The following is a 56,360-nucleotide window of genomic DNA, read 5'->3' as shown; positions in this document are numbered from 1 at the left end:
AGGAATTGCGGAAGATATGCCCAGTCTTACTTGGTAGACGGAAACCTGATCGGCAGAGGCGCGTTGGAGGGACGTTTGTGGAGAGGTTTGGTAAGCGGCAGCAAAAGCGGTTTGGCCCGGCAAAACCAATCCCAGGGCATACGCCGCAATGTTTCCTGCGTTCATTTTCTTCCCTCTCTCACGACACAGGTTCTGGCCATCAGATCGTGCCAGCCCTGTTTTTTTGTGTTCCAGAGGACCCACAGGTACCCGAGGAAGAGGGGTATCGAAGAGAGTGTTTTGCCGATGACCTCGCGCAGCAGCACCTGTCCCAGTGTCAGTTTTCCACGGGCTTGACGAGCGTTGATGACGCGGATGCCCACAATCTGTTTGCCAAGCGTTTGGCCGCTCCACCAGGCAAGAATCAGGAAATACAGCAGGTCGAATCCAAATTCAGCCAAATCGACACCGGATGGGGTATCGAGGTCGATTCCCAGCGCCCGGCGAATGGGGTTGAAGATCAGGAAACTGATTCCAAGCAAAAACATCATGTCCAGCAGGAAGCCGGCCAAGCGGATTCCAAAGCCGGCATACGGCAGCGTCCGCTCTGGATAAGGCGTCTCCCCGTCCCCCGGATAGCGGGCCGATGTGGCAGAATCGGCTGCCGCATCTGCGTTGAGAAGGGATTCGGGCTCGTTTGGTTCTTTACGGTTCATGTGATACGCCTCCCTTAAGGCATGTACTGATACAGCAGGCGAGGGGAAGATTGACCCTCCCAAAACCGGTTCAACCCGAGCGGATCTGGATTTGACCAATACTTTTGCAGGCTGAACAATAGATGTTCGATGGAAAAATTCTCCGCATAACGAACGATTCGCGCCTCCTCCTCACCGCTGAGGGACAAGGCGTGGGCGGTTGCCTTCTCCAGGTCACCGAATTGGTCGATCAGACCCAGCCGCTTCGCCTGCTCGCCGGAGTAAATCCGTCCGTCCGCTATTTGCAGGACACGTTTGCGAGGCAATTTGCGCCCTCTTACGATCACATCCACGAAGTTCTGATAGCTTTCATTCACCAGAGATTGAAAAATGTTTCGTTCTGCGTCGGTGAGGGGACGTGCAGGGCTGCCGATGTCTTTAAACCGCCCGCTTTTAATCGCGTACTGTTTGATCCCGAAGCGGGAAGCGGCTTCGCCGAAATTGATGAGCGTGAAGATGACGCCCAGACTGCCGGTGATCGTATTGGGATTGGCGAAAATGGCATCGCCTGCGGTAGCAAGATAATAGCCGCCTGACGCTGCCGTTGACCCCATGCTGACGACCAGGGGAATGTTTCGAACAGACTTAAGGTGCAGCAGACGCTGGTGAATCTCATCCGTCGCCACCACTTCGCCGCCGGGACTGTCAATGCGCAGCACCACTGCTTTTACCTGTTCATCCTCTTCGATGCGGCGCATTTGTTCTGCAAGCAGGTCGGTCATCGGCGGGCTGACGGTGTTGGTCTGCCCGCCGGAAATCACGCCGGTGACAAACAACTGGACGATCTTGCTGTCGCCTGCACCTGAGACGACCGTCTCTTCCCAACTCACTTCCGGTTGGTTCGTCCAGGCAGAAGGCTCGCCGTAGATGCCTTCGACGACAATTCCGCTCACGAATACAGTCAGCACGATGAGCAGGACGACCCATTTTTTTCGGTTCATGCAAACCACCTCATGTCATAGCTTTTGCGCAACCCAGGCAGCTTACGCATAGGACAAGCGCTGGAAAAAATGGGATTGACGTACGGAACGAAACAGATTAGAATTATTTTAAATAGTTTTCCTCTAGGCAAAAATATTTACCTTAAGAAAAATAATAATAATCATTATCATTTGGGAGTGCTGTTACCGACCTGGTAACAGCATCCGCCGTTTTCAGAGGGAAAATAAGGTTGATTCTCTTTCTCACAAGGGCAGAAAACACGGGGCCCCCACCGGCGCAGCCTAAGCTATAGCTGGTGGGGAAAAAAGAGAGGTGGAACGCATGCTGGAGAAAATGAGTATGGGTGTTGCGGGTGCAGGACTTCTTGTCAGCTGGTTGTACGGTCCTCTGTACGGATGGGACCCTGCTTGGTTGGCCGTTTGGCTCTGCGGCGTACCGATCGCGTACGCCGCGGTTACGGAACTGTGGAACGAGCGGCGGATTAACAGCGACGTCCTGGTGACGACGGCCATCGTCGCTGCCGCCGCCATCGGTGAGGTGTTCGCGGCAGGAGAAGTGGCGTTGATCATGATGGTGGGAATGTGGCTGGAGCATCGCACCGTGGCCAAAGCCTCATCTGCGCTGGAAGAAATGGTGCAGCTGGTACCGGAGACGGCACGGGTCAGACGCGATGGAGAATGGATGGAGGTTGCGCTGAGCGAAGTCGTTGCGGGCGATCTGCTGCTGGTGAAACCGGGAGAAAAGATCCCTGTTGACGGCGTGGTGCGAAACGGTCAGGCTTCCGTGAATCAGGCGGCCTTGACAGGAGAATCGCTCCCCGTGGAAAAACGTCCGGGAGACGAAGTCTTCGTAGGAACAACAAACACCAACGGCGCAATGGAGATTGAGGCGAAGCGGGTCGGTGACGAGACCACGTTTGCCAAAGTGACAAGGCTCGTGGCGGAAGCGCTGGAACGAAAAGCCCCGGTCCAACGCGTACTGGATCGCTGGGCGGCCTGGATCGTGCCGAGCAGCCTGGCTCTGGCCGTGCTGGTCTACGCGATGACCGGAGATCTCGTCCGGGCGGTTACGATTCTCATTGTCTTTTGTCCGTGTGCGCTGGTCCTGGCTACCCCCACCGCGATAATGGCCGGAATCGGCAATGCGGCCAAGCATGGCATTTTGATCAAAAGCGGGCTTGCCTTGGAGCAGGTCGGGCTGGTAAACGCCCTGCTGTTTGACAAGACCGGGACACTGACGGAGGGGAAACTGCAGGTGACAGGAGTCGCCCGTCTGCGGCATCAGACAGCGGATGACGTGCTTCGTTTGGCGGCGGCTCTTGAGCAGCACTCAGAACACCCGGTTGCGCAGGCGATTGTCTCGGCTGCCAAACTGCGTGATCTGGACGTGCCTGATGCCAGTCAGTTTGTGGTCCATCCAGGGAGCGGTGTATCGGGGCTGGTAGACGGGCGTCAGGTGCTGGTGGGAAACCGCCGTTTCATGAGGGAAGCGGGTATTGAGGTCAATGAACTGGACGCGACGTGGGCAGAGCAGGAGCAGGCGGGTCAAACGGCCGTCTTTATCGCCTGTGAGGGACGGCTTGCGGGAATGATCACACTGGCGGACCGGGTCCGTATGGAGTCTAGGGAGACCATCGGCCGACTTCGTCTGTACGGGGTCGGGGAGATCGCCATGCTGACCGGCGACAATCGCGGGGCAGCGGAGCAGATCGCCGGCCAGGCGGGGGTCACAACCGTATACGCCGAGCAGTTTCCCGAAGCAAAGTACCAGCATGTGCGTGAATACCGGGAGCGCGGTTTTGTCGTCGGAATGGTCGGGGACGGAATCAACGATGCTCCCGCGCTGAGCGCGGCCCATGTCGGCATCGCGATGGGAGCGGGAGGCACGCAAATTGCCGCGGAAGCAGCCGACATCGTGCTTTTGACTGACGATGTTTCCAAGGTGGCCGACGTCGTCCGGCTGGGCCGCAAGACGATGCAGGTCATTCGGGAAAACCTGATCATCTCCACTGTAATCAATGTCGGCGCCATTCTGCTGGCCATGGCGGGGTGGATGGGGCCGGTAGCAGGGGCTTTCCTGCACAACGCGACGTCCGTTCTCGTCGTGCTGAACTCGGCCAGAATGATCCATTACCTGAATCGTTCCTCAAAGGATAAGACGCCGTTTCCCCCAATGGCCTGCACCAATTGTTCCTGCGGGACCGGGAGCTGCCAGTTAACCGTGTCCAAATCATAGAAGAGAAAGATGTGGAAACACATGAAATTTTCTTACTATTGGGGTACAATATGATGACAGGCAATAGGTAGAAAAACAGACATACTGGGGGTACAAACGCGTGATTATCCAGGTAACGGACCTCAAGAAAAACTACGGAAAATTGCAAGTGCTAAAGGGGATCACCACACAGGTCGCCGAGCGGGAGGTTGTTTGTGTAATCGGACCGTCCGGTTCTGGAAAAAGCACCTTTTTGCGCTGTCTCAACCAGTTGGAGGAGATGACCGGCGGCCGCATCGTCATCGACGGAAAAGACCTGTCCGACCCCAAAGTGGACATCAACAAGGTGCGGGAAGAAGTCGGGATGGTGTTCCAACGGTTTAATCTGTTTCCGCACAAAACGGTCCTGGAGAACGTCATGCTGGCACCCGTAAAAGTGCGCAAGGTGGCACCGGAGGAAGCGAAAAAACAAGGGCTGGCCCTGTTGAAAAAGGTTGGTCTGGAAGACAAGGCAGACGTCTATCCCGATCGTCTTTCCGGCGGACAGATGCAGCGGGTGGCAATCGCCCGGGCGCTGGCGATGAACCCCAAAGTGATGCTGTTTGACGAACCGACCTCGGCATTGGATCCCGAGCTGGTGGGAGAGGTGCTGCAGGTCATGAAGGATCTCGCCAGGGAAGGCATGACCATGATCGTGGTCACCCACGAGATGGGCTTCGCACGGGAAGTGAGCGACCGCGTCATTTTTATGGATCAGGGCGTGATCGTCGAGGAAGGCAAACCGGAAGAGCTGTTCAGCAATCCAAAAAACGAGCGTCTGCGGAGCTTTCTGGGCAAGGTGCGGGCGTAAATCAGCCAGATCAAATACCATGATCCCCTCATCACGTCTGGGGGGATTTACTTCGCCTCGTCCAACAGCTGGCTGACGGTTACGAACTTGTAGCCGCGGGAGCGCAGATCCGTGATGAGATCCTGCAGGGCGGCTACCGTTTGGGGCTGGTTCAGTCCGCCGTCGTGGAACAGGATGATGTCCCCGGAGGTTACGTTTGTTTTCACGCTTCTCACGATGACGGATGCGGTCCGGGCCAAAGACCAGTCCTGCGGATCGATTGACCAGTGGATGATGTCGTAGCCGGAGGACTGCACCGCATTCATCACGTCGTGGGTCAAAACTCCACCAGGCGGACGGTAGTACTGGGCGAGGATTCCTGTCGTTTTCAGGATGGATTTCTCCGTCCGCTTGATTTCGTCATATACCTCCTGCTCTGTCAGCTTGTGCAGGTCGTAGTGGTGGTAGCCGTGATTCCCGATTTCATGACCGGCTTTCTGGATCCACTGCATGACTTTCGGGTATTTGTCAACCTGGGAGCCAAGAACAAAAAAGGTGGCGGGAACCCCATTCTTGTGGAGAACCTCCAGGATCATCGGGGTGTATTTGGCGTCGGGTCCGTCGTCAAAGGTGAGGGCGACCACCTTTTTTTGCGTGTCGATTCGGTGAATCGGCTCATAAGCGGGCAAAGGTTTTCCCGCTGCAAGGCATGGGGATAGAAAAGAAAGAAAGAGAGCAAACACAAAGACTCGTAATGCCGCCTGGCTCATGCAACAACCGCCTCCTGTCTTTTCACATAGGCTTCACTCGCCTGGGGCAAAACATGCTTCCGAAAGAAAACAACGGGTGTCCCGGGACGCCGTTATGGTAAAATGGATGAGCATACATAAGGGAGGGAGAAAAGTGGAACTCCAGGGCTTGTTACACGGGCTGACGCATTCGTATCACGGAAAAGACCAGCCTGTTGACTACTATTTGCAGATCAACGAGGACAAACTGCCGCTCAACGAGCTGTTGGGCAGCGAGCTGACCATTTCCTTTTTGGGCCAGAAAAACTGCATCGCCTGCGGCCGCAAGACAAACAAGACGTTTAACAACGGGTACTGCTACCCCTGCTTTACCAAACTGCCGGAAAACGACCTGTGCATCGTCAAGCCGCACGAGTGCCATTTTGATCAGGGAACCTGTCGCGACGCCAGCTTCGGCGAGACACATTGCATGATTCCGCACTACGTGTACCTGGCGCTTTCCAGTGACGTAAAGGTGGGCTTGACGCGGAAAAACAACCAGTTCAAGCGCTGGGTCGATCAGGGTGCGATCCGCGCCATTCCGATTGCGGAAGTGCCAACCCGACGCATGGCGGGGGAACTGGAGGTGCACCTCAGCCAGTTTTTGCCGGACAAGACCAACTGGCGCAAGATGCTGAAAGGGGACGTCAAAGAGGTGGACCTGCTGGCGTTGCGGGATGAGGTGTACGCTCACTTTCCGGAGCCGTTCAAACCGTTCCAGTATCGAGAGGACGAGTGGGTGGACATTACCTATCCGATTCTCGAATCGCTCGACAAGATCAACTCCATGACTCTGGACAAGCAGGAGAGTGTCAGCGGCAAGCTGATCGGGGTCAAGGCGCAGTACCTGATCTTTGACACCGGCGTTTTCCACACCCGAAAACACGCCGGGTACCAGGTGAAAATTACTGCATAAAGAACGGCATGGAGCCTCACACTGACCAGCACATCAGGAAAACGGAGAACCGTGAAACATACAGGATAATAAAATCGTCAAAAGAAGTGGCAGCTGGAAAATAAAGGCTGGCCGCTTTTTTATTGACGAATGGAGAGGTGGACAAATGAAAGTGTGGTTCCAAGCGATCGTGACGGCGATGCTAATGCTCGGTGTGGGGTATGTTGGTTATTCATGGGGAGTAACTGTGCAGAAAGACCTGGCAGAGCAAACCCTTGCGCAATTAAGAACAGCAAATGCTTCTCTGAGAGAGCAACTGCTGCAAGCGCACAGGGAGGAAAACCTTCTTGCCGACCGGGATGCCATGATCGACGCGTTCGACGCTATGGATGACAAAGGGGGAGCTTTTGAAATCTCCGAGGAAGAGTTGAAGTCAATGGAAAGCGACCCGTCCAGCCGTGACTACAAGCAAGTGCTTCGCCGGTTTGTGAAAGAAAAGCTCAACAAGGAGCTGGACAGCTTCCAAACGATCAGTCGGACGGTCAATCCGCGGCGTTTGCTGGTTACCACGACTGATCAGACGGCCATCGACATAGAGATGAAAAAATGGAACAACCGCGGCGGAATCTGGACCGTGGAACGATTCAACGATGTATCCTTGAAAGGCAATGCCACGCTCGGGATACCCGACGACCGATATCGTCAGATGCGAGTAGAAGATGCCCCGGAGGATGTCAAAGCGTGGGCGGCCCAACGGATGGCATCGCCTGACTGGAAGACGGAGTTCCTCAGAAAAGAAGGAAAGACGTATGTTTTGATAAAAACTTCCGCAAGCGAAACGGATTCGGTTGAATTGGAAGACATCCATTTTTGGGCCGAAGAGATTTTTGTTACGTATCAGACTTATGACTATGGGAAAAGCAAGGATCGCTCCTTGATCAACGACTATCTGCTGATCGAAGTCATTTACGATGCAAAAGCGGGAGTTGCTTTCGAGAAATCCCTTTCCGTTGTCGAATAGGCCCGTGTTCCCGTACAATGGAAAAAACATCACGTAAAGCGAGGAGTATCTGATGGCAATAAAAGCATATCTCTACGACAAATGCGGCACCTGCCGCAAAGCAAAGCAGTGGCTCAACAGCAGCGGCGTCGCCTTTGAAGAAATTCCGATTGTCGATGCCCCTCCTTCCAAAGAGGAGCTGCGCAGCATCTGGAAGGCCAGCGGGTTGGACCTGCGCAAGTTTTTCAATGTGAGCGGTCAATATTACCGCGAGCAGGGATTAAAGGACAAGCTGCCCCGGATGTCGGAAGAAGAGATGCTGGAACTTCTGTCGTCCAACGGCAAGCTGATCAAACGACCGCTGATCACCGACGGGCAGACGGTGACGGTCGGTTTTAAGGAAGAAGAGATGGAAAAAGCCTGGGGAGGCCGCTAGGATGTGCCCGCGTCAGCCTTCGCAACGACTGCACAGCCTCTCGTCTGCCATATTTACGGAGATGGCCCAGCGAAAGCAGGCGGTAGCGAAAACCAGACAGGTGATCGACCTGGGGATCGGCAGCCCCGACCAGCCGCCTGCCCCTCATCTCGTAGAGGCACTCGTTCGCGCCGTTCAACGGCCGGATGCCTACGGCTACCCCGGGTCGGAGGGCTCCCGCACCTTTCGCGAGGAAGTAGCCCGCTGGTACCAGTATCGCTTCGGCGTAGCGCTCGACCCGGAGTCGGAAGTCCATTCCCTGATGGGCTCCCAGGACGGGCTCGCCCACTTCGCGCTGGCCTGGGCAGACCCCGGAGACGCAGTGCTGGTGCCGGATCCCGGCTACCCGATTTACGCGGGAAGCGTACATCTGGCGGGAGCAGAGCTGTATCCCATGCCGCTGCGTGCGGAAAACGGCTATCTTCCCGATCTGGGGGCCATTCCGGATGAGATTGCCCGCCGTGCCAAGTTCATGATCCTGAATTATCCGAACAACCCGATTTCCGCAGTGGCGACGCTCTCCTTTTTCGAGGAGGTCGTCCGCTTTGCCAAAACGTACGACATGATCGTGGTGCATGATCTCGCCTACTCGGAAATGGCGTTTGACGGCTACCGACCACCCAGCTTCCTGCAGGCCGCAGGGGCGAAAGAGGTAGGCATCGAGTTCAACTCCTTTTCCAAGAGCTTCAACATGGCCGGCTGCCGCATCGCCTACGTCGTGGGCAATGCCGAGATCATCCGGCCGCTCGCGGTGGTGAAATCAAACGTGGATTACGGGGTGTTCGCTGCGGTGCAGGAGATGGCGGTGGCAGCCCTGCGCAGCGATCGGGAAGGAAACAGTCCCAACGGAGTGGGCCTTTTTTACCAGAAGCGACGGGATGCGCTGTTATCCGCTTTGGCAGAGGTCGGGTGGGAAATTACCCCGCCAAAAGCAACCATGTTTGTCTGGGCGCCGATTCCAAAAGGATGGACTTCCCGTGAGTTCGCGTTTGCCGTACTGGAAGAGGCGGGGGTTGTGGTGATCCCGGGGAGCGCGTTTGGCAAAGAAGGGGAAGGCTACGTTCGCATCGCCCTGGTGCAGCCGCCGGACGTGCTGGCGGAAGCAGCGGCGCGGATCGGGGCGTCCGGTGTCTTAAAAAAACGGTCTGCTTCCTGGTAAGCAGGAATAGAGAGATCATCGGGTGGATAAGATAGTTTTGGTGTTGGTTGAAGGGTAACACAGGTTGAAATAATTCCTACATTGTATTGACTATAAAGTGGCTCGTTTGATATGATGTAGGGTGTAAGCAAGTAAGATATTCCAAGGAGGTATATTACATATGGCACAACGTCTGGTTGGTCTTCCGGCTCCTGACTTTACCATGGAAACAGCACTTGGAAACGGCAAGGATTTCGGTAAAGTATCCTTGTCCGACTACAAAGGCAAATGGCTCATTCTGTTCTTCTATCCACTCGACTTCACTTTCGTTTGCCCGACAGAGATCATCGCGCTCAGCGACGCAATCGAAGACTTTAAAGATCTGGATGCGGAAGTTCTCGGTGTATCCACCGACTCCAAACACTCCCACCGCGCATGGATCAATACTCCACGCGACCAAAACGGTCTGGGCGGCCTGAACTATCCGCTGGCGTCCGACATCCTGAAAACAACTGCTCGCGATTACGGCGTTCTCGATGAAGAAGCAGGTATCGCATTCCGCGGTCTCTTCATCATCGATCCAGAAGGAATTCTGCGTTATCAAGTCGTAACCGACCTCAACGTCGGCCGTTCCGTAGACGAGACACTTCGCGTGCTGCAAGCACTGCAATCCGGCGGCCTCTGCCCGGCTAACTGGCGTCCAGGCGAAGCACAGCTGACTGCGAAGTAATAGCATACAAAATTTGCTTGGTTTGGCAAGGGTCTAACTCACAGTCGTTAGACCCTTTTTTTAAATCACCCCAAATCAGAAAGGAGCTGTATGATTCATGCGCTTACGTGAAGAACTGCCTGATTTTCCCGGTGTAACGGAGTGGGTAAACGGTCAGGTGAGCAAAGCAGATCTGGCAGGCAAACCGGTGTTGGTTCACTTCTGGTCGGTCAGCTGCTACATGTGCAAGGAATCCATGCCGCAAATCAATGAGTGGCGGGAAAAGTACGCAGCAAATGGACTGCAGGTAGTCGGAATCCATATGCCGCGTTCGGAGGCAGACACGAATATCGAGACGATCAAGGCAACCATCGCCGAGTACAACCTGGTACACCCCATTGCCATCGACAACCAGATGAAAACGACGGATGCATTCCAAAACGAATACGTGCCGGCGTTTTACCTGTTTGACGAGAGCCTTCAACTGCGCCACTTCCAGGCTGGTGAAAAAGGCTTGAATCTGGTGAAAAAACGTCTGAATCGAATTTTGGGTATTGAAGAGGAATCCTAGAAAGTTTGTCCAATATGTAGGGGTATATTGATGTGGAATGTTCGCCCCTGCGGGACCTGGGTGTGGCTCGCTAGGAGGAAAATCGGCGTAGGATTGCCACTAAGAGGGAGGATTGCGTAAGATGGAATTTCCAAAAAATCTTCGTTACAGTGAAGAGCATGAGTGGGTTCGCGTGGAAGGAAACAAGGCCTACATCGGCATCACTGCATTTGCACAATCTGAGTTGGGCGATATCGTGTTTGTTGAACTCCCCGAGGTAGGAGCAACGGTAAAACAGGATGAGCCATTCGGCAGCGTAGAATCTGTGAAGACTGTTTCTGAACTGTATGCTCCTGTCAGTGGCAAGGTCGTGGAAGTAAACGGCGAGCTGGAGACGGCTCCAGAGCTGGTAAACTCTTCTCCGTATGAGCAAGCGTGGATGATCGTCGTGGAATTGTCTGACCCAAGCGAGCTGGATAAGCTGATGGACGCTGACAAATACGAAGCGATGGTAAAAGAATAAGGTTCACGAAAGGGAAAAGTCGGGCGTATTGTCCCGACTTTTTCTTTTGCATTAGGAAACCACCATCATGTTGCCTTTGGCCAGCAACTGCTCAAACTCATGAGCCGGAAGCGGTTCGCTGAACAGATAGCCCTGCAGGAAGTTGCAGCGCAGTTTTCGCAGAAGTTCCAGCTGTTCGTTTGTTTCCACTCCCTCTGCCGTCACGCTCAGGCTGAGTCTGTGTGCCATCGCGATAATCGCCGTCGGGATGTTTGCATCTTCCGTAATGTCACGAACAAAGGCTTTGTCGATTTTCAGCGAGTCAATCGGGAATCGCTTCAAATAGGAAAGGGAGCTGTATCCCGTACCAAAATCGTCTATGGAAATATGTATCCCCATTTTCCTCAGGGTAAGCAGTTTCTCTACCACATGGTCAATATTTTGAATCGCGATGCTCTCGGTAATCTCCAGTTCGAGGAAGTGCGGATCCATTCCCGTATCCCGCAGAACTTGTTCAATGATCGCCACCAGGTCGTCTTGCTCGAACTGTATGGAAGAGAGGTTAACGGCGACGCTGACCGGGGGAAATCCGGCCAACTGCCACGACTTGTTCTGTCTGCAGGCGGTCCGCAATACCCATTCCCCGATGGAAGTAATGAGTCCCGTTTCTTCCGCCAACGGGATAAACTCCTCAGGGGAAATCACTCCCAGCTCGGGATGCATCCACCTCAGCAGCGCCTCCATTCCTGTGATACGCCCGGTGTGCATGCATACTTTCGGCTGGTAATACAGCTGCAGTTCGTTCCGCTCAACGGCCAAGCGCAGATGATGCTCGAGGAGCAGCTTGCGGTCGGTCTCTTCCTGCATGTCGGGAGTGAACTGGCGGTAGTTGTTCTTTCCTTCTCTTTTTACGCGACGCATGGCCATGTCCGCATGTTTGATCAGAATTTCCGGGTCCGTTCCGTCACTGGGATAAATACTGATGCCGATACTGGCAGAGGCGTACACCTGATGATTTTTCAAGTGGAACGGTTCTGACAGGGATTCGCGGATTCTGTCGGCAATGTTGTCAATCATGCCGCGTTCGGCAATGGACGGAAGCAGGACGATAAATTCGTCCCCGCCGAGGCGGGACAGGAAGTCATCCGAACGGATGCACGCTAAGAGACGCTGCGTTGCCATAAGAAGAAGCAGGTCGCCCACTTCATGGCCAAAGGTGTCGTTTATCTGCTTGAATTTGTCCAACCCGATGAACAGAATGGCCACCTGATGGTGCTGTCTTGCAGCCGTTTCCAATGCTTGTTCCAGTTGTTCATAGAACAGGTTCCGGTTGGGCAGATCCGTCAAGAAATCGTGGTAGGCCCGGTGCATGATCGTGCCTTGCGACTCTTCCAACACCGACATCATGACATTAAACTCCTGCTCCAAGTCCGAAATCTCGTCCGTTCCGGTCAGGCGGACTCGAGCGGAAAAATCCTTGGTTTGACTAATGGTTTTTATGCTTGTAATCAGTCCGGAAAGTCTGGATAAAATGACTTTTTCCAAAAAATACAGGATCACAACGGTAAAGATGATACCGGTAATCATAAGGGAAGCCAGATAATACAGCAAGCTGGATTTGCCCTGAAAGTAGATGGAGCGAGGTTTCTCGAACTGCAAAACAAATGCCGGATTCCCATACAGGTCGTACACCAGTGCGTTTGCTTGAATCTTGTTCTCATCTTTTTCGCTGATCCAGACGGATCCTTCGGGCAGTTCGGCTTCAACAGGAATGGGCGTATTTTTGTACAAAGAGAGCTGCAGCAGATTGCGCGTGAGAGCGGATTGGTATTTCACGTAATGGCTGTCGATGTAGTATCCGGCAATCAAGGTTCCGCGAATCGGCCCTGTTTTATCGCTCCGAATAATGGGCAGAGAGGCTACTGCGGCAGGCTTGTCTTCTAGAATCAACAACCCCGATTTGGATGAATCGTGATGAGTGTGACGCAGGAAGAGATCCTGTCGCTGATGAATTTGCCGGATCAGTTCCGGTGAGACGGGAACCTCTTGATCCGCAAGCATGTCATACCCTTTTTGGTACACGATATCGCCCTTGGCATTCAACAACAACAGGAAGTTTATGTGATGGATGGCGAACGTTTCGTCCGGGAAATTTCTTGTTACAAAAGGATGGTTGCGTCCTTCGGAAACGTTGGCGTCCTGAATAAACGCGTAGGTATCGTCCCGTGTGGCGTAGTCCCTGCTGGTGGAGACCAAATCTTCCACTCCCGCAGAAAAAGAGTTGAGTACTCGGCGCATATCCTCCCGGGTATCTTTCTCTTCCATCCATGAAAAGCTTCCAAGCAAGATCAGCAGCGAAGCCAAGTACAGGATAATCAGCAAGCCGGCTGTCGTAATGCCAATCGTCGCGATCGTCTTCTTTCGCAGCGTCATACTATCCTCCGTTACAAAGGTGGGGCGTCAAGCCTGTTTTTGAGTATGTACCCTCATCGACAGGAAAATAAACCTATGGTCCTGAAGTGTCGGACTAGTCGGGAAACGATGGTCATTCCCGCCTTTTTTCGTTACAATAGGGATACGCTCTGTAACCTGCGGCCCAACTGGTATGATTTTGGTCTGGAGATTTTAGCGCTTTCTGGTCTACAATTGCAGATATTACAGATCATTCGTGCAAACGCATGGATCGTTTCGCGAAAGGGAGGGAGAGATTATGAGTTTTTGCTGCGGAGCCGGAATGATTGGCTCGATTGGTTCTGTCCGCCACTCCAAGACACTGGTGCACAACGTGCCGATCCTGTTCTGCCCGGTATGTGACCGAATCGAAGTTCATCCTGCTATTGAGGGTGAATACGAAATTTTAGTAGAATATGCTCAGGGAGATAACGCGCCGGAAGTCGATTTTGCCGACTTTGTTCGTGTTGACAATAAATCTGATTTGTTTGAGAATTGTACAATGACGGATGATGCAGCGAGCTATGCAGACATCCTGAAGCAGCAGATTGATCTTTCGCTTGATCTATTTGGCGTGGCCAGGGACTTAAACGACGACGCATGGCGGGAAGCCCTGAAGCATCGTCTGAAGCGGTTGAGCGAACGATTGAAGCAGTACAATAAACGCAAGGAAATGTCGCAGCGTAGCGCATGATTGAGTCCACTTGGGAGGCTGTGTAAATGTTTCATTTGAAAGGTGTTCACCACATCGCACTCAACTGTCGCGATGTCGTGAAAGTAGCTCTTTTTTTTAAAGATATATTGGAGGTTCCGATCCCATCCGAACACCTGGTAGAAGGAGCGCCCATCTACTTTCAAATCGGCACTTACACAAGAATTGGCCTTCATCCCCATTCGGGAGAAGAAGGGCGAAACGGGGTAGGGCAAATTGACCACATTGCCTTTTCCGTCACAAGCAGGGCTGAACTGGACTATCTGGTGGATAAACTGGAGGCGGAAAACATCTGTTACCGCGGTCCGATTCAGCGACCCGCGAGCTTTAACCTCTATTTTGAGACCCCGGAAGGCCATCACCTCGAAGTGAGATTGGATAAAGACGAATATGACGATTACGACGCCTGACGATCGGTCAGGCGTTTTTATATGGTGGCCACTAGGAAAGGGTTCGGGGCCCCGCCCGGTGAAGCGTTAGCTAATGCCGGGTGGGTTTTCTTATCGTGTAGGAAAGTTTAAGGGCTTCACCGTGTGAAAGCGTCCTGAAATAAACTTTCCGGAACGCATAAAAAGTTTCCTCTAACGAAGAACCAGCTTCTTCGAGAGGGCTTCAATCGAAGCTTTTTTTATATTCGTGTTGTCGAGAAAAAGACATCGGCAAAGACAAGAGCTGACATGACTTCCTACCGCTCGTCAAAGGATTCGACCCAGTCGCCCCCGAACCTCAAAGCAGTGAAGAGGGGGATGGCGTGATGTTGGGGACATTGACTTTCTTGTTGGCCGCTTTTGTGGAACGCCTGGGGCATAAAGCCCATTTGCGGCTGCTGATGGCCGGTTGGGAAAAGCGCGTGGGAATTGTCGTGGAAGATCGGCATATGCAGTTCTGCCTGACGTTTTCCGGCAGCGGAGTAGAATGGGCGGAGTGGCAGGAAGACCAGAAGGCCGATCTGGTGCTGCGCGGCCGGGAAGCTGATCTGATGATGCTGTTCGGCGGTGAAGAGCTTGTCTATCTACGGGCCAAACAGATTGTGTATGTGAAGGGACAAATACGCGATCAATTAAAGATGGATGCGCTGCTGAGGTTGACGTGTTAGACGAGAGGAGGCAGATCCGCTGTCGGATCAAGCCTCTTCTTTTTTGGCAAAAGTCCGAATTGTTTTCCCTGCGTGATATAATAAATCCGACGTTTATCCAACAAGGAGGGAGTTGCCGTATGACGACAGCGCTGCCGTTAAAAGACAGGATTGCTGCGAGAGAGGCGACCATTTTTGAGACCTTCGATCACTTGCACGCACATCCCGAGATTAGCTGGAAGGAAGTGGAGACCACCCGTTATCTCGCGGAGCGAATGCGCAAGCTTGGGCTGAAAGTGACCACATTCGACGACTGTACAGGATTGGTTGCCGAGTGGGGCGAGGGCAAACCCGTCGTGGGACTTCGAACAGATATTGACGCCCTCTGGCAGGAAGTAAACGGGGAATGGCGGGCCAATCATTCCTGCGGGCACGACGCTCACATGACGATCGTGCTGGAGGCAGTGGAGTCGTTGATCGCTTCCGGTTACCAACCGCCGGGAACGTTGAAAATCCTGTTCCAGCCTGCAGAAGAGAAGGGAACAGGGGCATTAAAACTGATTGAAAAAGGCGTCGTGGATGATATCGACTACCTGTACGGCGTCCATCTCAGACCCATTCAGGAGATGGCGGCGGGGGATGCGGGACCGGCGATTTACAACGGTGCGGCGATGTTTATGTACGGGGAGATTACCGGTGTATCCGCCCACGGCGCACGGCCGCATCTGGGGATCAACGCCATCGAGGTGGCAAGCGCGATTGTGAATGGACTTGGAAGCATCCACACCAATCCGGTGATTCCGGCAACGGTGAAAATGACCATGCTGCAGGCAGGAGGGGAAAGTTACAACATCATTCCCGACAAGGCCCGTTTCGCACTTGACCTGCGCGCCCAAACCAACCAGCAGATGGACGATCTGGTCGAGCGCGTCAATCAGGTCATTGCCGGTGTGTCCGCCATGTTCCAGGCCGAGATCCAGGTCAGCACCGGCTCCCGCATGGTGGCGGCGGAAGTGGACGATCAGGCGAAGGCACTTATGGAACAGGCGATTGTAGACGTGCTGGGAGAGGATCACTTGCGCCCGGCGCCTGTCAGCCCGGGAGCGGAAGACTTCCACTTCTATACGGTGGAACGGCCACAGATCAAAGCGACAATGCTCGCGCTCGGCTGTGATCTTCAGCCGGGACTGCATCATCCCCATATGCGGTTTGACCGCTCGGCACTGCTGAAGGGTGTAGAGATCCTGGCCCGGGTTGTGGTGCGGACGTTTGAACAAAAGGCATGAGCGGCGAGGTGAACGTTTCGGTTCACCTCGCTTTTTTGAGTGTATAAGAATTTATAAATTTGGACATCGAATACAACCACAAGGAAAGGGTTCGGGGCCCCAGCCGACACCAGCGTTAGCTAAAGTCGGCTGGGTTTTCTTATGCATAAACGACTGTGAACAAGCTTTCACATTTTCTTCACACCTAAAAAATAAAATACTGTAGCTTATTTGGTTAAATGTGATATACTAATTACAAATCGAACGATAAATAAAAGGCATAATACGTGAGATACATTGGGAAGGAGAACGTTCACACATGGAAACCAAGACGGTTCAACAACTTGCAGACGTACTGGCAGCAGCCAACACGCATTACAATCTGCCGGTAGCCCAACTTGTCGAGATGGCAGTAAAACGCGGGGAAGGCATCCTGACCGACAAAGGGGCGCTCAACGCGTTGACAGGGAAGTTTACAGGCCGATCGCCCAAAGACAAGTTTGTGGTGGACGAAGCCTCTGTGCGCGACAAAATCAACTGGGGTGCGGTGAACCAACCGATCTCCACAGACAAGTTCCAGGCGCTGTACGAGGATGTGCTGGAGTACCTGCAGGGAAAAGAACTGTTCGTCTTTGACGGCTTTGCCGGAGCAGACAAAACCTACCGTCTTCCGATCCGCGTGGTGAACGAATTTGCATGGCACAATCTGTTTGCGCGTCAACTGTTCATCCGTCCGACCGAGGAAGAACTGGCTCAGCATGAAGCGGAATTTACCGTGATCTACGCGCCGACGTTCAAAGCCAACCCGGCTGTTCACGGAACCAACTCCGAAACATTCATTATGATCAGCTTTGAGCAAAAAACAGTGCTGATCGGCGGAACGGAATACGCGGGCGAGATGAAAAAGTCCATCTTCAGCGTGATGAACCTGCTGCTCCCTGAGCGCAACGTGCTCTCCATGCACTGCTCCGCCAACGTGGGCAAAGATGGCGACGTAGCCCTTTTCTTCGGCCTCTCCGGTACGGGTAAAACGACCCTCTCCGCCGACCCGGACCGTTTCCTGATCGGCGACGACGAACACGGCTGGTCCGACAACGGGGTGTTCAACATCGAGGGCGGCTGCTACGCCAAGTGTATTCGCCTGTCGGAAGAAGGCGAGCCGCAAATCTGGAAAGCCATTCAATTTGGCACGGTGCTGGAAAACGTCGAGGTCGATCCGGCGTCCCGCCAAGCCGATTACGATAGTGAAAAGTACACGGAAAACACCCGTGCCGCCTATCCGGTGGAAGCCATTCCGGGCGCGGTAATCCCGGGCGTAGGCGGTCATCCGAACGTCATCATTTTCCTGACCGCAGACTCCTTCGGCGTGCTCCCGCCGATCTCCAAACTGAGCAAGGAGCAGGCCATGTACCACTTCCTCTCCGGCTACACCAGCAAAATGGCCGGTACCGAGCGCGGCATCACCACACCGCAGACGGAGTTCTCCACCTGCTTTGGCTCTCCGTTCCTACCGTTGCACCCGGTCGTATACGCCGAGATGCTGGGCAAAAAGATTGACGAGCACAATGCAGAGGTGTACCTCGTTAACACCGGTTGGACCGGCGGACCAGTTGGCGTCGGCAAGCGTATGAAGCTGGCGTATACCCGCGCGATGGTAACGGCTGCGCTGAACGGCGATCTGGAAAAAGTGGAGTACGTGACCGATGCGACCTTCGGTGTGCAGGTGCCGACTTCCTGCCCGAACGTTCCTGCAGAAGTGCTGCAGCCGCGCAACACCTGGGAAGACAAGGAAGCGTACGACAAGCAAGCGCGCGAACTGGCGAGCCGTTTTGTTGAAAACTTCCGGAAGAAGTTCCCGAATGCGGCGGATATTGCCAAGGCAGGCCCGCAACTCGGTTAATGAAGACGACCACAGGCTGTTGTTATCCGCATGATGACAACAGCCTGTGCCTTTTTATATCCGTAGTTTGAAAGTGAAAAAACTATCATTTGTCAATAAAATCTGATACGATAGGCATTAAAACGAGTATCTCTTTTGTATATATCAGTCATACTGATATATAAAGGAGGCCGAAGGAAATGGGGAAAAAGATGATGAACTATACTGTTCAAAAGACTCGACCTGCCGTTGCTCCCAGCCTTTTTGAAAAAGAAGCTGTACGCGTTCAAGCATGGACCCAAAAAGCTGGCATATCCAACGATCAAATGAATAAGCATCTAAAAGATGTTTTGAACAAATTTCGCAACAGAAAAAATCCGTAGGAGCTGCTTACGTTTATGTCGTACAAGCCCCTTCTTGTAGTAGATACAAACGTATTTATTAATGCTTATTGGCCCGAAATAGGGAAGAACATGAGTTGCGATGAAGAGATTACTCGTCTTGTAAAGGATGGAAAGGTACATCTGGGGATGTCCAATGCAACAGCAGACGAACTGGCTATCATTGCTTCTTCTGCTATTTCTTTAGCTCAGGAGTCAGACTCTTTTGAATTATACATGATCATTGCGGATTTTATGAGACGGGCCAGACCATACTGGATTCCAAAACCTGTACCAAGACGTGAAATTTCGATCCATGATGATAACGATCTTAAATTTCTCTTTTTGGCTATTCAACTTGGTGCTGATTACCTCATCACGAACGACAAAGAAAGTGGTCTCCTTGATCTAAGTATAGAAGAAACCAATCAGGTGAAAGTAGTACAGCCACTTAGATTTGTTCGTGATTATACGACCAATCAATTGCATCGAAACCCCAATAAAATTGAAAAAGTGGATAAAAAATGACATTGCATTGGTCAACACCGATATAGTGGACACTGAAAAAAACACCGAGGAAGCAAGCTGGCGTCGATATTCAACTGACGTCAGCTTTTTTCGTGTATAAGAATTTATAAAATTGGACATCCCATACAGCCACTAGAGAAGTGTTCGGGGCCCCAGCCGACACCAGCGATCGCTTAAGTTGGCTGGGTTTTCTTAGGTTCCACTGTGAACGATCGTTGTTTTAAAAAGTGTATGACTTTCTCAATTCGCCTTTGCGCCTCTTCCATTGTCCATATAAACCTCCTATCTTGTCATTTCCAACCACCTTTTTTGGACTTTATTCTCCACCTCATGTCAGGTATCCCCAGCTCTTTTTGCCCCTTCTTAGCCATATACATGGGTTTGCCGCCAGGGTGTTTTCCAATGTCTACTTCTTCCTGACGGCTTTTTTGCTTTTTTTGGATAAAATAAGCGGGTGCCCAGAGTAAAGAGAGGACTTTCTAAATATAATGATTTAAAAATTACAGATATGTTCCATTCCTTGCTTTATAATTATTCTTATTATAAGATAGTAATTGAGAATGGATTGAGAATAACCCAGCTCATTTAATCGTGACGGAGGGAAAAAACATGACAGCAGTACCGCATTTGCAGATAAAAAATCTTCGTGCAAAAATCGAAGACAAAGAGATTCTGAAAGGCCTCAACCTGGAGATCAAGGGCGGCGAAGTGCACGCCATCATGGGTCCGAACGGAACGGGTAAATCTACTCTGGCTTCCACGCTGATGGGCCACCCGAAATACGAAGTAACCGAAGGCGAAGTGCTGTTGAACGGAGAAGATGTACTGGAAATGGCAGTCGACGAGCGCGCGCGTGCCGGTCTGTTCCTGGCCATGCAGTATCCATCCGAAATCAGCGGTGTGACCAACACCGACTTCCTGCGTTCCGCAATCAACGCGCGCCGCGGTGAAGGCAACGAGATTTCCCTGATGAAGTTTATCCGCGAACTGGACAAGAAAATGGCCGCCCTGGAAATGGATGAGTCCTTTGCGCACCGCTATCTGAACGAAGGTTTCTCCGGCGGTGAGAAGAAACGCAACGAGATCCTGCAAATGATGATGCTGGAGCCGAAAATCTGTATTCTCGACGAGATCGACTCCGGTCTCGACATTGACGCGCTCAAAGTGGTGGCGAACGGCGTGAACGCAATGCGCTCCGCAGAACGCGGTTTCCTGATTATCACCCACTACCAGCGCCTGCTGAACTACATCAAGCCTGACTTCGTTCACGTGATGATGCAGGGCCGCATTGTCAAGTCCGGCGGTCCCGAGCTGGCAGAGCGTCTGGAGGCAGAGGGCTACGATTGGATCAAAGAAGAACTCGGTATCGTTGATGAAACCGTAAACGCAAACGTGTAGGAGAGGGAGGGCATTAGTGAGATGAGTGTGGAAATGCAGCTCCGCTTCGACCGCGAAGCAATTACGGAGTACTCCAAGGCAAATCAGGAGCCGGCCTGGTTTCTGGAAAAGCGTCTCTCGGCCCTTGAGGCTGCAGGCAAGCTGGGGCTTCCTGTTCTGGAGAAGACCAAGATCGACAAGTGGAACATCGAGCAGTTTTTGCCGTTCCAGACGAGCGGTAAAGCGGCAGGAAAAGCCGAATTGGACGACGTGGTGAAGGCGCAAATCGACGTTGACGCGGTGAAAAACCTGCTGGTTCAGAAAAACGCGTCCATCGTGTACCACGCAACAACAGAGGAACTGGCGAAGCAAGGTGTCATATTCACGGATCTGGCCACTGCTCTGCGCGAGCACGGCGATTTGGTGCAAAAATACCTGTTGAATGTGGTGAAATACGATGAACATAAATTGACGGCCCTGCATACGGCCGTTGTAAACGGCGGTGTATTCCTCTACGTGCCGAAAAACGTGGTCGTGGAAGTTCCGCTGCAAGCCGTATTCGAAGTGGCCGGGGAAGACGCGCTGCTCTGTCCTCACGTTTTGATCGTGGCGGAAGCCCACAGCAAGGTGACGTATGTGGACACGTACGTGTCTATAGAGGGCGTCAACATGGTGGCGAACAGCATCGTGGAAGTGTATGTCGGACCGGGCGCTTCTGTACAGGTAGCCTCCGTTCGCTCCCTGTCGGAAAACGTCCATGACTACACATTCCGCCGCGCCGTGGTCGATCGCGACGGTCACATGGAATGGATTTTGGGTGAAATGAACGATGGCAACACGGTGGCCAACAACACCACTGTTTTGAAAGGCAACGGTTCCCGTGCAAATACCAAGACCGTTTCGATCGGTACCGGCACCCAGCGTCAAAACCTGACTTCCCAGGTTCAGCACATCGGAACCCACTCCGAGTCCGACATGGTGAGCAAGGCCGTGATGACCGGAGAAGCAGTCTCCATTTTGAACGGGATCACCAAAATTGAGAAGGGCGCGGAAAAGGCGAACGGCGAGCAGGCGGAAAACATCCTCATGCTCAGTGAAAAAGCGCGCGGTGACGCCAATCCGATCCTGCTCATTGACGAAGATGACGTAAAAGCAGGCCACGCAGCATCCGTAGGACGTGTGAGTGAAGAAAGCCTTTACTATCTCATGTCCCGCGGCATTACGCGCCAAGAAGCGGAACGACTGATCATTCTCGGATTCCTTGACCCTGTCGTAGCAGAGATCCCGATCGAAGAAGTGAAAAACAGACTTCGTCAGGCGCTCGAAAGGAAGTTGGGCTAATGAACGCCAAGGAGCTTAGGCAATACTTTCCCATCCTCAATCAGGAAGTAAACGGCCATCCGCTTGTTTATCTGGACAATGCGGCTACGTCGCAGAAGCCGATTCAAGTGATTGAGGCGTTAGACAAGTACTACAAGGAATACAATTCCAACGTGCACCGCGGTGTACATACGTTGGGCTCCAAGGCGACAGACGGTTATGAAGGCGCCCGGGAAAAGGTCCGCGCCTTCATCAACGCCAGGGAAATGGCGGAAGTCGTCTTTACCCGCGGAACGACAACCGCGGTGAACATGGTGGCAAACGGCTACGCTCGCGCTATTCTGAAGCCCGGTGACGAGATTGTCACTACAGTGGTGGAGCACCACAGCAACTTCATTCCGTGGCAGCAGGCAGCCAAGGCTACCGGCGCCACCTTCAAGTTCATCCCGCTTCAAGAAGACGGTACGGTCTCCCTGGAAGCGGTGAAAGATACCATTACGGCCCATACTAAGATTGTCGCCATCCACCACATCTCCAATGTGCTGGGTGATACGACCCCGGTGAAGGAAATCGCCGAGATTGCCCATCAGCACGGAGCCATCCTGTTCGTCGACGGAGCGCAGGGCGCCCCGCATAAAAAGATCGACGTGCAGGAGCTGGATTGCGACTTTTACGCGTTTTCCAGCCACAAGATGTGCGGACCGACCGGCGTCGGCGTACTCTACGGCAAGCGCGCGCTGCTGGAGCGGATGGAACCGTTTGAGTTCGGCGGGGAAATGATTGACTTCGTCGAACTGTACGACTCCACCTGGAAGGAGCTTCCGTGGAAATTTGAAGGAGGAACGCCGATCATCGGCGGCGTCATCGGTTTGGGAGCAGCCATCGACTTCCTCAACGAGATCGGTCTGGAGAACATCGAACGGCATGAGAAAAAACTGGTCTCCTACGCGATGGAGCAAATGCGTGAGATTGATGGTTTGACTGTCTACGGTCCGAAAACGGATCGAAGCAGCTTAATTACGTTTAACCTGGCAGACGTTCATCCGCACGACCTGGCAACGGTGCTGGACAGCCACGGCATTGCGGTGCGTGCAGGTCACCACTGCGCACAGCCGCTGATGAAATGGCTGCAGGTAACAGCCACCGCCCGGGCAAGCTTCTATCTGTACAATACGGAGGAAGAAGTGGACGTATTTGTCGCCGGGTTGAAAAAGACAAAGGAGTACTTTGGAAATGTCTTCTCTTGATGATCTGTACCGCCGAGTCATTATGGACCACTACCAGAAGCCTCGCAACCGCGGCAAGCTGGACGAATCGGAAGGACTTATCGTTAACTTGAATAACCCGACCTGCGGCGACAGCATTTCACTTTCTCTGAAAGTAGAGAACGGCAAGGTGACAGACGCCAGATTCCTGGGCGAAGGCTGCTCGATCAGCATGTCTTCCGCCTCGATGATGACGGAAGTGATCAAAGGAAAACCGGTCGAGGAGGCGCTCAAGCTGGCCCAGATCTTCTCTGACATGATGCAGGGCAAAGAGATTGACGACTCTGTCGACCTCGGCGATATTGAGGCGCTGCAGGGAGTAGCCAAGTTCCCGGCACGCATCAAGTGCGCGACACTGGCCTGGAAAGCGTTGGAGCAGGGTATCAAACAGGCAGAACAATCATAAACAAGGAAGGTGATTTACCATGGCAAAGAAAGCCCCTGAAATACAGGATTACCAGTACGGCTTTCACGACAAGGACGTCTCCGTCTTCCGTACGAAGAAGGGCTTGACCCGCGAGATCGTCGAAGAAATCTCGCGCATCAAGGGCGAACCGGAATGGATGCTGGAGTTCCGTCTGAAGGCGCTGGACATTTTCTACAGAATGCCGATGCCAAAATGGGGCGGCGATCTGGACGATTTGAACTTTGACGACATTACCTACTACGTCAAGCCGTCCGAAAAGACCGGCCGCAGTTGGGACGAAGTACCGGAAGAGATCAAGGCGACTTTTGACAAGCTGGGAATTCCGGAAGCGGAGCAGAAGTTCCTGGCGGGCGTATCGGCCCAATACGAGTCCGAGGTCGTGTACCACAACATGCAGGAAGACCTGGAGGCAAAAGGCGTTCTCTTCACGGACATGGATTCCGCGGTGAAGCTGTACCCGGATATCGTGAAGGAATACTTTGCTACCGTGATCCCGCCTGCTGACAACAAGTTTGCGGCTCTGAACTCGGCTGTGTGGTCCGGCGGTTCCTTCATCTACGTGCCAAAAGGCGTGAAGGTGGAAACTCCGCTGCAGGCGTACTTCCGCATCAACTCGGAGAACATGGGTCAGTTCGAGCGTACGCTGATCATCGTCGACGAAGACGCCTTCGTTCACTACGTAGAGGGCTGTACAGCGCCGATTTACAGCACGGACTCGCTGCACTCGGCAGTCGTTGAGATCATCGTAAAAGAGCGCGGTCGCTGCCGCTACACCACCATCCAAAACTGGTCCAACAACGTGTACAACCTCGTGACCAAACGCGCAGTTGCCTATGCGGATGCCACCATGGAGTGGATTGACGGCAACATCGGCTCCAAGCTGACCATGAAATATCCGGCCGTCGTGATGAAGGGGCCACGCGCCAAAGGCACCGTTCTCTCCATCGCGGTTGCGGGCAAAGGACAGCATCAGGACGCCGGCGCGAAAATGATTCACCTGGCTCCGGACTGCACGTCCACAATCATTTCCAAGTCGATCTCCCGCGACGGCGGAAAGGTGACCTACCGCGGTCTGGCACAGTTCGGCCGCAAGTCGGACGGCTCCAAGTCCAACATCAAGTGCGACACGCTGATTTTGGATAAGTTGTCCACGTCCGACACGATTCCGTACAACGAAATCATGAACGACAACATTACTCTGGAGCACGAAGCGACCGTTTCCAAAGTGTCCGAGGATCAGCTCTTCTACCTGATGAGCCGCGGTCTCACCGAAGCGGAAGCAACCGAGATGATCGTCATGGGCTTCATCGAGCCGTTTACGAAAGAACTGCCGATGGAGTACGCGGTTGAAATGAACCGACTGATCAAGTTCGAGATGGAGGGCTCCATCGGGTAAGACAGTGTGGAAGAAGCATGCCTTTTGCGGAAGGCATGCTTTTTTCCACGTACATACCTGTTTGGAGGAAATATCTCATATGAATAGGAATGTGGTAAACCAGATTCTCTCTCATTGTACGCGAATGTTTCGCTGTGAAGGTGACTTGTACCAGACGGAAGAAGCGGATGTGCTGCTGGCTGTCTTCCCCGCGACACGCAAACGGGGATGGTGGACGTACGTTACGCTGGAATTGCATCGCACCGGCAAAACGGAATGTGCCATGTACTCGTACCGGTTTGAACCACGGTTGATCCCGATCCTGGGACATGCAGCCCGGCAGGTACAAAAACGATGGGAGCAAAAGGGACTCCCGCTCCAATCCGGTGACGTGATTCCGCTGTGCGGACCGGTGGCCAAAGGGTCGCAGTTAAACAAAGGGCTGGTGACTCCGGCCTATTTTGAGGAGGAGGACTTTGCCTGTTTTACCAATGGCAGCGACGTGGTGCACATGATGATGATCCACGCCATCGCCGAAGCGGAGGCGGAATTTTTGGCACGGGAGGGCTTGGAGGCCTTGGAGGCTGTTTTCCGGCTGGCACAGGTAGATTCGCTGGATTTTGCCCGTTCCCCTGCCATCCAAGAGGGAGAGGGCGCGTGATGAATCCGATTAAGATGCGAGTGACGGTCGTGGTGGAGCATCAGGGAAGCATCTTGTTGATTAAAGAAAAGTCCGGTAATGAGCTTTATTACAGCCTCCCCGGCGGCAGCGTGGAATATCTGGAAACCATTCCGGAGGCGACGAGGCGCGAGGTGTGGGAGGAAACCGGCGTCCTGGTGGAATTTGTGCGGATGCTTTGGCTGGACGAACGTATCGATAAATCCGGGGACGGAAAACATACGGTAGGCGTAGGCGTGCTGGCAAGACCGGTAGGGGAGGATTCCACGCCCATCCCCGGCGGTGTAGACGACGAACAGATCGTCTGGTCTGGCTGGGTGACCTTGGACCAGTTTCGCAGCTGTCCGTTGTACAACCTGATTCGGCGTGATCAGGTGATCAAGGCTCTGAGCGAACCGGATTACAAACCTGATTACATCGGAAACGTGATATAAGGACGGACTTTCATGAAAGCAAAGCCGGGGATCCAGCTAAAATATAAACAGGTTTCTAAAAAATAGATAGATTCTCACTGAGAAAACGAGAAAAGACGTGATTCCAAGAAGAATCCGTGGTTGGCACACTTCTTGCTTTTAAAAACAGCAGCACCGAAAAGGGCAAAACCCCTGAAAAGGGGTGACGCAAAGCTACAGGGACTTCGTCCGAAATGGTCATGTTATGGTGCAATCTACATGAATGGAGGAAGATCTATGCAAAAGTGGATGGCCAAGCCATGGTTCGTCACCCTTCTTCTCGTTGCTACTACGGTGATTGTAGCAACAGCACCATTCCCGAGAAAATAGTCTTGCGTTTCGAATCCGTTTTTTAAGAAAAAATCGCTCTGCCTTGCGGGTAGAGCGATTTTTCTTATCGTGTAGGAAAGTTTAAGGGCTTCACCGTGTGAAAGCGTCCTGAAATAAACTTTCCGGAACGCATAAAAAGTTTCCTCTAACGAAGAACCAGCTTCTTCGAGAGGGCTTCAATCGAAGCTTTTTTTATGATGTTTGCTTTAACCCGTCAGGAAACCCGGTTCCATCAAAATGCTCATGTTGATGGAGGATAATGGTACTCATCAATTCCATTTCTGGACATGCTTTCGATATTCATTCTCTTCGTCAATGGTAAATTTCCCCCTGCGCTTCCAAAGATGATCAAGCAGGGCGGTTTTTCCGGGGAAAGCGGGACGGGTAAGGAAGTGTTTGCCCAAGCGGTTCATCATGAGAGTGACAGAAGGAAAGGTCCCTTCATTGCCCTGAACTGTTCTGCCATACCCAGGGATTTGTTTGAGGCAGAACAGTTTGGTTATGAAGAGGGAGCCTTTACCGGGGCAAAGAAAAATGGAAAGCCCGGTTATTTTGAAATGGCAAACGACGGCACCCTTTTTCTCGATGAAATCGGAGACATGCCCCTTGAGATGCAGACGAAGCTGCTTCGCGTGATTCAGGAACGACGGTACGACGGAATACATGATCAACCCGTACCTGCATTCGGGAGACCTTGAACGATTAATCAATTTTTCCGGAATTGCCGAATTCATAATCGAATTATATAAACAGTATGAAGATATTGAAGAGATTAGTATTCTCAACGGACCGGCCTGGTTAAAGGGAAGGAAAAACCGGGTGATCGAACCGCAAACAGACCTCCCGATTCTCTATGGTTCCAATGAGTATTACCTGCCGCAGGACAGGGAAAAGATTTCCCTTCTCCTGGAAACATACGAGAGTCAAAGTCAAACGTTCACACGAGACAATCTTTTCCTGCGAAAACATTACATCCCGTTGCCTGCTCAAAGAGTACTGGTTATCGTACAAAACGAAAAACGACTGGAAACAACCATCTTTAATTTGAATCTGTTCTTCAGCGGTTTGCTGCTGGTTTCCGGAATCTCCCTGGTGGCCATTCTGTGGAGAATCACGAGAAAGCAAATCTACTTGCTGAGTATGGAGCGAAAGCGGCTGGAGCTGGCGGAACAGTTTAAACGCTCGATGGACATGCTGCCCAATCTGCTGTTCAAGTGCCAGCGGAACGATCAGGGCGCCATCTCGTTTACGTATCTGGAAGGGACATCGCTTGAAAAAATGGGAGGCAAACCGCTGATGGATCAACTGCTGCCCTATGATCAGGTGCTGCCTCTGCTGAAGAGACATGAGAGGGAACTCTTGCAGGCCTTTCATGGGGAAACGGTCCAGTTTGAGATCAATGTGGGAGAAGAATTTTATCAAGCGGTTGTCAAACCCATCCCGCTCCATGAAAATGCTGATGTATTGGGAATTGCCGGGTATGCGACAGATATTACGGACCGAGTCCGATTGGAAAAGGAACTGGAAGCGGCAAGGGATGAGGCGTTGAAGCTTTCGCAGGCGAAGTCCACCTTTTTGGCGATGATGAGTCATGAGTTGCGAACACCCCTCCACTCTACGTTAGGAATGCTGGAATTGCTGCAGCAGACCACACTCACAACCACACAGCGTGAGTATCTCCATACGGCACAGACAGCGGGCAATGCGCTTCTGGTATTAATTAACGACCTCCTTGATCTTACGCGGCTGGAATTCGGCAAGATCCCTCTGAACAAGCGATCCTTTTCCATCTCGACTTTCATGAAAGAGGCCGCACAGCTCTTGACCGTTCTTGGGGAGAAGAAAGGGCTCTCCTTGACGTACTCGGTTTCCTCCTCCGTCCCGCCTGTAGTTGTGGGAGATTCGGATCGACTCAGGCAAATATTGGTGAATCTCATCGGAAACGCCATCAAGTATACGGAGCAGGGGAGTGTCAGGGTTCACCTTGAACGGGTCGGCGGCACGGAAGACGAAGCGACTCTCCTGTTTACCATTCGCGATACGGGTATCGGCATTGCACGGGAACATATCGAAACGATCTTTGAGCAATTTTCCCAGGCGGACTCTTCCATTTCCAGACAATTTGGAGGAAGCGGCTTGGGACTAACCATCTCCAAACATCTTATTGAAAAAATGGGGGGAACGATATCGGTTGAAAGTGAACCGGGGATGGGAAGTACTTTCTCCTTTACCCTTACTCTCGGAGTTTCCACAGAAGCTTCTGTTGAACAGGCTGTGGAAAAACAGGAAGTCTCTCCCGTCGACATGGAGTCAGTCAGGATCTTGCTGGTGGACGATTCTCAGGAGAACCGAAAGCTGATCAAGGTATTTCTCTCAAAACTTCCTGTACAAGTTGATGAAGCCGAAGATGGACAGAGGGCAGTCGAACTTTTTCAATCGAAACCATACGATGTGGTACTCATGGATATTCAGATGCCGATCATGGATGGATACAGCGTGACGCAGGCGATTCGACGCTGGGAAATGGAGAATGGACGATCTCCAACGCCTGTCATTGCCTTAACGGCCCATGCGCTGCCTGAAGACATTCAGAGGAGTGTGGAAGCCGGATGCACTGCGCATCTTTCCAAACCTTTCACAAAACAGGCGTTCTATTCCTGTCTGGGTAGATATATCCCGATTCACTTGCAGTACTTGAAATAAGAGATGTACCATTCACATTCAAATCAATGTAACCTTTTGCCCGGTCATCCGTATGAAAAGATGAGGAAAAACTGGAAGGGTGTGACAGTCGTGTCCTGGCTGGATTCCATCTATCTCATCTGTATCGGGGTTGGACTTGTTTATACCTTTGTGACGCTGTTCCTGGGGGATGCTGCATCCGATTGGCTGAACCACGCCCATCTGCCTGTGCTGCAGCCGGTTTTGTGGGTGAGCGGTTTGACCGCATTTGGCGGGGCGGGGTTTCTGCTTTCCCGGTTAACCTCGTACTCCCCGCTGACGTCGCTCGCTCTGGCAGCCATCGGGGGCGTTGCTTTGGCCATCGCAGCGTATTTCATCTGGGTGGAGCCGATGAGTGATGCGGAAGCCTCTACCGGCTACTCCATGCAGCAGCTGGTTGGCCGCGTTGGCGAGGTGTGGACGACGATTCCGGAGAAGGGATTCGGCGAAGTTCTGATTTCCATGGTGAGCGGCACGACCCACCACATGGCGGCCAGCCTGACCCGCGAGCCGATCAGGGAAGGTACACGGGTACTGGTAGTGGAGGTCAGGGAACACGTACTGTATGTCACACCTTTGCCAAATCAAGGGGAGAGGGAGAGCTTGCATGATGCTGAATGAACTGACGATGTTGATTACCGTTGCAGCAGTGGTTAGCGTCTTCGTCATCTTGGGGATCGCGTTCTGGGCGCGCTACAAGACGGTAGGCGCCGACGAGGCGATGATCGTGACGGGTAGTTTCCTGGGGACGAAAAACGTCCTGTCTGACGAATCCGGGCGCAAGATGAAGATCGTCCGCGGCGGCGGTGCCTTTATCCTGCCGATTTTCCAGCAAGCCAATTTCTTGAGCCTGCTGTCCCACAAACTGGACGTCTCCACGCCGGAAGTGTACACCGAGCAAGGAGTGCCGGTGATGGCAGACGGGGTTGCCATCATCAAGGTGGGCGGCTCGATCGAAGACATCGCTACCGCAGCCGAGCAGTTTATGGGGAAAACGGACGATGCACTGAAAGGAGAGGCTCAGGAGGTGCTGGAGGGGTATTTGCGGGCCATCCTTGGCAGCATGACCGTGGAGGAAATCTACAAGAACCGGGAGCGTTTCGCCCAGGAAGTGCAGGCCGTAGCTGCCAAGGACCTGAAGAAAATGGGGCTCTCCGTAGTCAGCTTCACGATCAAGGACGTCCGCGATAAAAACGGCTACCTCGCCGCTTTGGGGATTCCGCAGATCGCTGCGGTAAAACGGGACGCCACCATCTCTCAGGCCGATGCCGACAAGGAAGCGCGCATCCGTCAGGCGCAAGCAGAGCAGGAAGCACGCAAGGCCGAACTGTTGAAGGAAACCCACATTGCCGAAGCGGAGAAGGAAAAGGAACTGAAGGTGGCCGCCTATAAACAGGAGCAGGATCGGGCGAAAGCTACCGCTGACCAGGCGTACAAACTGCAGGAAGCAGTGACCCGGCAGCAGGTAACGGAAGAGGAAATGAAGATTGACATCGTCCGCAAACAAAAGGAAATCGAGCTGGAGGAGAAGGAAATCCTTCGCCGTGAACGGCAGTATGACGCCGAAGTGAAGAAAAAGGCGGATGCCGACCGGTACGCCGTGGAACAGGCGGCAGAAGCGGAAAAAGCGAAGAAGATGCGGGAAGCCGACGCGCTCAAGTACCGGATTGAGGCGGAAGCAAAAGCACAGGCCGAGCAAAAACGCCTGGAAGGGTTGGCGATTGCCGAGGCGGAAAAGGCGCGCGGCAGCGCGGAAGCGGAAGTGATCCGCCTGAAGCTGGAAGCCGAGGCGGAAGGGAAGGAGAAGCTGGCGGAAGCCTTCGAAAAGTTCGGTCAGGCGGCCGTTCTCGATATCGTAGCCAAAATGCTGCCGGAGTTGGCCGGGAAGGTTGCCGAGCCGATGAAAGCGATCGACAAGGTAACCATCGTGGACGTCGGCGGCGGCCAGGGCGACGGTGTCAACCGCTTGAGCGGGAACGTAACGAAACTGATGGCGCAGCTGCCGGAGATGTTGAAGGATGTATCGGGGCTGGACATGAACCAGATGATTTCCAGCTTTATGAAGCAGGGCAGCGGTGCCATGCCGCAGGCTCAGCCATCTGCTCCTGCCGTTTCCGACAAAACGGAGTAAAAAGGTTTTGGCACAGCGATAGGGAACATCTCTTGTAACAAGCAGGAGATGTTTTCTTTTTTTAGAAGTTTTTGATAAAGAAGAGGGAGGGATGTACCATGAGATCGTGTATGGAGTTTCGGATGCCCCAAACCATCCTGTATGGACGTGGTTCGTTCTCGAAAGCGGGGGAGCAAGCCGGACGTTTTGGCAAAAAGGCGCTGCTCATCAGCGATCGGGTGATGGAAGAGCTCGGAAACACAGAGGAATGCCTGCATTTAATGAAACAGGCTGGAGTTGATCATGCCGCTTACCTCCATGTAAACACCGAACCCACGGACGTGTATGTGGAAGAGGCGCTCCGTCTCTTTGTTGACGAAAAGTGCGACGTCATTGTCGCTCTCGGCGGAGGAAGCTGTATCGATGCAGCCAAGGCTGTCGCATTGGTTGCTGCCAATGGAGGCTATATTGGCGACTACATGGGAGGGAAGACGCCGGTTGAGCGTGAACCGATTCCCTTGATTGCCGTACCGACTACGGCCGGTACGGGTTCGGAAGCGACCGACGTAACCGTGATTACGAATACGGCAGACGATGTGAAGATGATGATCAAGCACCCGGCGTTGCTGCCGTCTGTGGCGATTGTCGATCCCCTTCTCACGATGTCATCGCCCCCCAGCGTGACGGCGGCAACCGGAGTCGATGCGCTCTGTCATGCGATCGAAGCGTACATTTCCCGGCGCGCCCAGCCGCTTACGGATACGTTGGCTCTTTCCGCTATTGAGCTGATCAGCCGAAATCTGCGAAAGGCGTACGCGAACGGAAATGATCTGGATGCGAGGGAACAAATGGCGCTGGCTTCGATGAAAGCGGGTGCTGCCTTTTCGAATTCGTCCGTTTGTCTCGTACATGGAATGTCTCGCCCGATCGGTGCCGTCTTCCACGTGCCGCACGGGGTATCAAATGCCATGCTGCTGCCGGCAGTGCTTGCGTATACAAGAGACAGCGCCATGGAACGGCTCGCGGTGATCGGCCGACTGATGAAGCCGGATGGCCAAGGACTTTCCCATGAGGAATGGGCAGATGTGGCCATTGCCGAGGCGAAAAGGCTCTGCCGGGACTTGCACATTCCCACTGTGAAAACATGGGGAATCGACAAGGCGAAATGGGATGAAAAGGTGCAGAAGATGGCAGCAGACGCCTTGGCAAGCGGCAGTCCGGGGAATCATCCGCGGGTGCCTTCCCATGATGAAATTGTCCGCCTGTATGATATTTGCTATCATTATGACTTTCACGCAATCGAGTCGGTTGTGGAGTAGGAAGAGGAGGAAGAAACGTGAGTGATCTGCGGTTTCAATTGGAAGCGGCGTGGCATGGAGGCAGATTGGGGACGGGTGAGCTGAAGGCAGAAGGATTGCAAACGGCCATCTCCGTTCCGCGTGAGCAGGGAGGGCCGGGAGTGGGGACCAATCCTGAGGAGCTCTTGATTGGAGCGGCCATGAACTGCTATATCATTACGCTGGCTGCGATATTGGAAAAGCGCAATTTGAAAGTCCAATCCTTAACGCTAAAATCGGAAGGCATCCTAACGGTGGAAAGCGGCAATCTCGGCTTTCGTGAAATCATCCATCGCCCAGAGATGATCCTTGCGGACGGAGATGAAAAAACGGCGGAGGCGGCCGTACATGCGGCTCATCGCGCAGAACAGGTATGCATGATCTCCAAAGCGATGCGCGGCAACGTGGAGATCAGCGTGGAGCCGACCGTACGGATTGCCGGGGCCTAACGATCGCCGGTAATGAGATAGGAACGCTCCTGAAAAGCGCCTTCTGCCCACTGGTAGACCCGCAGTTCAGGCTGTATGCCCTGCAGGGAGAGAATCCAGTAGCTCAACTGCGCGTAGTGCCAGCCAGCGGCATCGGCCTGGGAGGGAACGGGCGGTGAGTGGGGATGCGTATGCAGCACGCCCAGCCACTCCAGGTCGGCCCGGCTGATTTCACGCAACGCGCGCACCAGGGAATCGCCGTCCCATTGATAAAAATGAGTGGCTGGCTCGATGGGACGAAGCGGGATATGCATGGTGATGTCTGCACCGCGGCCCGCCAAAAGAGCGGAATATTCATACGGAAACGCCTCTTGTGCTTCGGTCAGGAGGCGTTTCGCTACTTTCCCCGCAAGAAATAGTTTGGTATTCTTATTCGCGAAGGGGTGCCCAAGAGGAAACATCTCGCAATCCTCCGTTATCTGTACTGGAATTACCAACTCTCTGTAAGTGTTGGAGGTTTCTTTGCTATGAATACTATTCATGTGGGAGTGTGCGGCTGGGGAGATCACCACGATCTGTATCCACAAGGCGTACGGACAAAAGACAAGCTGTCCGTCTACGCCAGCCACTTTCCCATCGTGGAAATTGACAGCTCGTTTTACGCCATTTTACCACAAAAGAATTATGAGACGTGGGTGAAGGATACGCCGGACACGTTCGGCTTCATTGTCAAACCTCATCAAGCCATGACCGGCCACCAGCGGGGTGATGCCCCTCTGGACCGGGAGGAGCTGTTTCAACGGTTTGCCGACAGCATCCAGCCGCTGGTGGATGCGGGCAAGCTGAGGGCGCTCTTGTTCCAGTACCCGCCGTGGTTTGATTGCACCCGCGAACACGTCCTTTACGTACAAGCCTGTCGTCAGGCATTTGCCGACTATCCCGTAGCGGTAGAGTTTCGGCATCGCAGCTGGTTCGACGAGCGCTTTCGGGACAAGACGCTTTCATTTCTGCGCGATCTGGGCGCTGTGCACGTGCTGTGTGATGAACCGCAGACAGGGAACGGCTGTGTGCCCATCGTGGTGGCCGTCACCCATCCCCGGCTGGCCCTTGTCCGCTTTCACGGGCGAAACACAGCGGGATGGCGGGATCCCGGCAAGGGACAAAACTGGCGGGATGTCCGTTACCTGTACAACTACAGCGAAGCAGAGTTGAGCGAATGGGTTCCGCACATCCGGGAGATTGCCAAGCACGCGGAAGACGTTTGCATTTTGTTTAACAACAACTCCGGCGGGGACGCAGTCAACAATGCCAAACAGTTTATGCGAATGCTGGGCATCCAGCCAAGCGGACTGAATCCCCGGCAAATGGAGCTGTTTTAGGAAAGAAGGAAGCATACATGACCACTCTTGCCGTCTTGTTTCTGTTCATAGGTCTGATCGCCGGAGCGATTGGCAGCGTTGCCGGGCTTGGCGGCGGCGTATTTTTCGTACCGTCCCTGCTGTTTTTCGTCAACCAGTACCATCCCGGTTCCATGAGCCCGCAGGTCGCCGTGGGTACCTCCCTGATCGTCATTGCGGTCACAGCCCTGTCTTCATCCCTCTCTTATCTAAAGCAAAAGCGGGTGGATACGAAAATCGCCTGGTTGTTCTTTTTCGGAAGCACCCCTGGTGCTATAACGGGTGTCTATCTTAATACATTACTACCAGTGGAGACGTTTTCGCTTCTGTTTGGCCTGTTTCAGCTCTGCATGTTTGCGCTGATCATGGCGAAGGACAGAATGAAGCCGCACTCCATTCACTGGGACGTCCATCACCGTTTCGTCGACTCGGAGGGCGTGGAGCACGAGTACGGCTACAGCCGCTGGACCGCCATCCTCGTCTCGTATCTGGTCGGGGTCTGTTCCTCGCTGTTTGGGGTAGGGGGCGGCGTTTTGATGGTGCCAGCCATGCTGATTCTGTTTCGGTACCCGCCCCATATCGCAACGGCAACTTCGATGCTGGTCATTTTTTTATCGGCAGTAGTCGGCTCTACAACCAATGTACTGCACGGCCATGTAGACTGGCTGTTCGCCGCCATGCTGGCGCCCGGGGCCTGGGCGGGCGGAAAACTGGGCGCGTTCGCTGCTGCCCGGATGAAGGGCCGAACCGTTGTGATGGTGCTGCGTGTGCTGATTTTGGGGATTGCCATACAAATGATCGGGGAAGCCGTCTTGAAGTAGTTTTGCTTTCAGAGGAGGGAGGCGAGAGCAGTGGCAGGCGCTTGTAGGACCTTGCATATCTTGCACACGAACGACCTGCACAGCCATTTTCGCAACATGCCGCACATCTCAACGTGTTTGCACCGGCACCGTGCGGAGTGGGAGAAGCGGGGAGAACACGTGCTTACCGTCGATATAGGAGATCACGTGGATCGGATGAACGTAATGACCGAAGCCACCTGGGGACACAGCAACGTAAAGGTCTTGAACCACAGCGGCTATCAGTACGTAACGATCGGAAACAACGAAGGCATCACGTTTCCCAAGGACAAACTGGATGAGCTGTACGAACAGGCGGACTTTACCGTGATCGTCAACAATCTGATTGAGCCGGCCACGGGCATGCAGCCGCACTGGGCGGTACCGTACGCCATCCACCAGTGGCCCGACCTGCGCGTAGCCATCCTTGGCGCCACCATTGCCTTTTCCCCGTTTTATCAGATGCTGGGGTGGGAGGTGTCAGATCCGGTTCCACACATTCGCAATCAGGTGACGGCATTGCGTTCCCAGGCGGACCTGATCGTCGTCCTCTCTCACCTCGGTTACCAGCAGGACGTGAAGCTGGCGCAGGAGGTGCCTGGCCTTGACGTCATTCTGGGCGCCCATACGCATCACTTGCTGGAGCGAGGGGAAACGGTGGAAGGCACCCTGATTGCCCAGGTCGGCCGCTTCGGCGAATACGTCGGACACGTCCAGCTGACGCTGACGATGGAGGACAATCGCGTGTTGGATGCTGTTGCGGAGGTATTTCCCGTCAAAGACTATCCGCCCGATGAAGAACTGCAAGCGCTATTGCTGCAGGAAAAACAGGCGGCGGAAACCCTGCTGGCCAGGCCGGTAACACAGCTTAAGACCGATCTGCAAATCGGATGGACGGAGGAGACCCCGTTCGGGTCAATGCTGGCTGCAAGCATTCGCCGCTGGACCCGGGCGGAGGTAGGTCTGGCCAACGGAGGGCTGCAGCTGACTCCGCTGCAGAGGGGTACGGTTACGTACGGCGATTTGCTGCATTGTCTTCCCCATCCGATCAACCCCTGCGCCGTGACCCTGACTGGTGCACAGCTGCTTCAGGTGCTCCAGCGCTCCATTCAACCGGAGGCCGTACATCGGGAGCTGCGCGGTTTCGGCTTTCGCGGCAAGCTTATCGGGTGGTTGGGCGTGGATGGCCTGATCGTTCACTATGGTGACGACTCTGCCGGGCGCCGGATCACGGGAGTGCAAGTGAACGGCCAGCCCCTGGATCTCCACCGGGATTACCGTGTAGGTACGATTGACATGTTCATGTTCAGCAGGATTTACCCGGAGCTGTTGGAGGGGCGGGACCTGCGTTTCTTCCTGCCGGAAATGCTGCGGGAAGTTCTGGCGGAGACGATCCGAGACGAACAGCTGATACAGGAAAGCTTTCAGCCGCGTTGGCTGCGGGTGTGATCGGTCATCCTGGTTTCACTGCTCCCGCCCTTTTGGGGAATGATAAAAGGGGGAAAGGAGGAGTGAGGATGCGGTTTATCGACGAGGTTTATCAAATGTACCGGGGTCATTTCAACGGAGACGAGGAAGATATCGTCGCCATCGTCGTCGGAATTCTGGCGGAACAGTCAAGAAAAGACATGCAGACGATCATTGAGAGCATGGACGATGAAGAGCTGTTCCAAATGCTGGCCACCTACATGATTGAAGTGATGAAGCGCAAGGTCGCGATGGACGACGAGCGTCCTCTTGGTCATTCGGGCATTCTGCACTGAGAGGAACACCATTTTCCCGCGGAAAACATAGGATGTTAGCGCTGAAGTCATCTACATGACGGGAGGAATTCGATGATTGACGTACAGCCGATCCGGTTTGAAGAAGGTACCGCCATTGCCGTAACGGTACGGCTTCCGAAGACAACGCTTCTGGCCGTTGCCACGGAAAAAGGATATATCATGTGCGGAGCGCTGGATGTAGGGCTGCTGAATGAGCGCCTCGCGAGCAGGGAGATTATTGCCGGCCGGGCGGTAGGGGTCAAGACGATTCAGGAACTGCTTGATGCCCCCTTGGAGTCCGTCACTGTTACGGCAGAACGATTGGGAATTACCGCAGGAACAACTGGCCGCGACGCCGTCCGAAAAATGTTCTAGAAATGCATGCGTAACAGCGCCTCTGGGAAAAGAGACGCTGTTTTCATTTTTTGACAAAATGGAAAAAGGTATGTAGAAAGAGATCGAATCAAGTATAATGTGGGTATGACTAGGAAAGGCGAATAGAATGCGATGAGACTTGTTCCCATATCCCAATGCCAGCCGGGTGACATACTGGCCCGTTCCGTTTTTTCCGACAACGGAACGACGCTGATCGGTGCCGGAGTAGTGCTGACGCATCGAATGCTGGATCGACTGAAAAAAATGAATATTATCAAGGTTTATATTCAAGACAGTCGAACCGCCGATATTCTGCTGGAGGACACGGTATCAGAAAGAACCCGGCAGGAAGCGATGGCTGTCATTCACGAAACCTTCCGCTCCGTAAAAGATTCGCCGCAGAAATGGCAGCAAACCTTTCACGACAAACAGTTTGGCAGGCAGTTCAGACAGGTGATGTCCTCCGTCGTAGACGAACTGAAGCAGAACCGGACGGCCATGAATCTGCTGGGGGACGCCTGGGCGTCCAATCATTACATATTTTCCCATTCCTTTAACGTGGCGCTGTATGCGACTGCCCTCGCGATAAAGTCCGGTTATGCCGAAAAAGAGCTGATTGAAATCGGCATGGGGGCTTTGCTTCACGACGTAGGAAAAATGGCGATTCCCTGCGAGATTCTGCAAAAGCCGGGTCAGTTGACGGAGGAAGAATTTGAGATCATGAAGACGCATACGGAGTACGGGTTTGAGATGCTTCGTCGGCTGGATGAGATCCCGCTTCTGGCTGCCCACTGCGCGTATCAACACCATGAACGCTGTGACGGCTCCGGCTATCCCCGCCAGCTGAAAGGGGAGGAAATCCATCCGTATGCCCGGATCATTGCGGTGTGCGACGTATTTGACGCCTTGACTTCGCACCGTGTGTACCGTCCGTCTGTGCTTCCTCACGAAGCAATGGAGGTGTTGTTCGCAGGTGCGGGCACGCTGTTCGAGCAGCGGATGGTTGAGCATCTGCGCGATACCATTGCCCTGTATCCGTTGGGGATGACGGTTACCCTGAATACGGGGGAGGTCGGAGTCGTCATCGATTATAACAAAGGGCTGCCCAGCAGACCGATCTTGCGGATCCTTACCGACGAAAACGGTCAACCGCTTGAGCATCCGCATGAATACGACTTGTCCAAACGGATGCATCTCATGATTGTGCAGACGGAAGCTCTTCTCTAAAACGTCAGAGCCATTCCTTTCGCTTGAATATGATGTACATGGTGACACCGATGAAGCCCATGAAGCCCAGGACGATGTAGTAGCCGTACGGATTTTTTAACTCCGGCATGTATTCAAAGTTCATGCCGTAAATACCGGTTACGATCGTGAGCGGCATGAAAATGGTGGTCAACGCGGTGAAGATCCGCATGATGTCATTGGCCCGGCCGGCGACAGAGGCTTGATACGCTTCGCGAAGGTTGCCGATCAGCTCCCGGAAGGTGTCAAAGCTCTCCACGACCTTCACCGCGTTTTCCAGGATGTCGCCAAAGTACTTTCGCAGATTGGAATGAATAAGCGGAAGTTCTTTTTTATTCAGCGCGTCGATCAGATCGCGCTGGGGAAGCAGCATCTTGCGCGCATACAAAACTTCGCTGCGCAGCCCGATAATTTGATTCAACTGCGATTTCCGCGTGTTCATCAAAATCTCCACTTCCAGCTTCTCGATCAACTCCTCGATTTTTTCGATCACGTCAAAGTATCTTTTCACAATCTGATCCACAAGGTGGTAGAGGAACGTGTCGGGACGGTTGACGTCTTCCTCCCGGATTATCTGGGACACCTTGTCGAACTCCTCCACTTCATGCTTGGTGACGGTAATGATGAAATGGCCTCCCAAAAAGATGTTGACTTCGCGCAAAAAGATGTCCTGGTTGCGGAACTGGACGCTGTTGATCACGATGAAGTAGTGGTCGTTGTAGACCTCCAGCTTCGGACGCTGCTCTTCCTCGTCGATGCAGTCCTCGATCGCCAGGTCGTGCAAACCGAACAGCGGCTGCAGCACGTCCAGGTCGAACAGCTTGGCGTCGATCCAGTAAAAGCCGTTGTCAGGCGGGATGAGAGCCTCCTCGATCTCGTCGATTTGGGTCATCAGACCGTTTTGTACCAATCGAATCTTCATGTGTATTCTCCTACCATGATGATGGGTTACTCATTCTTCTGCCCGGGTTTGGGTGTTTCTTTTTTTCCTTCCGTCATCCGCGGCAGGATGTTCGCTATGATGTACTCATAGGCCATCTTCATTGCTTCGCGGCTGGGGGGCTTGCCGACCAGCTTCGGCTTGGATGAATTCACGCTCATCGCCTCCAGGCTTTCGCAGGATTGCCGCAGAAGCGGCATCTACTAGAGAGGGTATGAGCGTCAACTTGTCTGCTTGCCCGAAAGCAGCTGCCATGTTCTCCTCCCAGTGTAAAAGGTTCCGGTCCGGAAAGCAAAGCAGCCCGAATCCGCTCCTCCTCATAGGTTGACAACCGTCAGGATAAATCAGAAAATTAGGTCAAGCAATCGCTTTCAATTGTTTCTGGATACCACGAAAATGGAGGTTATGGGATGACACGTACTCGTTCCGTTGTCTGGGAACCGTCGGAAAAGCTGATCCAGGAGAGCAATTTGCAACGTTTCATGAATCAGGAGGGCATCTTGGACTACGATACGCTGCTGAAGCGATCGGAAGAAGATGTGCGGTGGTTTTGGGATGCCTTTGTCCGATTTGCCGGAATTGAGTTCTCGCAGCCGTACACCGATATTCTTGATCTGTCACAGGGAATGCCCTGGCCCAGGTGGTTTGTGGACGGCAAGATCAATCTGGTGCATAACTTCCTCGACAAGTGGGCGATCAACCCAAAGACAGCGGAACGTCCTGCCTTGCTGTGGGAAGGGGAGAACGGGGAGGAGCGCCGTTACAGCTTCGCCGATCTGTACCGGGAAGCGAATCGGTTTGCCAATGCGCTTACTAGCCTGGGTGTCGGCCGAGGAGACCGGGTCGCCATCTACATGCCGATGATCGCTGAAACGGTGATTGCCCTCTATGGGATTTACAAGGCGGGCGCGGTCGCTGTTCCGCTGTTTTCCGGATTCGGACCGGAGGCGGTTGCCGTACGCCTTAACGACGTGGAGGCCAAAGCGGTGGTGACGGCAGACGGCTTCTATCGCGGCGGACAGCCTGTTCTACTCAAGCACGTCCTCGACAAGGCGCTGGAGTCGGTCGGCACGGTGCAAACCGTACTGGTTGCAGAACGGCTCGGGGAAAAGGCGATGTACGCGCCCGTTCGGGACCATCGCTGGAGCGAGGTGGTATCTACCGCGTCAGACCGGTTTGATACCGTGCAAACAGAGGCGGAAGAAATCTGCATGGTCAGTTATTCTTCCGGAACGACCGGAAATCCCAAGGGGATTGTGCACGTCCACGGCGGCATTGCCGTGAAGACCGCAGAAGTGGGGATGTTCGTCTACGATACGCATCCCGACGACATCATGTTCATGATCACCGACTTCGGCTGGATGATGGGGCAGCTGCCGCTGTTTTCCGCGCACACGGTGGGGGCTCCTTACCTGATGTACGAAGGGAGCCCGATGCACCCCAATCCAGGTCGTCTCTACGAGATTTTGCAAAAGTACCAGGTTACCATATTTGGCGCTCCGGCGACGGCGCTTCGCCTCTTGAAAACCTATGCCGAGCCGTTCCGTCAGGCGGCCGATCTGTCGCACCTGCGGATTTTGGGCCACACCGGCGAGCCGATTGACGAGGAGACGTGGAACTGGTACCTTTCCTGGACCGGGGGAAGAGCGCCGATTATCAACGGTTCGGGAGGAACGGAAGTGTTCGCGGAGATTATCTCGTCGACTTGCGTCCAGCCGCAGAAGCCAACCTGCCTGGGGCTGACGCCGGCCGTCGGAGCGAGAGTCGTGGACGAGTTTGGCCTTCCCGTCCCGCCCGGCAAGCCCGGCTACCTCGTGTTTACCGTACCCCAGCCGGCACAAACACGCGGGTTCTGGAAAAATCCGCAGCGCTATCTGGATACCTACTTTACTCTGGGAACAGAGATGTGGTGGCAGGGTGACATGGTGCTGGTGGATGATGACGGGTTCTGGTTCCACCTGGGGCGGGCAGACGACGTGATCAAGGTCTCCGGCCGACGAACCGGTCCGGGAGAGATTGAGGACGTGGTCAATCAGTATCCGGCAGTGCTGGAGTCTGCTGTCATCGGCATCCCCCATCCGATCAAAGGAGAAGACATTGTCGTCTTTGCCGTCTTGAAACCGGGCCAGGAAGCAGAGCCGACAGCGCTGAAGCAGCATGTCTCCGCTGCGTTGGGCAAACCGTACGAACCGGGCGAAGTCCACTTCGTCAAAGACCTGCCGAAGACGCGTACACAGAAGATCATGCGCCGCTTGATCAAGCAGAAATTTCTGGGGGAAGCACTGGGGGATACCTCCAGCCTGATGAATCCAACAGCGATTGACATTCTGCCCTGCAAGACGTCGTAATTGGAAGAGCCCTTCCTTGTATGTGCGAGGAAGGGCTTTCGATCGTATTGTCCGGACATACTACCAGTGGAAGAACATTACAGGAAGGAGATGATCCAGGTGTTTTTCGCTCATCACTGGACAGCGCTTGCCTTGGCTGTCCTGGTTCTCAACTGCTCGGGAATGGTGCTGGCCGACCCTCTGGCAGAGCAGCCGGCGGGTTATGAGGAAATCAGCAGGTATGAGGTAGACGTAACAGGGGACGGGAAAAACGATCAGGTCAAGCTGCTCGGCAAGCGGTTCGAGCAGGCCAGTCCATTCTTTCAGTCGCTGCTGGTACATGTCGATAACCCTGTTACGCAAAAACAATCCGTCTTTACCGCTGAAGGAGGCTATGGGCCCAAACTGGAGTTCTGTGACTTTACCGGCGGCAAGGTAAACGAGATTCTCCTCTCCGCGGATACGGGGGGAAGCGGCGGTATTGTGATCTACTCGCTCTTTTCTCTCAAGGGGGACAATCCGGTGACGCTGACGGTTCCTCCCCCGTTGACCATTGACGGCCAGTTTGCCGACAAGTACAAGGTGAATCTGACCATGAAGGAGACAAACAAGGCCTATACAATCGATCTGCGCGACAGAAGGCAGCAGTATGATCAATTGGGCCTCTATCGGAAAGAAAAGCTGGTGAAGCCGACCGGCGTCATGCCCAATGCGTACCATCTGTTAAAGCCGGTAGACTCAAATCGGGACGGGGTGTGCGAACTGCAGGGAGTGCAGCGGGTGGCCGGCGTGGCGAACGCGGATACAATCGCCTACGTCACGTCTTTATGGAAGTGGCAGGAGGACAAGTGGATGCTGCAGGACGTATCAGTGCAAAAGGCAGATCAGTGAACGGGAACCACCTATTGGCGATGAGCTTTCCATACTCATTTCCTTGTAACAGAATTCGCCCACATAGCCGATGTAAATAGAAAAAGAGAAAAGGAGCAGCCATCATGAGTAAACTTCCGTTTGCATCCTGGTTTGGGGAAAAAAGCAAGAACAAGAAAGGCTCTCTGTTGGGAGATGTCAGCCTCGATGGCGGACAAACACAGATAAAGGTTGACACTGAGCTGTCCAGACAACTGGACATGATTCAGTTTCGTCAGGAAGATCTGGCCGTGGCCAGGGCGATTCAGCCGCTGGTCAGTCAAAACATTGATAAAATCGTTGGGGTCTTTTATGAACAAATAGAGCAAGTGCCATTGTTGATGGACATCATCGACCAAAACAGCACGATTGAACGGTTAAAGGGGACGCTGACCCGTCACATCACAGAGATGTTCAACGGTAAAATCGACAGCGATTACATCGAGCAGCGCCATCGGATTGCTCACATCCACCTGCGGATCGGGTTGGAGCCGAAGTGGTACATGTCCGCGTTTCAAAACCTGCTGATGTCCCTGGTGGAAATTCTCGACGAGGCGATCGCAGACAAGAGAGAGTTCGTTCGGGCTATCCAGGCGGTAACGAAAATTTTGAACATCGAGCAGCAGATTGTTCTGGAAGCGTACGAGAACGAGCACGAACGGCAAAGAGTGGAGGCAGAGCGGAAAAAGGATGAATTGCGGGGCGTGCTGAACCAATCGGCTCATGAACTGGCGGCGGTATCGCAGGAAACCAGCGCTTCCGTGCAACAGCTGACAAACCAGGCGACGGAAGTGCTGAAATTCGCCGAAAACGGCACGGCGTATTCCTCCAAGGCACAACTGCTTTCCGAAGACGGCAAAGAAAAGCTGGAACAGCAACAGGAACAGATGGCACTCATCCAGCAGAGTATGAACCGAATTGCTTCCGAAATGGGAACCCTGGAGGAGATTTCGCAAAAAATCCGCGGCATTGTGGATGTGGTTACAGCGATTGCCGAACAAACGAACCTCTTGGCGCTGAACGCCGCTATTGAAGCGGCTCGTGCCGGGGAACAGGGAAGAGGTTTTGCGGTCGTCGCCGATGAGGTTCGCAAGCTGGCGGAACAGACCAAGCAATCGGTTTCGGGCGTAACCCAGCTGATTGAAAAGACCAGTGCGCAAACGGAAAATCTGTCCGTCATCGTCAGAGAGATTCAACACCTCGTCGTCTCCAGCTCGTCGATGATGAACGAAACGAACCTCTTTTTTGTGGAAATTCTGTCCGCTGTTACCCAGAGCAAGGAGCAGAGCAATCGGATTCAGGAAGAGCTGGAAAGCTTCTCCAAGGTAATGACGGAGCTTAATCATGCAGTCTCCCAGGTAGCCGTATCCGCCGACCAGCTTTCGGAGGTTACTGACAACTTGTAAACGTAAAAACCACTATTCTGGCCAACAACCGGAATGGTGGTTTTTTTAGTGTATAAGCTTTTTTTTACAGCCGTTTTCCCTTCAACAGCCGATTGACGGTTTCCCGTCGAAGGCCGATAAACTGGCCGATTTCTTCCTGAGTCAGTAACTCCGAAAGGGAATAGTCTCCCACATACTGTCGAAACCACTGGGCAAACAGCTCCATTTTATCGGCAGGGGAGGCGGCAGTCAGCTGGTCAATTCGCTGCTGCATCAGACGCAGTTTGGACTGCAGCTGGATCGCAATGTCCCGATATCGAATCGGATTTTCCTCCAGCGACCGGTACCACCCTCTTGGTTCGATCACGTCCACCTCGCTCGTCACCAGGGCCACCGCGGTTCCATGGTACTCTTTCGGAGAGAGAAGGGAGTGGTGCGGAATCATTTCTCCGGGCACCAGGATGTTAAACATAAGCTCACCGCCGTTCTCCTTCAAGCGCACCACTTTAAACAGCCCTGACTTGATGAGATAGAGGGGACCGGTTTCTCCCTGGCGAAAAAGAATTTCCCCCTTGTGCAAAATCACTGGAATTCACCTCTTCTTTGACTGCGATGGTACTGGAAAATGCCCCTCATTGCAAGGAGCGTATTTTTTTGTGTTACAATGTAAAGTTAGTGTCACGTTTCGGAAGAAAGAAGGATTGTCATGTGGCCAAAAGGAAAAGCCAGCAAGATTTTGTTCGGACTGGCCGTTGCCGCTTTTCTCGGACCGTTTACCCAAACGGTGTACACTCCGAGTTTGCAGGCAATCGGACATGATTTTCAGGCCAGTGCCTTTCTCGTCAACCTGACCATCTCCCTGTTTACGTTGATCCTGGCCGCCAGCCAGTTCCTCGTAGGTCCGTTGGCTGATACAAAAGGGCGCAGGGCCACACTGCTGCCGGGATTGATTCTGTTCGTCACCGGTTCGCTGATCTGTTTTTTCTCTTCGTCCATCTCCATGTTTCTGGCAGGCAGGGTCATTCAGGCGCTGGGCATTAGTACCGGCTCTGTCGTCGCAGCGGCAGTGATTGGGGATATCTACCCGCTTAATGAGCGGGGACAGGCGATGAGCACCTATCAGTCGATGGTGTTTCTCGGACCTGTGCTGGGGCCTGTCATCGGCAGCTTCTTGTCCGCCTTTTTTGACTGGCAGTGGCTGTTTCTGGTGTTGGCGATAGCCGGGCTGCTCGTGTTCGGGTACAATCGGACAGTGCTGCCGGAGACCCTCCGGGAGGGAATTGTTCCGGTTAAAATTACGCCCGCCACCTTCGCCGCCATCGTCCGCCATCGGTCGGCATTTGCCATATTATTCTTGGGATTCTTTCAATTTTACGGCTACTACGTGTTTTTGGTCTTTCTGCCTCAATTGCTGACCGACCTGTTTCAGATTCCGCTTGCTGTGAAAGGATTGTTTTTTGTTCCATTGACAGCGGGGATCGTATTGGGAACGTATCTGGGAGGCAAATGGCAGAGGGTCTGGAGCCACCAGCGGATTCTCAGCTTCAGTTCCATTGCCATTGGAGCGGCTGTCTTCCTGTTTTGGATGATGCTGCAGATGCACGCGTTGAGCATCCCTGCTCTCATCGCCTTTTTACTGGCGTACGGCGTATTGCTCGGCAGCAGCCTGCCGGCCCAGTCTACGCTGTTAATATCGCTGTTTCAGCGGGAAAAGGCGACGGCTATGGGTGTGTACAATTTCGTTCGCTTTACGGGTGCGTCACTGGGGCCGCTGGCAGGAAGCCTGCTTCACGCCTGGGCCGGTGACCGGTTGCTCTACGCGTCGCTGGGTTGTCTGCTTCTGGCTGCTGCCTGGTTTATTCGCAAGAACGTCGGGGATATGTCAAACGACCCTGCTTAAAGGAGCAGGGTCGTTGCTTTTTGCTTCAACGGGTGCTTTCGAAAAACTCCAGCCGCTCGCCGTCCGGGCCGGTGAAAAAGATGTAGCGGGATCCATTCGGCAGTGTAGTCGGCTTGTCATCGAGCAGTGGGATGTCCAACTGTTTCAGACGTTGGATTTCCTCGTCCAGATTGTCCACGCTAAAGGCGATGTGATGCACCTTTCCTTCTTCAGGCAGCCCTGCATTGTATCCATGGATCAGCTCCACCTCTGTCTCGGACGTTCCGGGAAACCCAAGAAAAGCAAGGGTAATCTCCTTTTTTGTAAAATCAGATCGTTGACATTGTATTCTGAATCGATTTAATATTTAGGTATTGTTTTGCATACAGAATACAGTATTCCTATTCTGGAAGGAAATGAACGGCATGAAAAACGTGATTAAGCGAAACGAAACACTTTCGTCCCAGGTCTACGAGTATTTGCGGGAGAAGATCCTGATCGGCGGTTTGACACCCGGGCAAAGACTGGTTGAAGAGAGGATCGTGGAGGAGACGGGGGTCAGCCGCAGCCCGATACGAGAAGCGATTCGGCGGTTGGAAAAGGACGGCCTGGTCGTCGTAAACATGCAGGGTGGTGTAACCGTTTACAAGCCGACGTTCCAGGATTTTACGCATTTGTACGAGTGCCGTCTCAGCCTGGAACCGGCCGCAGCCCGGTACGCCGCGGAACGCCGGTCGGACGAAGACGTTTCCAGGCTTCGTGAAATGATGGAGAAGGTGAAAGTTCTCTCCTATCAACAGGATGCGATGCAGATTCACGAGCTGAACTTTGCGTTTCACCAACTGATCGCAGAAGGGAGCCAAAACCCTTATCTCATGAAAATGATGAAAGATCTCAAGGTGCTGATCTCCTTTTACCGAAACGCGATTCTGCAGGTGGATCCAAAGCGGCCGGAGTCCGTCATGGCGGAGCACGAGGCCATTTTTCAAGCGATTGCCGAACAGAATGGGGAAAGGGCCTACAAGCAGATGGAAAAACACATCAGGAGCGATTATCAGCTTTGCATGGATGCCTACCGACAACTTACCGAGAAAGGAGAGGCTTATGGCCAAACATAAACCGTTGCAGGGTCTTCGGGTACTGGAATTGGGTACGCTGGTAGCGGCTCCGTTTGCAGGAAAAATCCTGGCCGAATTCGGGGCGGAAGTAATCAAGGTGGAGACGCCGGAAGCGGGGGATCCGCTGCGCAACTGGCGGGCCATGCATGGCAATACCTCCGTTTGGTGGTACGTCCAGGCCCGCAACAAAAAGTCGATCACGGTCGACATGCGAATCGCGGAAGGACAAGAGATCGTTCGGTCCCTGGCTCAAGAGGTAGACGTGATCATCGAAAATTTCCGGCCGGGTACGCTGGAGAAGTGGGGATTGGGATACGATACACTGCGGAGTCTTAATCCCGGTCTGATCATGACAAGAATCTCGGGATACGGGCAGACGGGGCCGTACAGCAGCAAGCCGGGGTTTGGCAGCGTCGCTGAAGCGATAGGCGGACTGCGCTTCCTGACCGGCTATCCCGATCGTCCGCCGGTTCGTGTAGGGATTGCCATCGGAGATCTGGCAGCGGGACTGTACGCGGTAATCGGTACGATGATGGCACTGCAGGCGCGCGAGAAAGATCCGGAGAAAAAAGGGCAGATGGTGGATGTCGCTCTGTACGAAGCCGTGTTCAGCCTGCTGGAAGGGATTCTCCCCGAGTATGACCTGAAGGGGTTGATTCGGGAACGGACGGGCAGTACGCTGCCGGGGATCGCCCCTTCCAACACCTATCTCTGTCAGGATGGCAAATACATTGTCATCGGTGCGAACGGCGACAGCATTTTTAAACGGCTGATGCAGGCGATCGGCCGCAGCGACCTGGCAGAAGATCCTCGCTTCGCAGAAAATCAGGGACGTGCTGAACACGTGGAGTTTATCGACCAGGTGATTGAAAACTGGACCAAACAATACCCGCTCAAGGAGGCGCAGCGGCGTCTGGACGAAGCGGCTGTACCGGTAGGACCCATCTACAGCATTGAGGATATCGTCGAGGATGCGCATTACCAGGCGCGGCAGATGCTGGAGACGGTTCAGTTGCCGGACGGGGAGCAGGTGCTTGTCCCAGGCATCGTTCCCAAGTTGTCTGATACGCCGGGAGGGTTGGATTGGATCGGACCTGAGCTGGGACAGCACAATTCGGAGATACTGGAAGGACTGCTTCAGCTTGACCAGGAGACTCTGTCCCGATTGAAAGAAAAGAGGGCGATCTGAATGAGGGACGTTACAATCATTGAGGTAGGGCCTCGCGATGGACTGCAAAACGAGCCCGGGTTCATTCCGACGGACAAAAAACTGCAGCTGATTCGCACGCTGATAGAGGCGGGGGTCAACCGCTTGGAGGCAACCTCGTACGTACACCCGCAGAGAGTGCCGCAAATGGCGGATGCCGCGGAGATCATGGGAGCCCTGTCGGAAGAGAAGGGTGTGTCGCTGAGTGCGTTGGTCCCCAACCTAAAAGGTTTTGAACGGGCACGCGCCCATCGTCTGGACGAGGTTAACTGGGTATCGGCTGCAAGCGAGACGTTTAACGCCCGCAATATCAATCAAACCGTCGAGGAGAATATCCGAGCGTTTGAGCAACTGGTTGCAAAGGCCAAGCAGGAAGGGATCAAAGTGCGCTTCTCCATCGCTACCAGCTTTGGCTGTCCGTTTGAAGGGAGAATCGACCAGGAACAGGTCATCCGCCTGGTTGAACGGGCATTGCAAGCGGGCGCGGATGAAATCGGCATTGCCGACACCATTGGAATTGCGGTGCCCGATCAGGTGTTTCAGCTTTGCAGCCGCGTGCTGCAGATATCCGGAAGCGTGCCGATCGCCGTTCACTTGCACGATACCAGAGGGCTGGCTCTGGCCAATGTCTATGCTGCTTATTCAGCGGGAATCCGCATGTTCGAAAGCGCCGTCGGAGGGCTGGGCGGATGTCCGTTTGCTCCGGGAGCGGCGGGCAATGTGGCAACGGAGGATGTCGTCTATCTGTTTGAGCGCATGAAGGTTCGCACAGGGCTTGATTTTTCAAAACTTTTGGACGCTTCTGAATTGGCGGTAGGCCTCTCTCAGAGAAAAGCGCTCGGGAGAATTCGCCTGGTGGAAGATAAATGGAACCCAACATTTCACTTTTAAGGAGGAATTTCAGTGAGTATGAAGAAATGGACCAGCCTTTTGTTGACAGTAGGATTGGCAGGAAGTTTGCTCGCCGGTTGCGGAAGTACGGCGGCTCCTGCCCAAAGCGGAAGCACAACCACACCTGCCCAGAGCGGAAGCGCGTCCGGCGGAGAGGGTTATCAGCCGGTAACCATTCGCCTGGCTTATAACCTTCCACAGGACCACCACATTTCCAGAGGAGTGGAGGACTTCGCCAAGAAAGTGACGGAGCGCTCCGGCGGCAATGTGAAGATTCAGGTGTACCCCGCCGGACAACTGCTGAGTGACAAGGAAATGAACCAGGCCATTCTTACAGGAGGCGTGGAGATGGGAGTCAACTCCGCGACGCTGTGGGCGTCAGTCGTTCCAGCGATGGGGATTTTTGACGTGCCGTACGCGTTTCCTACATATGATCTGGCAGGCAAGGCGCTGTCCGGCGAGATCGGCACCAAGCTGAACGCGGAGATGGAGAAAAAGGGTGCCAAGGTATTGATGTATGCCGACTACGGGTACGCGCAGTTTGCCAATAACGTGAAACCGCTGACGAAACCGGAGGACTTCCAGGGACTGAAGATCCGCAGCATCGGCCAGATTCCATCCGCGATGATTCAAGCGTATGGTGCCGCTCCTGTTTTCATGGGGGCCGGAGAGGTATACATGGCGCTGCAGCGCAAAACGATCGATGGTGCGACGTCAGGAACCACCGCCATGTTGCAGCGGAAGTACGACGAGGTTTCCAAGTATTTGACGATCGCCAACTACTCGTACCTGGAGTTTTTGCTGGCGGTTAACAAGAAGTTCTGGGACGGCTTGCCGCCCAAGACACAAGAATTGCTTGCCAGCACTGCCAAGGAGACGGAGCAGTGGATCCGCAGCCAGGCCGAACAGGAAGACAAAGCGACGGCTGAAAAGCTCAAGGAAAAGGGAATGGAAGTGTACGTGGTGCCGGAGAGCGACATCCCGCTCTGGAAGGAAGCGGCCAAACCGGCTTGGGACGAATTCCTGAAAGTCTCCGGTGATCTGGGGAAACAACTGCTGGATGACGTGCAGAAAATCAAGTAATGAGTAGCGGTGAACGGAGGAGGCACATGAAGCTGTTTCAATGGTTGTACAGGGGGCTGGACAAGATCATTTACTGGGGAGGAATCGCGGCCGGCGTGTTCATCATCCTGACAACCGGTATGATTTTTTACGAGGTTGTGTCCCGTTTCCTTTTCAATGCACCAACGACTTGGGCGACAGAACTGACCATCTACGCGATCATTGGCAGTTGTTTTGTGGGAGCGGCCTATGCGCTCCGGGAAGACGCCCATATCAAAGTAGACCTGCTGCTGCACAACGTACCCGCGCACGTGCGTAAAATCATGCTGATCGTCTCCAGTGTGTTGGGCCTGCTGTTTTCTGTCGTGTTTACCTGGTTTGGCTGGGAGCACGTGATGCAGTCGAAGGAACTCGGATTTACCTCCGCTTCACTGCTGCGCATTCCGATGTACATCCCGGAGATGCTGCTGCCGATCGGCGGAACGTTGCTCTGCTTTGCCTTTCTTCTTCAACTGGTTGACTACGCGCAGGGAAAGGATGGGAAGGAAGGAGGGGAAGCCATATGAGTCTGTTCTTCGCGGGGGGAATGGCCTCTCTGCTGCTGATCGGTTTGCCGGTGGCGTTTGCGCTGTCCCTGCTGGCAGCCATCGGTTTGTACTGGTTCAACGGCGGTGCGCTGGGATTAAGCCAGCTCCCGATCATCGCCTACAAAGCGTTGGATGATTTCACCGTCAGCGCGTTGCCGATGTACGTCCTGATGAGTCAGATCTTGCTGTTCAGCGGAGTGGGCAGGGAATTGTACGACATGGCGAGCAAATGGCTTCGTCACCTGCCGGGAGGGCTTGGCCTGGCTACCTTGACCTGCTGCGGAATCTTTGCTGCCATTTCCGGTTCCAGCGTCGCCACTGCGGTGACGATCGGAACGGTGGCCATCCCGGAGATGACAGCCCGCGGCTACGATCGGAAAAGCGTGCTCGGCTTGCTTGCAGCCGGGGGGACGCTGGGCATTTTGATTCCGCCCAGTGTGCCGATGATTATCTACGGATCCGTCACTGGAGAGTCGGTGGGCAAACTCTTCATCGCGGGTGTCGTTCCGGGCATCCTGCTGCTGTTGATTTTTATGGTGTACGCGTCCTGGAAATTACGGCATATCAAGGATGAGCCGGCAAGCTGGCCGGAGCGTTGGCAGGCCTCCCGCAAGGCGATTTGGGGTCTGATGATGCCTACGCTGATCATCGGCGGCATCTACACCGGAATCTTTACGCCGACGGAAGCGGCAGCGGCTGGCGTGGTGTTCAGCTTTCTCATCGCTTGGTTGGTTTACCGTAGCCTGACGCTGGAGAATCTGAAGAAGATCCTCCTCTCCACCGTAGCCACCAATGCCATGATCTTGTTTATCATTGTGGGCGCCATGCTGTTCGGGTTTATTCTAACATCGCTGCAGATCCCGCAAATGCTGACCGATTTGGCAACCTCGTGGGAGGTTTCCCGCTGGGTGATCTTCATCCTGATCAACCTGCTGTTGCTCGTGCTCGGCTGTTTCCTGGAGACCGTCTCGATACTCGTAATCACGCTGCCGATTCTCTATCCGATCATCACGTCGCTTGGGTTTGACCCGATCTGGTTTGCCATCATCATGGTGGTCAACATGGAGCTGGCGCTGATTTCGCCGCCGGTGGGACTGAACCTGTTCGTCTTAAAAGGTATCGATCCCAACACGCCAATCGCCACCATCGTCAGGGGAGCGATGCCGTACGCTGTCATCATGCTTTTGTTCATCGTGCTGCTCTCGCTCTTCCCGGAACTCACGACGTGGTTAGTCGATGAAGTGAAATAACGTCCCCCTCTGCCGTAGAAAGGATGCGGCAGAGGTTTTTTGATTGAGTGAAATCAGGGTGTCGGGAAAACCCCCGCGCTCGTCGAAGCCGTGCCCAATTGTTCATGTACCGCATGATAAAACATAGGCATGTACTTCCCGAAAATGAAAAAGTGTCCCCTGGATCGTCAATCGTGTTATAATGTTTGAAACTTCATAACAACCTTCAGGGCAGGGTGAAATTCCCGACCGGCGGTGATGACGTGTAGTCTGAGCCCGCGACTCGTTGACAGGCAAGGTGTGTCAGCGACTGACTTGGTGCGATTCCAGGGCCGACGGTACAGTCCGGATGGGAGAAGGTGAGACAGCCTTTGATAGCCAATCTTTTCGTAAAAATTGGCAATCATCAGGCTTATTTCCCTATGCCCTGATTTCAGATTCAAGGGCGTTTTTTATTTGGGAAAGGGAGATGGCAGTTGAACGACATCCATTATATGTCGCTGGCGCTTCAATTGGCGAAAGGGACGGCTGGACAAACCAGTCCCAACCCGATGGTCGGGGCCGTCGTGGTAAAAGACGGCATCATCGTTGGAATGGGGGCGCATTTGAGAGCGGGTGAGCCGCATGCGGAGGTCCACGCGCTGCGGATGGCTGGCGAAAAGGCAAAAGGAGCGGTGATCTATGTCACGCTGGAGCCGTGCAGCCATCACGGGCGAACGCCGCCGTGTGTGGACGCGGTGATCGCAGCTGGCATTTCCCGAGTCGTGATTGCGGTGCTTGACCCAAATCCGCTGGTGGCGGGGCGGGGAGCGGCGCGTCTGCGGGAAGCGGGGCTGGAGGTAACCGTTGGCGTATTGGAAGCGGAAGCCCGCCGTGTGAACGAGGTGTTTTTTCACTACATTACGACGGGTCGCCCGTTTGTGACGGTGAAAACGGCGAGCACGCTCGACGGCAAAATCGCGACACAAACGGGACACAGCCGCTGGATTACCGGCGAGGAGGCGCGAAAGCAGGTGCATGAGCTGCGGCGACAGCATGACGCCATTCTGGTGGGAGTCAATACCGTCATTGCCGACGACCCGGCGCTGACCGTGCGACTCGATCAGGCGGAAACCGGGAAGCAGCCCGTCCGCGTGATCCTCGACACGCATCTGCGCATTCCGCTGACAGCGCGTGTGGTTTCGGATGAAAAAGCGCCAACGTGGATTTTCACGGCACAGCAGGCCTCCCTGGAGAAAAAAGCGGCGCTTGCAGCCAAGGGCGTACAGGTCATCTCGCTGGAGGCGGAGAAGAAGCTGCCGATCGAACAAGTGCTGGCAACGCTGGGTCAGCGGGGAATCACCTCTCTCTTGGTGGAAGGCGGGGCCGCTGTTAACGGTGCGTTCCTTCAAGCGCAGGCGATCCAGAAAATCATCAGCTACGTATCGATGAAGCTGGTGGGAGGTGGCTCTGCTCCAACGCCGATTGGCGGGACAGGCATCGATCTGATGGGAGACGCTGTCCTGCTTCGGGATATGGAGCTGGAACAGGTGGGCGAACGGGATATCCGCATCAGCGGGTACCCGGTATGGGCTTCGGAACAGACGAAGGGAAACAGGGAGGTGTAGTCCATTGTTTACGGGGATCGTGGAAGAATTGGGCGTGCTGGAGAACGTGACGGGCAATTCTGTCGCAAGCAAGCTTTTGATCAAGGCAGACAAGGTGTTGAAAGGAGTGCAGCTCGGCGACAGCATCGCGGTAAACGGCGTTTGCTTGACGGTCACCTCATTTTCCTCCGCTCACTTCACTGCTGATGTGATGCCGGAAACCATGAAAAAGACGAACCTCGGTCGCTTAAAACGGGGCGAGACGATCAATCTGGAGCGGGCCATGAGGCTGGGTGACCGCTTTGGCGGGCATATCGTTTCCGGCCATGTGGACGGGACGGGTGAAATCGTTTCGCGGGAGCCTCATGCCAACGCCGTATTATTTCGGATCAAAGCAGGCGCCGATCTGCTCAAGTACATGGTGCCGCGCGGCTCGGTGGCGGTGGACGGCATCAGTTTGACCCTGGTTGACGTAACGGCTGCAGGCTTCACGATCTCGATCATTCCCCATACGCTCTCCCATACCAATATGCAGGGAAAGCATCCCGGTGATCTCGTCAATCTGGAGTGCGACGTGATTGGCAAATACGTCGAGCGGTTAATGGGATGGAAAACAACCGAGCAACACCCATCCGAAGCGACAGGGCTTACCATGGAGGTCCTGCGGGAAAACGGGTTTCTGTAAAAGAGAGGAAAGGGAGGAGCGGTTATGCTGGATACCATTGAAGCGGCGTTGGAAGATTTGAAGCAGGGGAAAGCGATCATTGTCGTGGACGATGAAGACCGGGAAAACGAAGGCGACCTGGTTTGCATGGCAGAGGCTGCCACACCGGAGATGGTAAACTTTATGGTAACCCACGGCAGAGGGCTGGTCTGCGTGCCGATAACGGAAGAGCACGCTGCCCGTCTGCAGTTGAAGCCGATGGTGGATGTAAACACCGACCGGCAGGGGACAGCGTTTACCGTCTCCATCGATGAGATCGGTACCCACACCGGCATTTCGGCGCATGAGCGGTCCCGCACGATTCTGGCGATGATGGATGAGACGAAAAAGGCGGAAGATTTTCGCCAGCCCGGTCACATTTTTCCGCTTGTCGCCAAAAGCGGGGGTGTCCTGCGCAGAGCGGGCCATACCGAGGCAGCAGTTGATCTGGCCAAACTGGCGGGCGGATTTCCTGCTGGAGTCATCTGCGAGATCATGAACGAAGACGGCTCCATGGCACGATTGCCGCAGCTTAAGGAGATGGCGAAGCGATTCGGGTTGAAGCTGATCTCGATCGCCGACCTGATTCGCTACCGGATGACCAGGGAGAGCCTGGTGAAACAGGAAATCCAGGTGCGGCTCCCCAGCACCCACGGCGATTTTCGCATTGCCGCCTACACCAATGAGCTGGATGAAAAAGAACACGTCGCCCTGATCAAAGGAGAGATCAAGCCGGATGAACCGGTATTGGTGCGCGTTCACTCCGAGTGCCTGACCGGAGATATTTTCGGCTCGCTTCGCTGTGACTGCGGCCCGCAGCTGCACGCTGCCCTGCAGCAGATCGAACAGGCCGGCAAAGGCGTGCTGCTTTACATGCGCCAGGAAGGGCGGGGCATCGGTCTGATCAACAAGCTGCGCGCCTACAAGCTGCAGGAGGAAGGCTACGATACGGTGGAGGCCAACGAAAAACTGGGCTTCCCCGCCGATTTGCGCGACTACGGGATTGGAGCGCAGATTCTCCGCGACCTGGGTGTCGGCAAAATCAGGTTATTGACCAACAATCCGCGGAAAATCCGCGGACTGGACGGATACGGCCTTCAGGTGGTGGAACGGGTCCCGATTCAAATGGAGGAGCAGCCGCACAACAAGCATTATCTTCATACCAAACACGAGAAGCTGGGACACCTGCTTCAACTGATCAAGGAGTGAGGACAGGATGAAAATATACGAGGGAAATCTGGTAGGTACGGGATTGCGGGTTGGGATTGTGGCCAGCCGATTTAACGAGTTTATTGTCAGCAAGCTGGTTGGAGGCGCGCTTGACGCATTGAAACGGCATGGAGTGAACGAGGAAGACGTGGAACTGGCGTGGGTGCCTGGTGCATTCGAGCTGCCGCTGATCGCCAAAAGGATGGCGGAATCGGGCAAATACGATGCCGTCGTGACGCTGGGTACAGTGATTCGCGGCTCGACTCCGCACTTCGATTACGTCTGCAGTGAATGCGCCAAAGGAGTGGCTTCCGTCGCCTTGACCACAGGAATTCCCACCATTTTCGGTGTCCTCACCACTGATACCATTGAGCAGGCGATCGAGCGCGCCGGTACAAAGGCGGGCAACAAAGGATGGGAGGCGGCTGCCTCCGCCATCGAGATGGCTAATCTGAGCCGGCAGTTTTAATATCACGAAAACAGGAGTCCTCAGGGGCTCCTGTTTTTTGTAAGTACATAGGAATTTATAAAAATCGACATCCAATACAGCCGCTAGGATCGTGTTCGGGGCCCCAGCCGACACCAGCGTTAGCTAGTTTCCCCTGAAAAATTCCTGGGGTAAGTCAAAAACAAAAGGAATTCAGCTCTCTAAATGGAAGTAGTGTTGTCGAGGCAATACATCCAAAAAGAGGGACTGAATTCCTTTCTTCATAAAGAAATTCAACAGTGCTCCTCGAAAATCCTTTTTGAGGTGAGCGATTATGTTAAAACTTCGTAACGAGCAAATCACATTGTGGGATACCCTTCTCCCTGAACCAATCC

The 56,360-nt window shown here is 53.9% G+C and carries 58 protein-coding genes, 2 pseudogenes and 2 riboswitches (1 of these 62 running past the window's edge); of the genes and pseudogenes, 49 read left to right on the top strand and 11 right to left on the bottom strand.

Features of this window, described 5'->3' with window-relative positions; genetic code table 11:
- The 3 genes in view from ACE99V_RS07560 to sppA are tightly spaced (at most 14 nt apart) and all read right to left on the bottom strand, a layout consistent with a single transcriptional unit that may run on beyond the window.
- Positions 1-165, bottom strand: partial view of a hypothetical protein gene (locus tag ACE99V_RS07560; protein WP_400490487.1) — the 5' end (the start) only. Its footprint begins 171 nt before the window's first position; 165 of the gene's 336 nt are visible here — the first part of the coding sequence; it begins with the start codon at positions 163-165; its stop codon lies beyond the left edge, outside the window.
- Positions 162-695: an RDD family protein gene (locus tag ACE99V_RS07555; protein ID WP_400490455.1), complete on the bottom strand. Its 534-nt coding sequence runs from the start codon at positions 693-695 to the stop codon at positions 162-164. The genes ACE99V_RS07560 and ACE99V_RS07555 overlap by 4 nt, the downstream gene beginning before the upstream one ends.
- A gap of 14 nt (positions 696-709) precedes the next feature.
- Positions 710-1,675 carry a signal peptide peptidase SppA gene (gene sppA, locus ACE99V_RS07550; RefSeq protein ID WP_400490454.1) on the bottom strand — a complete coding sequence of 322 codons (966 nt, stop codon included), beginning with the start codon at positions 1,673-1,675 and terminating at the stop codon, positions 710-712.
- 322 nt (positions 1,676-1,997) lie between these two features.
- Here sppA and ACE99V_RS07545 point away from each other — a divergent pair, with 322 nt between their 5' ends.
- A complete protein-coding gene (locus ACE99V_RS07545; protein WP_400490453.1) occupies positions 1,998-3,911 on the top strand; it encodes a heavy metal translocating P-type ATPase in 1,914 nt (637 codons plus the stop codon).
- A 100-nt stretch (positions 3,912-4,011) separates the two neighbouring features.
- On the top strand, positions 4,012-4,740 hold the full coding sequence (locus ACE99V_RS07540; RefSeq protein WP_400490452.1) for an amino acid ABC transporter ATP-binding protein: 729 nt from the start codon (positions 4,012-4,014) through the stop codon (positions 4,738-4,740).
- A gap of 47 nt (positions 4,741-4,787) precedes the next feature.
- Here ACE99V_RS07540 and ACE99V_RS07535 read toward each other — a convergent pair whose 3' ends face one another.
- On the bottom strand, positions 4,788-5,489 hold the full coding sequence (locus ACE99V_RS07535; protein ID WP_400490451.1) for a polysaccharide deacetylase family protein: 702 nt from the start codon (positions 5,487-5,489) through the stop codon (positions 4,788-4,790).
- 133 nt (positions 5,490-5,622) lie between these two features.
- On the opposite strand from ACE99V_RS07535, the gene ACE99V_RS07530 reads away from it, so the two are divergent.
- From ACE99V_RS07530 to gcvH, 7 genes are all read left to right on the top strand, one after another.
- The gene (locus tag ACE99V_RS07530) at positions 5,623-6,423 is read left to right on the top strand and encodes a DUF2797 domain-containing protein (RefSeq protein WP_400490450.1); all 801 of its coding nucleotides are present in this window, start codon (positions 5,623-5,625) and stop codon (positions 6,421-6,423) included.
- A 145-nt stretch (positions 6,424-6,568) separates the two neighbouring features.
- Complete coding sequence (locus ACE99V_RS07525) at positions 6,569-7,423, top strand: hypothetical protein (protein ID WP_400490449.1); 855 nt, start codon at positions 6,569-6,571, stop codon at positions 7,421-7,423.
- Between the two features lie 52 nt (positions 7,424-7,475).
- A complete protein-coding gene (locus ACE99V_RS07520) occupies positions 7,476-7,838 on the top strand; it encodes an arsenate reductase family protein (protein WP_400490448.1) in 363 nt (120 codons plus the stop codon).
- 1 nt (position 7,839) lies between these two features.
- Positions 7,840-9,036 (top strand): aminotransferase class I/II-fold pyridoxal phosphate-dependent enzyme, encoded by a 1,197-nt coding sequence (locus tag ACE99V_RS07515; protein WP_400490447.1) that lies wholly within the window; start codon positions 7,840-7,842, stop codon positions 9,034-9,036.
- A 160-nt stretch (positions 9,037-9,196) separates the two neighbouring features.
- Positions 9,197-9,745: a peroxiredoxin gene (locus ACE99V_RS07510; protein WP_400490446.1), complete on the top strand. Its 549-nt coding sequence runs from the start codon at positions 9,197-9,199 to the stop codon at positions 9,743-9,745.
- Between the two features lie 97 nt (positions 9,746-9,842).
- Positions 9,843-10,295 (top strand): redoxin domain-containing protein, encoded by a 453-nt coding sequence (locus ACE99V_RS07505; RefSeq protein ID WP_400490445.1) that lies wholly within the window; start codon positions 9,843-9,845, stop codon positions 10,293-10,295.
- Positions 10,296-10,416: 121 nt separating this feature from the next.
- The gene (gene gcvH / locus ACE99V_RS07500) at positions 10,417-10,797 is read left to right on the top strand and encodes a glycine cleavage system protein GcvH (protein WP_400490444.1); all 381 of its coding nucleotides are present in this window, start codon (positions 10,417-10,419) and stop codon (positions 10,795-10,797) included.
- Between the two features lie 51 nt (positions 10,798-10,848).
- Here gcvH and ACE99V_RS07495 read toward each other — a convergent pair whose 3' ends face one another.
- Positions 10,849-13,209: a bifunctional diguanylate cyclase/phosphodiesterase gene (locus ACE99V_RS07495; protein WP_400490443.1), complete on the bottom strand. Its 2,361-nt coding sequence runs from the start codon at positions 13,207-13,209 to the stop codon at positions 10,849-10,851.
- 277 nt (positions 13,210-13,486) lie between these two features.
- On the opposite strand from ACE99V_RS07495, the gene ACE99V_RS07490 reads away from it, so the two are divergent.
- From ACE99V_RS07490 to ACE99V_RS07425, 14 genes are all read left to right on the top strand, one after another.
- Positions 13,487-13,921, top strand: a complete 435-nt coding sequence (locus ACE99V_RS07490; protein WP_400490442.1) for a hypothetical protein — start codon at positions 13,487-13,489, stop codon at positions 13,919-13,921.
- Positions 13,922-13,947: 26 nt separating this feature from the next.
- Positions 13,948-14,349 (top strand): VOC family protein, encoded by a 402-nt coding sequence (locus tag ACE99V_RS07485; RefSeq protein ID WP_400490441.1) that lies wholly within the window; start codon positions 13,948-13,950, stop codon positions 14,347-14,349.
- Between the two features lie 344 nt (positions 14,350-14,693).
- A complete protein-coding gene (locus ACE99V_RS07480; protein WP_400490440.1) occupies positions 14,694-15,035 on the top strand; it encodes an SCP2 sterol-binding domain-containing protein in 342 nt (113 codons plus the stop codon).
- Positions 15,036-15,154: 119 nt separating this feature from the next.
- Positions 15,155-16,300, top strand: a complete 1,146-nt coding sequence (locus ACE99V_RS07475) for a M20 peptidase aminoacylase family protein (protein ID WP_400490439.1) — start codon at positions 15,155-15,157, stop codon at positions 16,298-16,300.
- 298 nt (positions 16,301-16,598) lie between these two features.
- On the top strand, positions 16,599-18,179 hold the full coding sequence (pckA, locus tag ACE99V_RS07470) for a phosphoenolpyruvate carboxykinase (ATP) (RefSeq protein ID WP_400490438.1): 1,581 nt from the start codon (positions 16,599-16,601) through the stop codon (positions 18,177-18,179).
- A gap of 179 nt (positions 18,180-18,358) precedes the next feature.
- Positions 18,359-18,541: a hypothetical protein gene (locus ACE99V_RS07465; protein WP_400490437.1), complete on the top strand. Its 183-nt coding sequence runs from the start codon at positions 18,359-18,361 to the stop codon at positions 18,539-18,541.
- A 15-nt stretch (positions 18,542-18,556) separates the two neighbouring features.
- Complete coding sequence (locus ACE99V_RS07460) at positions 18,557-19,066, top strand: PIN domain-containing protein (protein ID WP_400490436.1); 510 nt, start codon at positions 18,557-18,559, stop codon at positions 19,064-19,066.
- 609 nt (positions 19,067-19,675) lie between these two features.
- Positions 19,676-20,464 (top strand): Fe-S cluster assembly ATPase SufC, encoded by a 789-nt coding sequence (gene sufC / locus ACE99V_RS07455; protein WP_400490435.1) that lies wholly within the window; start codon positions 19,676-19,678, stop codon positions 20,462-20,464.
- A 21-nt stretch (positions 20,465-20,485) separates the two neighbouring features.
- Positions 20,486-21,784: a Fe-S cluster assembly protein SufD gene (gene sufD, locus ACE99V_RS07450; protein WP_400490434.1), complete on the top strand. Its 1,299-nt coding sequence runs from the start codon at positions 20,486-20,488 to the stop codon at positions 21,782-21,784.
- Positions 21,784-23,010, top strand: coding sequence for a cysteine desulfurase (locus ACE99V_RS07445; protein WP_400490433.1), 1,227 nt, complete (start codon positions 21,784-21,786; stop codon positions 23,008-23,010). Before sufD ends, ACE99V_RS07445 begins: the two co-directional genes overlap by 1 nt.
- On the top strand, positions 22,997-23,434 hold the full coding sequence (sufU, locus tag ACE99V_RS07440) for a Fe-S cluster assembly sulfur transfer protein SufU (protein WP_400490432.1): 438 nt from the start codon (positions 22,997-22,999) through the stop codon (positions 23,432-23,434). Before ACE99V_RS07445 ends, sufU begins: the two co-directional genes overlap by 14 nt.
- 19 nt (positions 23,435-23,453) lie before the next feature.
- The gene (gene sufB / locus ACE99V_RS07435; protein WP_400490431.1) at positions 23,454-24,851 is read left to right on the top strand and encodes a Fe-S cluster assembly protein SufB; all 1,398 of its coding nucleotides are present in this window, start codon (positions 23,454-23,456) and stop codon (positions 24,849-24,851) included.
- A 79-nt stretch (positions 24,852-24,930) separates the two neighbouring features.
- On the top strand, positions 24,931-25,491 hold the full coding sequence (locus ACE99V_RS07430; RefSeq protein ID WP_400490430.1) for a suppressor of fused domain protein: 561 nt from the start codon (positions 24,931-24,933) through the stop codon (positions 25,489-25,491).
- On the top strand, positions 25,491-25,943 hold the full coding sequence (locus ACE99V_RS07425) for an NUDIX domain-containing protein (RefSeq protein ID WP_400490429.1): 453 nt from the start codon (positions 25,491-25,493) through the stop codon (positions 25,941-25,943). The genes ACE99V_RS07430 and ACE99V_RS07425 overlap by 1 nt, the downstream gene beginning before the upstream one ends.
- A 151-nt stretch (positions 25,944-26,094) precedes the next feature.
- Positions 26,095-26,177: riboswitch (cyclic di-GMP riboswitch) on the top strand.
- A 306-nt stretch (positions 26,178-26,483) separates the two neighbouring features.
- Here the strand turns inward: ACE99V_RS07425 and ACE99V_RS07420 are convergent.
- Positions 26,484-26,591: an HD domain-containing phosphohydrolase gene (locus tag ACE99V_RS07420; protein ID WP_400490486.1), complete on the bottom strand. Its 108-nt coding sequence runs from the start codon at positions 26,589-26,591 to the stop codon at positions 26,484-26,486.
- Positions 26,592-26,659: 68 nt separating this feature from the next.
- Between ACE99V_RS07420 and ACE99V_RS07415 the strand changes: the two are divergent.
- The 6 genes and pseudogenes from ACE99V_RS07415 to ACE99V_RS07390 all read left to right on the top strand — a co-directional run.
- A pseudogene (locus ACE99V_RS07415) lies at positions 26,660-26,953 on the top strand (sigma 54-interacting transcriptional regulator); the annotation flags it as partial.
- Between the two features lies 1 nt (position 26,954).
- Positions 26,955-28,994, top strand: coding sequence for a hybrid sensor histidine kinase/response regulator (locus ACE99V_RS07410; protein WP_400490428.1), 2,040 nt, complete (start codon positions 26,955-26,957; stop codon positions 28,992-28,994).
- Between the two features lie 90 nt (positions 28,995-29,084).
- The gene (locus ACE99V_RS07405) at positions 29,085-29,633 is read left to right on the top strand and encodes an NfeD family membrane protein (protein ID WP_400490427.1); all 549 of its coding nucleotides are present in this window, start codon (positions 29,085-29,087) and stop codon (positions 29,631-29,633) included.
- The gene (gene floT, locus ACE99V_RS07400) at positions 29,623-31,143 is read left to right on the top strand and encodes a flotillin lipid rafts scaffold protein FloT (RefSeq protein ID WP_400490485.1); all 1,521 of its coding nucleotides are present in this window, start codon (positions 29,623-29,625) and stop codon (positions 31,141-31,143) included. Before ACE99V_RS07405 ends, floT begins: the two co-directional genes overlap by 11 nt.
- A gap of 98 nt (positions 31,144-31,241) precedes the next feature.
- Complete coding sequence (locus ACE99V_RS07395; RefSeq protein ID WP_400490426.1) at positions 31,242-32,441, top strand: iron-containing alcohol dehydrogenase; 1,200 nt, start codon at positions 31,242-31,244, stop codon at positions 32,439-32,441.
- 17 nt (positions 32,442-32,458) lie between these two features.
- The gene (locus tag ACE99V_RS07390; protein WP_400490425.1) at positions 32,459-32,908 is read left to right on the top strand and encodes an OsmC family protein; all 450 of its coding nucleotides are present in this window, start codon (positions 32,459-32,461) and stop codon (positions 32,906-32,908) included.
- On the opposite strand, the gene ACE99V_RS07385 is transcribed toward ACE99V_RS07390, so the two are convergent.
- Positions 32,905-33,348, bottom strand: coding sequence for a M67 family metallopeptidase (locus ACE99V_RS07385; RefSeq protein ID WP_400490424.1), 444 nt, complete (start codon positions 33,346-33,348; stop codon positions 32,905-32,907). The genes ACE99V_RS07390 and ACE99V_RS07385 overlap by 4 nt on opposite strands.
- Before the next feature lie 66 nt (positions 33,349-33,414).
- On the opposite strand from ACE99V_RS07385, the gene ACE99V_RS07380 reads away from it, so the two are divergent.
- The 6 genes from ACE99V_RS07380 (at position 33,415) to ACE99V_RS07355 (ending at position 38,488) form a co-directional block, all read left to right on the top strand.
- Positions 33,415-34,266, top strand: coding sequence for a DUF72 domain-containing protein (locus ACE99V_RS07380; protein WP_400490423.1), 852 nt, complete (start codon positions 33,415-33,417; stop codon positions 34,264-34,266).
- Between the two features lie 17 nt (positions 34,267-34,283).
- The gene (locus ACE99V_RS07375; RefSeq protein WP_400490422.1) at positions 34,284-35,105 is read left to right on the top strand and encodes a sulfite exporter TauE/SafE family protein; all 822 of its coding nucleotides are present in this window, start codon (positions 34,284-34,286) and stop codon (positions 35,103-35,105) included.
- A 30-nt stretch (positions 35,106-35,135) separates the two neighbouring features.
- The gene (locus tag ACE99V_RS07370) at positions 35,136-36,572 is read left to right on the top strand and encodes a bifunctional metallophosphatase/5'-nucleotidase (protein WP_400490421.1); all 1,437 of its coding nucleotides are present in this window, start codon (positions 35,136-35,138) and stop codon (positions 36,570-36,572) included.
- A 68-nt stretch (positions 36,573-36,640) separates the two neighbouring features.
- Entirely contained in the window at positions 36,641-36,886 is a 246-nt protein-coding gene (locus ACE99V_RS07365) for a DUF6154 family protein (RefSeq protein ID WP_400490420.1), read from the top strand.
- Between the two features lie 72 nt (positions 36,887-36,958).
- Entirely contained in the window at positions 36,959-37,261 is a 303-nt protein-coding gene (locus tag ACE99V_RS07360; RefSeq protein WP_400490419.1) for a YunC family protein, read from the top strand.
- Between the two features lie 132 nt (positions 37,262-37,393).
- The gene (locus ACE99V_RS07355) at positions 37,394-38,488 is read left to right on the top strand and encodes an HD-GYP domain-containing protein (RefSeq protein WP_400490418.1); all 1,095 of its coding nucleotides are present in this window, start codon (positions 37,394-37,396) and stop codon (positions 38,486-38,488) included.
- Positions 38,489-38,492: 4 nt separating this feature from the next.
- On the opposite strand, the gene corA is transcribed toward ACE99V_RS07355, so the two are convergent.
- A complete protein-coding gene (gene corA / locus ACE99V_RS07350) occupies positions 38,493-39,428 on the bottom strand; it encodes a magnesium/cobalt transporter CorA (RefSeq protein ID WP_400490417.1) in 936 nt (311 codons plus the stop codon).
- 26 nt (positions 39,429-39,454) lie between these two features.
- Complete coding sequence (locus ACE99V_RS07345; RefSeq protein WP_400490416.1) at positions 39,455-39,601, bottom strand: hypothetical protein; 147 nt, start codon at positions 39,599-39,601, stop codon at positions 39,455-39,457.
- 255 nt (positions 39,602-39,856) lie between these two features.
- Between ACE99V_RS07345 and ACE99V_RS07340 the strand changes: the two genes are divergently transcribed.
- From ACE99V_RS07340 to ACE99V_RS07330, 3 genes are all read left to right on the top strand, one after another.
- Positions 39,857-41,794: an AMP-binding protein gene (locus ACE99V_RS07340; protein WP_400490415.1), complete on the top strand. Its 1,938-nt coding sequence runs from the start codon at positions 39,857-39,859 to the stop codon at positions 41,792-41,794.
- 99 nt (positions 41,795-41,893) lie between these two features.
- The gene (locus ACE99V_RS07335; protein WP_400490414.1) at positions 41,894-42,664 is read left to right on the top strand and encodes a YybI family spore inner coat protein; all 771 of its coding nucleotides are present in this window, start codon (positions 41,894-41,896) and stop codon (positions 42,662-42,664) included.
- Between the two features lie 104 nt (positions 42,665-42,768).
- The gene (locus tag ACE99V_RS07330; protein ID WP_400490413.1) at positions 42,769-44,088 is read left to right on the top strand and encodes a globin-coupled sensor protein; all 1,320 of its coding nucleotides are present in this window, start codon (positions 42,769-42,771) and stop codon (positions 44,086-44,088) included.
- A gap of 64 nt (positions 44,089-44,152) precedes the next feature.
- On the opposite strand, the gene ACE99V_RS07325 is transcribed toward ACE99V_RS07330, so the two are convergent.
- On the bottom strand, positions 44,153-44,653 hold the full coding sequence (locus ACE99V_RS07325) for a Crp/Fnr family transcriptional regulator (RefSeq protein ID WP_400490412.1): 501 nt from the start codon (positions 44,651-44,653) through the stop codon (positions 44,153-44,155).
- A gap of 120 nt (positions 44,654-44,773) precedes the next feature.
- Between ACE99V_RS07325 and ACE99V_RS07320 the strand changes: the two genes are divergently transcribed.
- Complete coding sequence (locus ACE99V_RS07320; protein ID WP_400490411.1) at positions 44,774-45,967, top strand: MFS transporter; 1,194 nt, start codon at positions 44,774-44,776, stop codon at positions 45,965-45,967.
- A 25-nt stretch (positions 45,968-45,992) separates the two neighbouring features.
- Here the strand turns inward: ACE99V_RS07320 and ACE99V_RS07315 are convergent.
- A pseudogene (locus tag ACE99V_RS07315) lies at positions 45,993-46,271 on the bottom strand (VOC family protein); the annotation flags it as partial.
- A gap of 100 nt (positions 46,272-46,371) precedes the next feature.
- Here ACE99V_RS07315 and ACE99V_RS07310 point away from each other — a divergent pair.
- From ACE99V_RS07310 to ribH, 10 genes are all read left to right on the top strand, one after another.
- Complete coding sequence (locus ACE99V_RS07310; RefSeq protein ID WP_400490410.1) at positions 46,372-47,064, top strand: GntR family transcriptional regulator; 693 nt, start codon at positions 46,372-46,374, stop codon at positions 47,062-47,064.
- The gene (locus ACE99V_RS07305) at positions 47,051-48,253 is read left to right on the top strand and encodes a CaiB/BaiF CoA transferase family protein (protein WP_400490409.1); all 1,203 of its coding nucleotides are present in this window, start codon (positions 47,051-47,053) and stop codon (positions 48,251-48,253) included. The genes ACE99V_RS07310 and ACE99V_RS07305 overlap by 14 nt, the downstream gene beginning before the upstream one ends.
- Positions 48,254-49,162: a hydroxymethylglutaryl-CoA lyase gene (locus ACE99V_RS07300; RefSeq protein WP_400490408.1), complete on the top strand. Its 909-nt coding sequence runs from the start codon at positions 48,254-48,256 to the stop codon at positions 49,160-49,162.
- A gap of 18 nt (positions 49,163-49,180) precedes the next feature.
- Entirely contained in the window at positions 49,181-50,245 is a 1,065-nt protein-coding gene (locus ACE99V_RS07295; protein WP_400490484.1) for a TRAP transporter substrate-binding protein, read from the top strand.
- Positions 50,246-50,271: 26 nt separating this feature from the next.
- Positions 50,272-50,790: a TRAP transporter small permease gene (locus tag ACE99V_RS07290; protein ID WP_400490407.1), complete on the top strand. Its 519-nt coding sequence runs from the start codon at positions 50,272-50,274 to the stop codon at positions 50,788-50,790.
- The gene (locus ACE99V_RS07285) at positions 50,787-52,061 is read left to right on the top strand and encodes a TRAP transporter large permease (RefSeq protein ID WP_400490406.1); all 1,275 of its coding nucleotides are present in this window, start codon (positions 50,787-50,789) and stop codon (positions 52,059-52,061) included. The genes ACE99V_RS07290 and ACE99V_RS07285 overlap by 4 nt, the downstream gene beginning before the upstream one ends.
- Positions 52,062-52,258: 197 nt before the next feature.
- A riboswitch (FMN riboswitch) is annotated at positions 52,259-52,405 on the top strand.
- Between the two features lie 111 nt (positions 52,406-52,516).
- Entirely contained in the window at positions 52,517-53,647 is a 1,131-nt protein-coding gene (gene ribD / locus ACE99V_RS07280; protein WP_400490405.1) for a bifunctional diaminohydroxyphosphoribosylaminopyrimidine deaminase/5-amino-6-(5-phosphoribosylamino)uracil reductase RibD, read from the top strand.
- 4 nt (positions 53,648-53,651) lie between these two features.
- Positions 53,652-54,311, top strand: a complete 660-nt coding sequence (gene ribE, locus ACE99V_RS07275) for a riboflavin synthase (protein WP_400490404.1) — start codon at positions 53,652-53,654, stop codon at positions 54,309-54,311.
- Positions 54,312-54,335: 24 nt separating this feature from the next.
- The gene (locus ACE99V_RS07270) at positions 54,336-55,538 is read left to right on the top strand and encodes a bifunctional 3,4-dihydroxy-2-butanone-4-phosphate synthase/GTP cyclohydrolase II (protein WP_400490403.1); all 1,203 of its coding nucleotides are present in this window, start codon (positions 54,336-54,338) and stop codon (positions 55,536-55,538) included.
- Positions 55,539-55,545: 7 nt separating this feature from the next.
- A complete protein-coding gene (gene ribH / locus ACE99V_RS07265; RefSeq protein WP_400490402.1) occupies positions 55,546-56,007 on the top strand; it encodes a 6,7-dimethyl-8-ribityllumazine synthase in 462 nt (153 codons plus the stop codon).
- Positions 56,008-56,360 lie beyond the last annotated feature (353 nt).

It is taken from the genome of Brevibacillus soli, assembly GCF_044759095.2.
GTDB lineage: Bacteria > Bacillota > Bacilli > Brevibacillales > Brevibacillaceae > JBIYSM02.
Note: the sequence above shows the minus strand (reverse complement) of the source record. Positions and strands in the feature narration are given on the sequence as shown.

Bases quoted from the DNA above. Each gene is read 5' to 3' on its own strand.
- sufC (WP_400490435.1), top strand. From the start codon at position 19,676: ATGACAGCAGTACCGCATTTGCAGATAAAAAATCTTCGTGCAAAAATC.
- ACE99V_RS07490 (WP_400490442.1), top strand. From the start codon at position 13,487: ATGAGTTTTTGCTGCGGAGCCGGAATGATTGGCTCGATTGGTTCTGTC.
- ACE99V_RS07445 (WP_400490433.1), top strand. From the start codon at position 21,784: ATGAACGCCAAGGAGCTTAGGCAATACTTTCCCATCCTCAATCAGGAA.
- ACE99V_RS07425 (WP_400490429.1), top strand. From the start codon at position 25,491: ATGAATCCGATTAAGATGCGAGTGACGGTCGTGGTGGAGCATCAGGGA.
- ACE99V_RS07465 (WP_400490437.1), top strand. From the start codon at position 18,359: ATGGGGAAAAAGATGATGAACTATACTGTTCAAAAGACTCGACCTGCC.
- ACE99V_RS07340 (WP_400490415.1), top strand. From the start codon at position 39,857: ATGACACGTACTCGTTCCGTTGTCTGGGAACCGTCGGAAAAGCTGATC.
- ACE99V_RS07295 (WP_400490484.1), top strand. From the start codon at position 49,181: ATGAAGAAATGGACCAGCCTTTTGTTGACAGTAGGATTGGCAGGAAGT.
- ACE99V_RS07365 (WP_400490420.1), top strand. From the start codon at position 36,641: ATGCGGTTTATCGACGAGGTTTATCAAATGTACCGGGGTCATTTCAAC.
- ACE99V_RS07375 (WP_400490422.1), top strand. From the start codon at position 34,284: ATGACCACTCTTGCCGTCTTGTTTCTGTTCATAGGTCTGATCGCCGGA.
- sufU (WP_400490432.1), top strand. From the start codon at position 22,997: ATGTCTTCTCTTGATGATCTGTACCGCCGAGTCATTATGGACCACTAC.
- ACE99V_RS07330 (WP_400490413.1), top strand. From the start codon at position 42,769: ATGAGTAAACTTCCGTTTGCATCCTGGTTTGGGGAAAAAAGCAAGAAC.
- ACE99V_RS07290 (WP_400490407.1), top strand. From the start codon at position 50,272: ATGAAGCTGTTTCAATGGTTGTACAGGGGGCTGGACAAGATCATTTAC.
- ACE99V_RS07545 (WP_400490453.1), top strand. From the start codon at position 1,998: ATGCTGGAGAAAATGAGTATGGGTGTTGCGGGTGCAGGACTTCTTGTC.
- sppA (WP_400490454.1), bottom strand. From the start codon at position 1,675: ATGAACCGAAAAAAATGGGTCGTCCTGCTCATCGTGCTGACTGTATTC.
- ACE99V_RS07505 (WP_400490445.1), top strand. From the start codon at position 9,843: ATGCGCTTACGTGAAGAACTGCCTGATTTTCCCGGTGTAACGGAGTGG.
- ACE99V_RS07380 (WP_400490423.1), top strand. From the start codon at position 33,415: ATGAATACTATTCATGTGGGAGTGTGCGGCTGGGGAGATCACCACGAT.
- ACE99V_RS07525 (WP_400490449.1), top strand. From the start codon at position 6,569: ATGAAAGTGTGGTTCCAAGCGATCGTGACGGCGATGCTAATGCTCGGT.
- ACE99V_RS07430 (WP_400490430.1), top strand. From the start codon at position 24,931: ATGAATAGGAATGTGGTAAACCAGATTCTCTCTCATTGTACGCGAATG.
- ACE99V_RS07385 (WP_400490424.1), bottom strand. From the start codon at position 33,348: ATGTTTCCTCTTGGGCACCCCTTCGCGAATAAGAATACCAAACTATTT.
- ribH (WP_400490402.1), top strand. From the start codon at position 55,546: ATGAAAATATACGAGGGAAATCTGGTAGGTACGGGATTGCGGGTTGGG.
- floT (WP_400490485.1), top strand. From the start codon at position 29,623: ATGCTGAATGAACTGACGATGTTGATTACCGTTGCAGCAGTGGTTAGC.
- ACE99V_RS07460 (WP_400490436.1), top strand. From the start codon at position 18,557: ATGTCGTACAAGCCCCTTCTTGTAGTAGATACAAACGTATTTATTAAT.
- sufB (WP_400490431.1), top strand. From the start codon at position 23,454: ATGGCAAAGAAAGCCCCTGAAATACAGGATTACCAGTACGGCTTTCAC.
- ACE99V_RS07310 (WP_400490410.1), top strand. From the start codon at position 46,372: ATGAAAAACGTGATTAAGCGAAACGAAACACTTTCGTCCCAGGTCTAC.
- ACE99V_RS07395 (WP_400490426.1), top strand. From the start codon at position 31,242: ATGAGATCGTGTATGGAGTTTCGGATGCCCCAAACCATCCTGTATGGA.
- ACE99V_RS07320 (WP_400490411.1), top strand. From the start codon at position 44,774: ATGTGGCCAAAAGGAAAAGCCAGCAAGATTTTGTTCGGACTGGCCGTT.
- ACE99V_RS07480 (WP_400490440.1), top strand. From the start codon at position 14,694: ATGTTGGGGACATTGACTTTCTTGTTGGCCGCTTTTGTGGAACGCCTG.
- ACE99V_RS07410 (WP_400490428.1), top strand. From the start codon at position 26,955: ATGATCAACCCGTACCTGCATTCGGGAGACCTTGAACGATTAATCAAT.
- sufD (WP_400490434.1), top strand. From the start codon at position 20,486: ATGAGTGTGGAAATGCAGCTCCGCTTCGACCGCGAAGCAATTACGGAG.
- corA (WP_400490417.1), bottom strand. From the start codon at position 39,428: ATGAAGATTCGATTGGTACAAAACGGTCTGATGACCCAAATCGACGAG.
- ACE99V_RS07270 (WP_400490403.1), top strand. From the start codon at position 54,336: ATGCTGGATACCATTGAAGCGGCGTTGGAAGATTTGAAGCAGGGGAAA.
- ACE99V_RS07285 (WP_400490406.1), top strand. From the start codon at position 50,787: ATGAGTCTGTTCTTCGCGGGGGGAATGGCCTCTCTGCTGCTGATCGGT.
- ACE99V_RS07510 (WP_400490446.1), top strand. From the start codon at position 9,197: ATGGCACAACGTCTGGTTGGTCTTCCGGCTCCTGACTTTACCATGGAA.
- ACE99V_RS07555 (WP_400490455.1), bottom strand. From the start codon at position 695: ATGAACCGTAAAGAACCAAACGAGCCCGAATCCCTTCTCAACGCAGAT.
- ACE99V_RS07485 (WP_400490441.1), top strand. From the start codon at position 13,948: ATGTTTCATTTGAAAGGTGTTCACCACATCGCACTCAACTGTCGCGAT.
- ACE99V_RS07360 (WP_400490419.1), top strand. From the start codon at position 36,959: ATGATTGACGTACAGCCGATCCGGTTTGAAGAAGGTACCGCCATTGCC.
- ACE99V_RS07475 (WP_400490439.1), top strand. From the start codon at position 15,155: ATGACGACAGCGCTGCCGTTAAAAGACAGGATTGCTGCGAGAGAGGCG.
- ACE99V_RS07495 (WP_400490443.1), bottom strand. From the start codon at position 13,209: ATGACGCTGCGAAAGAAGACGATCGCGACGATTGGCATTACGACAGCC.
- pckA (WP_400490438.1), top strand. From the start codon at position 16,599: ATGGAAACCAAGACGGTTCAACAACTTGCAGACGTACTGGCAGCAGCC.
- ACE99V_RS07300 (WP_400490408.1), top strand. From the start codon at position 48,254: ATGAGGGACGTTACAATCATTGAGGTAGGGCCTCGCGATGGACTGCAA.
- ACE99V_RS07305 (WP_400490409.1), top strand. From the start codon at position 47,051: ATGGCCAAACATAAACCGTTGCAGGGTCTTCGGGTACTGGAATTGGGT.
- ACE99V_RS07355 (WP_400490418.1), top strand. From the start codon at position 37,394: ATGAGACTTGTTCCCATATCCCAATGCCAGCCGGGTGACATACTGGCC.
- ACE99V_RS07515 (WP_400490447.1), top strand. From the start codon at position 7,840: ATGTGCCCGCGTCAGCCTTCGCAACGACTGCACAGCCTCTCGTCTGCC.
- ACE99V_RS07520 (WP_400490448.1), top strand. From the start codon at position 7,476: ATGGCAATAAAAGCATATCTCTACGACAAATGCGGCACCTGCCGCAAA.
- gcvH (WP_400490444.1), top strand. From the start codon at position 10,417: ATGGAATTTCCAAAAAATCTTCGTTACAGTGAAGAGCATGAGTGGGTT.
- ACE99V_RS07535 (WP_400490451.1), bottom strand. From the start codon at position 5,489: ATGAGCCAGGCGGCATTACGAGTCTTTGTGTTTGCTCTCTTTCTTTCT.